General features: G+C 68.5%; 50 protein-coding genes (1 of these 50 cut by a window edge). 18 read left to right on the top strand and 32 right to left on the bottom strand.

The features are described 5' to 3' along the window. The 3 genes in view from ICN82_RS07580 to pgsA are tightly spaced (each overlapping or abutting the next) and all read right to left on the bottom strand, a layout consistent with a single transcriptional unit that may run on beyond the window. Window positions 1–71, bottom strand: the beginning of a protein-coding gene (locus tag ICN82_RS07580; protein WP_193181375.1) for a molybdenum cofactor biosynthesis protein MoaE. It extends 388 nt beyond the left edge of the window; 71 of the gene's 459 nt are visible here — the first part of the coding sequence; its start codon is at window positions 69–71; the stop codon falls past the left edge of the window. Beyond that, window positions 68–316: a molybdopterin converting factor subunit 1 gene (gene moaD, locus ICN82_RS07575; RefSeq protein ID WP_193181373.1), complete on the bottom strand. Its 249-nt coding sequence runs from the start codon at window positions 314–316 to the stop codon at window positions 68–70. Before moaD ends, ICN82_RS07580 begins: the two co-directional genes overlap by 4 nt. After that, window positions 313–879, bottom strand: a complete 567-nt coding sequence (gene pgsA, locus ICN82_RS07570; protein WP_193181371.1) for a CDP-diacylglycerol--glycerol-3-phosphate 3-phosphatidyltransferase — start codon at window positions 877–879, stop codon at window positions 313–315. Before pgsA ends, moaD begins: the two co-directional genes overlap by 4 nt. A gap of 103 nt (window positions 880–982) precedes the next feature. Here pgsA and ICN82_RS07565 point away from each other — a divergent pair, with 103 nt between their 5' ends. Further along, a complete protein-coding gene (locus ICN82_RS07565; RefSeq protein WP_193181368.1) occupies window positions 983–2,701 on the top strand; it encodes a tetratricopeptide repeat-containing sulfotransferase family protein in 1,719 nt (572 codons plus the stop codon). A 176-nt stretch (window positions 2,702–2,877) separates the two neighbouring features. Here ICN82_RS07565 and uvrC read toward each other — a convergent pair whose 3' ends face one another. The 8 genes from uvrC to ICN82_RS07525 form a co-directional block, all read right to left on the bottom strand. Next, window positions 2,878–4,752, bottom strand: coding sequence for an excinuclease ABC subunit UvrC (gene uvrC, locus ICN82_RS07560; RefSeq protein WP_193181366.1), 1,875 nt, complete (start codon window positions 4,750–4,752; stop codon window positions 2,878–2,880). 286 nt (window positions 4,753–5,038) lie between these two features. Beyond that, complete coding sequence (locus ICN82_RS07555) at window positions 5,039–5,818, bottom strand: SDR family oxidoreductase (protein ID WP_193181363.1); 780 nt, start codon at window positions 5,816–5,818, stop codon at window positions 5,039–5,041. A gap of 11 nt (window positions 5,819–5,829) precedes the next feature. Next, entirely contained in the window at window positions 5,830–6,780 is a 951-nt protein-coding gene (locus ICN82_RS07550) for a calcium/sodium antiporter (protein WP_193181441.1), read from the bottom strand. A 2-nt stretch (window positions 6,781–6,782) separates the two neighbouring features. Beyond that, window positions 6,783–6,953: a hypothetical protein gene (locus tag ICN82_RS07545; RefSeq protein ID WP_226898359.1), complete on the bottom strand. Its 171-nt coding sequence runs from the start codon at window positions 6,951–6,953 to the stop codon at window positions 6,783–6,785. A gap of 4 nt (window positions 6,954–6,957) precedes the next feature. After that, on the bottom strand, window positions 6,958–7,758 hold the full coding sequence (locus ICN82_RS07540) for a S49 family peptidase (protein WP_193181357.1): 801 nt from the start codon (window positions 7,756–7,758) through the stop codon (window positions 6,958–6,960). 89 nt (window positions 7,759–7,847) lie between these two features. Then, window positions 7,848–8,687 (bottom strand): CpsD/CapB family tyrosine-protein kinase, encoded by an 840-nt coding sequence (locus ICN82_RS07535; RefSeq protein WP_193181354.1) that lies wholly within the window; start codon window positions 8,685–8,687, stop codon window positions 7,848–7,850. Window positions 8,688–8,720: 33 nt separating this feature from the next. Next, window positions 8,721–10,253, bottom strand: a complete 1,533-nt coding sequence (locus tag ICN82_RS07530; protein ID WP_193181352.1) for a GumC family protein — start codon at window positions 10,251–10,253, stop codon at window positions 8,721–8,723. Continuing rightward, on the bottom strand, window positions 10,250–11,113 hold the full coding sequence (locus tag ICN82_RS07525; protein ID WP_193181349.1) for an ExeA family protein: 864 nt from the start codon (window positions 11,111–11,113) through the stop codon (window positions 10,250–10,252). Before ICN82_RS07525 ends, ICN82_RS07530 begins: the two co-directional genes overlap by 4 nt. Before the next feature lie 519 nt (window positions 11,114–11,632). On the opposite strand from ICN82_RS07525, the gene ICN82_RS07520 reads away from it, so the two are divergent. The 6 genes from ICN82_RS07520 (at window position 11,633) to ICN82_RS07495 (ending at window position 19,552) form a co-directional block, all read left to right on the top strand. Further along, window positions 11,633–12,304, top strand: a complete 672-nt coding sequence (locus ICN82_RS07520) for a sugar transferase (protein ID WP_193181347.1) — start codon at window positions 11,633–11,635, stop codon at window positions 12,302–12,304. Between the two features lie 151 nt (window positions 12,305–12,455). Continuing rightward, on the top strand, window positions 12,456–14,906 hold the full coding sequence (locus ICN82_RS07515) for a tetratricopeptide repeat protein (protein WP_193181344.1): 2,451 nt from the start codon (window positions 12,456–12,458) through the stop codon (window positions 14,904–14,906). A gap of 170 nt (window positions 14,907–15,076) precedes the next feature. After that, window positions 15,077–15,688, top strand: a complete 612-nt coding sequence (locus tag ICN82_RS07510) for a polysaccharide biosynthesis/export family protein (RefSeq protein WP_193181342.1) — start codon at window positions 15,077–15,079, stop codon at window positions 15,686–15,688. Between the two features lie 13 nt (window positions 15,689–15,701). Next, window positions 15,702–17,087: a porin family protein gene (locus ICN82_RS07505; protein WP_193181340.1), complete on the top strand. Its 1,386-nt coding sequence runs from the start codon at window positions 15,702–15,704 to the stop codon at window positions 17,085–17,087. An 85-nt stretch (window positions 17,088–17,172) separates the two neighbouring features. Further along, window positions 17,173–18,774 (top strand): VPLPA-CTERM-specific exosortase XrtD, encoded by a 1,602-nt coding sequence (gene xrtD, locus ICN82_RS07500; protein ID WP_193181338.1) that lies wholly within the window; start codon window positions 17,173–17,175, stop codon window positions 18,772–18,774. 88 nt (window positions 18,775–18,862) lie between these two features. After that, window positions 18,863–19,552, top strand: a complete 690-nt coding sequence (locus ICN82_RS07495; protein ID WP_193181336.1) for a rhomboid family intramembrane serine protease — start codon at window positions 18,863–18,865, stop codon at window positions 19,550–19,552. Window positions 19,553–19,810: 258 nt separating this feature from the next. On the opposite strand, the gene ICN82_RS07490 is transcribed toward ICN82_RS07495, so the two are convergent. Beyond that, window positions 19,811–20,206 (bottom strand): hypothetical protein, encoded by a 396-nt coding sequence (locus ICN82_RS07490; protein ID WP_193181335.1) that lies wholly within the window; start codon window positions 20,204–20,206, stop codon window positions 19,811–19,813. Further along, window positions 20,203–20,541: a hypothetical protein gene (locus ICN82_RS07485; RefSeq protein WP_193181333.1), complete on the bottom strand. Its 339-nt coding sequence runs from the start codon at window positions 20,539–20,541 to the stop codon at window positions 20,203–20,205. The genes ICN82_RS07490 and ICN82_RS07485 overlap by 4 nt, the downstream gene beginning before the upstream one ends. An 80-nt stretch (window positions 20,542–20,621) precedes the next feature. Here ICN82_RS07485 and ICN82_RS07480 point away from each other — a divergent pair, with 80 nt between their 5' ends. Both ICN82_RS07480 and ICN82_RS07475 read left to right on the top strand, forming a co-directional pair. Next, the gene (locus tag ICN82_RS07480; protein WP_193181331.1) at window positions 20,622–21,839 is read left to right on the top strand and encodes a multidrug effflux MFS transporter; all 1,218 of its coding nucleotides are present in this window, start codon (window positions 20,622–20,624) and stop codon (window positions 21,837–21,839) included. A 67-nt stretch (window positions 21,840–21,906) separates the two neighbouring features. After that, complete coding sequence (locus ICN82_RS07475) at window positions 21,907–23,418, top strand: YifB family Mg chelatase-like AAA ATPase (protein WP_193181329.1); 1,512 nt, start codon at window positions 21,907–21,909, stop codon at window positions 23,416–23,418. Between the two features lie 3 nt (window positions 23,419–23,421). Here ICN82_RS07475 and gshB read toward each other — a convergent pair whose 3' ends face one another. From gshB to rsmI, 3 genes are all read right to left on the bottom strand, one after another. After that, window positions 23,422–24,354, bottom strand: coding sequence for a glutathione synthase (gshB, locus tag ICN82_RS07470; RefSeq protein WP_193181431.1), 933 nt, complete (start codon window positions 24,352–24,354; stop codon window positions 23,422–23,424). Between the two features lie 91 nt (window positions 24,355–24,445). Beyond that, the gene (locus tag ICN82_RS07465) at window positions 24,446–24,796 is read right to left on the bottom strand and encodes a YraN family protein (RefSeq protein ID WP_193181328.1); all 351 of its coding nucleotides are present in this window, start codon (window positions 24,794–24,796) and stop codon (window positions 24,446–24,448) included. 3 nt (window positions 24,797–24,799) lie between these two features. Then, window positions 24,800–25,660 carry a 16S rRNA (cytidine(1402)-2'-O)-methyltransferase gene (rsmI, locus tag ICN82_RS07460; protein WP_193181327.1) on the bottom strand — a complete coding sequence of 287 codons (861 nt, stop codon included), beginning with the start codon at window positions 25,658–25,660 and terminating at the stop codon, window positions 24,800–24,802. Between the two features lie 96 nt (window positions 25,661–25,756). Between rsmI and ICN82_RS21275 the strand changes: the two genes are divergently transcribed. The 6 genes from ICN82_RS21275 to ICN82_RS07435 all read left to right on the top strand — a co-directional run bounded on the left by ICN82_RS21275 (window position 25,757) and on the right by ICN82_RS07435 (window position 35,863). Then, entirely contained in the window at window positions 25,757–26,932 is a 1,176-nt protein-coding gene (locus ICN82_RS21275) for an ABC transporter substrate-binding protein (RefSeq protein ID WP_226898349.1), read from the top strand. Then, window positions 26,913–29,720 carry a [protein-PII] uridylyltransferase gene (locus ICN82_RS07455; RefSeq protein ID WP_226898348.1) on the top strand — a complete coding sequence of 936 codons (2,808 nt, stop codon included), beginning with the start codon at window positions 26,913–26,915 and terminating at the stop codon, window positions 29,718–29,720. The genes ICN82_RS21275 and ICN82_RS07455 overlap by 20 nt, the downstream gene beginning before the upstream one ends. A gap of 7 nt (window positions 29,721–29,727) precedes the next feature. Beyond that, window positions 29,728–31,305 carry a murein biosynthesis integral membrane protein MurJ gene (gene murJ, locus ICN82_RS07450; RefSeq protein ID WP_193181325.1) on the top strand — a complete coding sequence of 526 codons (1,578 nt, stop codon included), beginning with the start codon at window positions 29,728–29,730 and terminating at the stop codon, window positions 31,303–31,305. Between the two features lie 39 nt (window positions 31,306–31,344). Next, the gene (locus ICN82_RS07445) at window positions 31,345–32,349 is read left to right on the top strand and encodes a ligase-associated DNA damage response exonuclease (protein ID WP_193181324.1); all 1,005 of its coding nucleotides are present in this window, start codon (window positions 31,345–31,347) and stop codon (window positions 32,347–32,349) included. Further along, complete coding sequence (locus ICN82_RS07440; RefSeq protein WP_193181323.1) at window positions 32,349–33,947, top strand: ATP-dependent DNA ligase; 1,599 nt, start codon at window positions 32,349–32,351, stop codon at window positions 33,945–33,947. The genes ICN82_RS07445 and ICN82_RS07440 overlap by 1 nt, the downstream gene beginning before the upstream one ends. 95 nt (window positions 33,948–34,042) lie before the next feature. Next, window positions 34,043–35,863, top strand: coding sequence for a M3 family oligoendopeptidase (locus tag ICN82_RS07435; RefSeq protein WP_193181322.1), 1,821 nt, complete (start codon window positions 34,043–34,045; stop codon window positions 35,861–35,863). Between the two features lie 213 nt (window positions 35,864–36,076). Here ICN82_RS07435 and ICN82_RS07430 read toward each other — a convergent pair whose 3' ends face one another. The 6 genes from ICN82_RS07430 to mtgA form a co-directional block, all read right to left on the bottom strand. Then, the gene (locus ICN82_RS07430) at window positions 36,077–37,087 is read right to left on the bottom strand and encodes a nuclear transport factor 2 family protein (RefSeq protein ID WP_193181320.1); all 1,011 of its coding nucleotides are present in this window, start codon (window positions 37,085–37,087) and stop codon (window positions 36,077–36,079) included. A gap of 55 nt (window positions 37,088–37,142) precedes the next feature. After that, complete coding sequence (locus tag ICN82_RS07425; protein ID WP_193181318.1) at window positions 37,143–38,144, bottom strand: ester cyclase; 1,002 nt, start codon at window positions 38,142–38,144, stop codon at window positions 37,143–37,145. 112 nt (window positions 38,145–38,256) lie between these two features. Then, a complete protein-coding gene (gene queG, locus ICN82_RS07420; RefSeq protein WP_193181316.1) occupies window positions 38,257–39,300 on the bottom strand; it encodes a tRNA epoxyqueuosine(34) reductase QueG in 1,044 nt (347 codons plus the stop codon). Window positions 39,301–39,344: 44 nt separating this feature from the next. Then, window positions 39,345–40,010: an FtsZ-binding protein FzlA gene (gene fzlA / locus ICN82_RS07415; RefSeq protein WP_193181314.1), complete on the bottom strand. Its 666-nt coding sequence runs from the start codon at window positions 40,008–40,010 to the stop codon at window positions 39,345–39,347. A 103-nt stretch (window positions 40,011–40,113) separates the two neighbouring features. Further along, a complete protein-coding gene (locus ICN82_RS07410; protein ID WP_193181312.1) occupies window positions 40,114–41,406 on the bottom strand; it encodes an alginate O-acetyltransferase AlgX-related protein in 1,293 nt (430 codons plus the stop codon). Window positions 41,407–41,482: 76 nt separating this feature from the next. Continuing rightward, window positions 41,483–42,202 (bottom strand): monofunctional biosynthetic peptidoglycan transglycosylase, encoded by a 720-nt coding sequence (gene mtgA, locus ICN82_RS07405; protein ID WP_193181310.1) that lies wholly within the window; start codon window positions 42,200–42,202, stop codon window positions 41,483–41,485. 202 nt (window positions 42,203–42,404) lie between these two features. Between mtgA and ICN82_RS07400 the strand changes: the two genes are divergently transcribed. Beyond that, entirely contained in the window at window positions 42,405–42,638 is a 234-nt protein-coding gene (locus tag ICN82_RS07400) for a hypothetical protein (RefSeq protein WP_193181308.1), read from the top strand. 5 nt (window positions 42,639–42,643) lie between these two features. On the opposite strand, the gene ICN82_RS07395 is transcribed toward ICN82_RS07400, so the two are convergent. From ICN82_RS07395 to ICN82_RS07380, 4 genes are all read right to left on the bottom strand, one after another. After that, on the bottom strand, window positions 42,644–42,943 hold the full coding sequence (locus ICN82_RS07395; RefSeq protein ID WP_193181306.1) for a hypothetical protein: 300 nt from the start codon (window positions 42,941–42,943) through the stop codon (window positions 42,644–42,646). A gap of 185 nt (window positions 42,944–43,128) precedes the next feature. Further along, the gene (gltB, locus tag ICN82_RS07390; RefSeq protein ID WP_193181304.1) at window positions 43,129–47,667 is read right to left on the bottom strand and encodes a glutamate synthase large subunit; all 4,539 of its coding nucleotides are present in this window, start codon (window positions 47,665–47,667) and stop codon (window positions 43,129–43,131) included. Further along, a complete protein-coding gene (locus ICN82_RS07385; protein ID WP_226898347.1) occupies window positions 47,664–48,098 on the bottom strand; it encodes a GFA family protein in 435 nt (144 codons plus the stop codon). The genes gltB and ICN82_RS07385 overlap by 4 nt, the downstream gene beginning before the upstream one ends. 157 nt (window positions 48,099–48,255) lie before the next feature. Then, a complete protein-coding gene (locus tag ICN82_RS07380; protein ID WP_193181302.1) occupies window positions 48,256–49,698 on the bottom strand; it encodes an NAD(P)-dependent oxidoreductase in 1,443 nt (480 codons plus the stop codon). A 217-nt stretch (window positions 49,699–49,915) separates the two neighbouring features. Between ICN82_RS07380 and ICN82_RS07375 the strand changes: the two genes are divergently transcribed. Both ICN82_RS07375 and recR read left to right on the top strand, forming a co-directional pair. Further along, window positions 49,916–50,719, top strand: a complete 804-nt coding sequence (locus ICN82_RS07375) for an undecaprenyl-diphosphate phosphatase (RefSeq protein ID WP_193181300.1) — start codon at window positions 49,916–49,918, stop codon at window positions 50,717–50,719. Between the two features lie 64 nt (window positions 50,720–50,783). Further along, the gene (recR, locus tag ICN82_RS07370; protein ID WP_193181298.1) at window positions 50,784–51,383 is read left to right on the top strand and encodes a recombination mediator RecR; all 600 of its coding nucleotides are present in this window, start codon (window positions 50,784–50,786) and stop codon (window positions 51,381–51,383) included. A 103-nt stretch (window positions 51,384–51,486) separates the two neighbouring features. Here the strand turns inward: recR and ICN82_RS07365 are convergent, their stop codons facing one another. The 6 genes from ICN82_RS07365 to ICN82_RS07340 form a co-directional block, all read right to left on the bottom strand. Beyond that, the gene (locus tag ICN82_RS07365; protein WP_193181295.1) at window positions 51,487–52,263 is read right to left on the bottom strand and encodes a DUF1013 domain-containing protein; all 777 of its coding nucleotides are present in this window, start codon (window positions 52,261–52,263) and stop codon (window positions 51,487–51,489) included. A 224-nt stretch (window positions 52,264–52,487) separates the two neighbouring features. Then, entirely contained in the window at window positions 52,488–52,829 is a 342-nt protein-coding gene (locus tag ICN82_RS07360) for a hypothetical protein (protein WP_193181293.1), read from the bottom strand. 250 nt (window positions 52,830–53,079) lie between these two features. After that, window positions 53,080–53,685 carry an inner membrane-spanning protein YciB gene (locus ICN82_RS07355; protein WP_193181292.1) on the bottom strand — a complete coding sequence of 202 codons (606 nt, stop codon included), beginning with the start codon at window positions 53,683–53,685 and terminating at the stop codon, window positions 53,080–53,082. Between the two features lie 98 nt (window positions 53,686–53,783). Further along, window positions 53,784–54,893 carry a pyridoxal phosphate-dependent aminotransferase gene (locus ICN82_RS07350; protein ID WP_193181291.1) on the bottom strand — a complete coding sequence of 370 codons (1,110 nt, stop codon included), beginning with the start codon at window positions 54,891–54,893 and terminating at the stop codon, window positions 53,784–53,786. A 40-nt stretch (window positions 54,894–54,933) separates the two neighbouring features. Further along, window positions 54,934–55,464 (bottom strand): RSP_2648 family PIN domain-containing protein, encoded by a 531-nt coding sequence (locus tag ICN82_RS07345; RefSeq protein ID WP_193181290.1) that lies wholly within the window; start codon window positions 55,462–55,464, stop codon window positions 54,934–54,936. Then, window positions 55,461–56,672: an RSP_2647 family RNA methyltransferase gene (locus ICN82_RS07340; protein ID WP_193181289.1), complete on the bottom strand. Its 1,212-nt coding sequence runs from the start codon at window positions 56,670–56,672 to the stop codon at window positions 55,461–55,463. The genes ICN82_RS07345 and ICN82_RS07340 overlap by 4 nt, the downstream gene beginning before the upstream one ends. Window positions 56,673–56,827 lie beyond the last annotated feature (155 nt).

Raw genomic sequence — 56,827 nt, 5'->3', positions numbered from 1 at the left:
TCCAGCCCCGCCGAAAAGGCGTTGAGCTCTGCCCCGGCATCGAAGCGCGCGCTCTGGACGCGCACGCTCATCCGCCGGTCATCGGCGGGAAGAAGGCGACTTCCCGCACCCCCGCCAACGGCGCGTCGAACCCGCTCAGCTCCTGGTCGACGGCAACCCGCAGCGCCGAGAGATCCGCGAAGGCGGCCCCGTAGCGGGGATCGCGGCCGCGCAGTTCCTCCACCAGCTCCATCACCGTGGCGGCAGAGGTCTCCACCCGCTCGCGCGGGGCCCCGATCCGTTCGCGGACCCAGGCGAAATAAAGGCAGTCGATCATGGCCGCGGCTCCTCCTTCAGATAAGGCAGCGCCTTCCACAGGTAGTCCCAGCCGGTGACCAGCGTCAGCAGCCCCGCCAGCCACAACAGCAGCGCGCCGGTCAGGTCCACCGCCCGGAGATGCATGCCCCCCGCCGCCAGCAGGATGGCGATCGCCACCATCTGCACCGTGGTCTTCCACTTGGCCAGTTTCGTGACCGACAGCTTGGACGCGTCCTTGCCGAGGAATTCGCGCAGCCCCGAGACGAAGACCTCGCGCAGGAAGATCGCGGTGGCGGGCACGATCAGCCAGGGGTCCATGCCCGATGTGCCGAGGATCACCGCCAGCGCGATCACCACCATCGCCTTGTCGGCGATCGGGTCCAGCATCGCGCCGAAGCGGCTCTGCTGTCCCCAGGCGCGGGCGATCCAGCCATCCAGGAAATCCGTCAGCGACGCGCCGACGAACAGGCCGAAGGCGATCCAGTCCGCCAGGGGCCGCGGCAGGAAGGCGAAGGCCAGCGCCGCGCCGGGGGCCGCGACGAGCCGCAGCACGGTCAGGATATTGGGAAGGGTCCATCTCATGGCTCTCTCCTACCGCGCGGCGCAGGACAGGGAAAGGGCGCATCGGTTCACCGGGGCTTAGACCTTTGCCGCTATGTCCTCGCGGCGGAGAAAGAGGCAGGACATGGCAGCGGAGACAGTCGAAAGCGTGCTGCGGCGCGCAAGGAGCCTGGACCGGGCGGGCGCGCCCGGCCGCGCGGCGGAACTTTACCTCGGCGTGCTGGCGCGCCATCCCGGAAACCGCCGCGCGCGCGCCGCGCTGCAACGGCTGACCACACGCACCGCGCCGGAGGACAGGCGGCGCATCGGGGCGACCGTTGCCGCCTGCCGGGCGCTCTTGCGGGCGAACAGGGCGGAGGCGGCGCGGGAGATGGCCTGCGCGGCGCTGTCGGACGGTCCGCATCTGCAGGATCTGCACACGCTCATGGCGGAACTTCTGGCCGCCGCCGGCCAGCACGACGCCGCCCTGGCGCATCTGATGACCGCCCGGCAGCTGGCACCGCGCGATCCCGGCACGGCGCTCAACCTGGCACGGCTGCTGTCCGGGATGGGCCGCTTTGCCGAGACGGCGGAACTCTGTGCCGCGATCCTGGTGGCGCGGCCGGACGACCTGCCCGCCCTCGCGCTGTCGGGGGCGGCCCATGTCCAGCTGGGACAACCGGCCCGGGCCCGGGCCTGTCTCGACCGGGCGATCGCCCTGCGCCCCGGGGATGCGGGATTGCATCTGCAGCGCGCCGAACTGCACCTGGCCGCGGGCGACGGCGCCCGGGCCGAGGCCGATATCGCCGCCGGCCTGCGCGCCGATCCCGGCCGGGCCGAGCTGATCCACCTGGCCTGCCGGAGCGCGACACGCCCGCCGGGGGACCCGCTGTGCCGGCGCGCCGCGCAGCGGCTGCGCGAGCCCGGCCTGCCCCGGCGGGACGAGGCCTTCCTGTGCTTCGCCCTCGCGCGGCAGATGCATGCCGCCGGGGATCGCGCCGGGGCCTTTGCCCACTGGGCGCGGGGCAATGCCGCCTGGCGCGCCGAAACCGGGTATGACCCACGGGAGGACATCGCGGAATTCACCCGCATGCGCCGGATCGCGGCGGCGGGATTCGGGGCGATCCGGCCCGCGCCGCCGAGCGTGCGGATCCCGGTCTTCGTCATCGGCCTGCCGCGCTCCGGCACCACCCTGGCCGAGCAGATCCTGGCAAGCCATCCGCAGGTCCATGGCGCCGGGGAGCGTGACGCCCTGCCCGCGGCGATCCACATGGACGGCCCGCCGGAGGCGCCGCCCGACGCCGCGCGGCTGAACCGCATCCGCACCGCCTATCTGGAGGCGCTGGCCGCCACGACCCCGCCCGCGCGCTATGTGGTGGACAAGATGCCCAGCAATTTCCTCTACCTGCCCTGGATCCTCGCCGCCTTTCCCGAGGCCCGGGTGATCCGGATGCGCCGCGATCCGGTGGCGGTGTGCTGGTCGAATTTCCGCAATTTCTTCCCGCAGGGCGGACGGGGCACGGGATTTGCCCAGGACCTGCGGGACCTGGCCCTGTATCACGGCCTCTATGCGGAGATGATCGGCGACTGGGATACCCGGTTTCCCGGCCGCATGCGGGTTCTGGACTACGAGGCGCTCTGCGCCGACCAGCGGGGCGAAACCGCGCGGCTGCTGTCGGATCTGGACCTTCCCTGGGATCCGGCCTGCCTGGAGTTTCACCGGACGCGGCGCCTGGTGACCACCTGTTCGGCCGAACAGGTGCGGCGCCCGATCTATCCGGGGGCCTCGCAGGAATGGCGGGATTATGCGCCCTGGCTCGGCCCGCTTCTCTCGGGGCTAGCAGCGGCGGAGGGCGCGCGATAGCGCGTCAGCCTTCCGCGGCCCGGGCGGCGCGCAACCCTGCAGCCCTGCACCGGCGCGGTTGCGGGCAGGACGGCGGGCGCGGCCGGTCCCGCGACCGGGCGCCTTCCGGCGACCGCAGGGACAGCCGGGCCCCTGCCCCGCGGCACGCGCAGCGGCCCTTGGAGCAAGGCCTTTGCTCAGCCTGCGGCGTGGAAGAAATCGTAGATCTTCTGCGCCATGCTTTCGGAAATCCCGTCGACCGCGCGCAGATCGGCCAGGTTGGCGCGGCTGACCGCCTTGGCCGACCCGAAATGCGCCAGAAGCGCCCGCTTGCGCGCCGCGCCCACGCCCGGGACCTCGTCCAGCGGTGTCGCCCCGACCGCCTTGGCGCGTTTCGCCCGGTGGGTGCCGATGGCGAAGCGATGGGCCTCGTCGCGCAGGCGCTGGATGAAATACAGGACCGGGTCGTTGCGGCGCAGGGCCATGGGGCGCTGGCCGATGCGGTGGAATTCCTCCTTGCCCGCATCGCGGTCGATGCCCTTGGCGACACCGACCATCGGGATGTCCTCGACGCCGTATTCCTGCATGATCTCGTGCACGGCGCTGACCTGCCCGGCGCCGCCATCGATCAGCAGAAGATCCGGCCACAGGCCCAGCGTCCGGTCCGGGTCCTCCTTCAGCAGGCGCTTGAAACGGCGGGTCAGCACCTCCTTCATCATGCCGAAATCGTCGCCCGGCACCAGGTCGTCGCCGCGGATGTTGAACTTGCGGTACTGGTTCTTCAGGAACCCCTCGGCCCCCGCCACGATCATGCCGCCGACCGCGTTCGTGCCCTGGATGTGGGAGTTGTCGTAGACCTCGATCCGCTGGGGCGGGCCATCCAGTCCGAAGGCCTCGGCCAGCCCGCGCAGGAGCCGCCCCTGCGTGGCGCTTTCGGACATGCGGCGCGCCAGGCTCTCGCGGGCATTGCGCAGCGCCCCGGCCACGAGCTCGGATTTCTCGCCGCGCTGGGGCATGGCGATCTCCACCTTCCGCCCGGCCTTCTGCGACAGCGCCTCGAGCATCAGGTCCTCGTCCTCGATCCCGTGAGACAGAAGGATCAGCCGCGGCGGTTCGCGATCGGCGTAGAACTGGCCCAGGAAGGCCTCCATGATCTCGGTTTCGCCCGCCCCCTCGCCGACGCGCGGGTAATAGTCGCGATTGCCCCAGTTCTGGTTGGCCCGGATGAAGAACACCTGCACGCAGGCCTGCCCGTTCTCGGCGTGAAGCGCGATGATGTCGGCCTCGGCCACGCCGCGGGGATTGATGCCCTGGGCTGTCTGCACCTGGGTCATCGCGCGGATGCGGTCGCGCAGGGCCGCCGCGCGCTCGAACTCCATCGCCTCTGCCGCCTTGGCCATCTCCTCGGCCAGCTGGGCCTGGACGCGGGTGGACTTGCCCGCCAGGAAATCCTCGGCATCGCGGACCAGCCCGCGATATTCAGCTTCCGAGACATGGCCCACGCAGGGCGCGCTGCAGCGCTTGATCTGGTAGAGCAGGCAGGGCCGGGTACGGCCCTCGAACTGGCTGTCGCTGCAGCTGCGCAGCAGGAACACCTTCTGAAGCTGGTTGAGCGTGCGGTTCACCGCCCCCGCCGAGGCAAAGGGCCCGTAATAGCGCCCCGGCGCCGATTTCTTGCCCCGATGCTTGGCGATCTGCGGGAAGGCATGGCTGCTGACATGGATGTTGGGAAAGCTCTTGTCGTCGCGCAGCAGCACGTTGTAGCGCGGCTTCAGCTGCTTGATCAGGTTCTGCTCCAGCAGCAGCGCCTCCGTCTCGGTGCGCGTCGTGAGGAACATCATCGACGCTGTTTCCGAGATCATCCGCGCAATCCGCGGGGAATGGCCCTGCGGCCGGGCATAGCTGGAGACCCGCGCGCGCAGGTTGCGCGCCTTGCCGACATAGAGGACGCGCTGCTGGTCGTCGAGCATGCGGTACACGCCCGGCGCCGTTTCCAGGTTGCGCAGGTAATCCGCGATCCGGGCATGGCCCGTCAGCGGCGCGGCCTCGGTGCGATCGGTTTCGGGCGTCATGGCAGCTTTCCGTGATTCCCCGAGCCCTGCCTGCTTTCAGCCGCGATCTCAAGGGCGAACATACCCACGGAACCTGTGGATAAGTCTGTCGAAAACTTATGGGCAGATGGGATTTTCCGTTGTTTCACGGGTCCTTCCCCGAATTGCCCAAAACTTGGGCCAAAATTCAAGGCATTGAAAGAAAACAAAACTTTTTCGGCAGCGCCGTAAGAAGCTGAGTTTTCTAACAATTCCTTAAACATTCCGTGAAGACATTGCGACCGGTGCACAACTGGGACGGGCGGGGTTACTCGACGCCAAGCACGTCGGGCGTGCGCCAGGCCAGATGCTGACCGCCATCGGTGCAGATCAGCTGCCCCGTGACGCTGCGCGCCTCGACCAGATAGCGCAGCGCGGCGCAGATATCGCCCGGATCGGCCCCCCGTTCCAGCACGGTCGCGGCCCGCTGCGCCGCGAAATGCTCGGCGCTCTGCCGGGCCCCCTGCATGGTCGGCCCGGGCCCGATCGCGTTGACCCTGACCCGGGGCGCCAGCCCCTGCGCCGCCGTCTGCGTCAGGGTCCACAGCGCCGCCTTGGCCAGGGTGTAGGTGGTGAATTCCGGCGTCAGCTTGCGCACCCGCTGGTCGATCATGTTGACCACGACCCCCTGCGCCACCGGCTCGCCCGCGGCATCCGTCACCGGGTCGGGCACCTGGGCGGCAAAGGCCTGGATCAGCACGAAGGGCGCGCGCAGGTTGCTTTCGAAATGGCGGTCCCAGCTGTCCCGCGTGGCACTGGCGATACTGTCGTATTCGAAAATCGAGGCATTGTTCACCAGCACCGTCAGCGGCCGCCCGAAGGCGGCACGCACCGCGGGGACCAGGCCCTGGATATCGGCCTCCACCGTCAGGTCGGCCCGGAAGGCCCGCGCCTCGCGGCCCATGGCGCGCAGCTCCGCGCAGAGGCTTTCCGCCTCGGTGGCGGAGCTGGCGTAATGCACGGCGATGTCATGCCCCTGCTCCGCCAAGCTCAGCGCCATGGCCCGGCCCAGCCGCTTTCCCGCCCCGGTGATCAGCGCGATGCCCATGTCCGTCCTCCTCAGCCCAGCACGATCGCCAGGTAGCCCGCATAAAGCGCAAGCAGCCCCGCCCCGGCAAGACGGGTCAGGTTGCGACCCATCAGCACGAAGGGGATCAGCAGGAGCGACGCGCCCAGCATCACCCACAGGTCGGTGGTCAGGAACTGGGCCTCCACCGGCACCGGCCGAATCAGGCCGGTCACCCCCATGATGCCCAGCAGGTTGAACATGTTCGATCCGATGACATTGCCGAGCGCCACCTCGGCATGGCGGCGCATGGCGGCCACGACGGTGGTGGCAAGTTCCGGAAGCGATGTGCCCACCGCCACCAGCGTGAGCCCGATCGCCGTTTCGGAAATTCCGAAGTCGCGGGCGATATTGACCGCCCCTTCAACCAGCAGGTTGGCCCCCAGGGGCAGGCCGATCAGGCCCAGCACCAGCCAGACCCCGACCTTCCAGCCCGGCATGGCGGGATCGGCGCCCTCCAGATCCTCGGCTTCGTCAACGGCCGCCTCGCCCTGGGCACGGTGGGCCCGCGCATCGCGCGCCTGGTCCCACAGCAGAAGCGCCAGCCCGGCCAGAAGGACCAGCCCGTGGATCCAGGTGATCGGCCCCAAGAAGCAGATCACGATGAACAGAACGCTGGCTGCCAGCATCCCCAGATAGGTCTTGCGCGTGTCGCACTGGCTGGTGAGGATCGGCGCGATCAGGGCGGGAATGCCCAGCACCAGCAGGATATTCGCGGTGTTCGACCCGACGACGTTGCCCAGGGCGATGCCCGGCGCGCCATCCAGCACCGCCCGGATGCTGATCAGCAGTTCCGGCGCCGAGGTGCCGAAGGCGACGATGGTCAGCCCCACGATCAGCGCCGGGATGCCCAGCCGCAGGGCGAGGTTCACCGCCCCCTTCACCAGCGCATCGCCCGCCAGCAGCAGGATCACCAGACCCAGCCCGGTATAGACCCAATCCATCATCACTTTTCACCTTGATCGCAGTTGCAGCCAGAGCGGCCGATCAGAAAACTGTTGCAATGCGGGCACCGGCGCGGCGCCCCCAGGCTTTTCGGGCGGCGCGGCAGGCGCAGCTTGCCGAACATGGCAAGCACCGCCATGCCGATCAGGAAAAGAGTGACGATCTTGATCACGCCGTCACAGCCCGTAGCGGGCATAGAGCGCCCGTTCCTCGATCGCCAGTCCCAGATCCCCCGCGATCCGTGCCCCGAGACCCGGGATCAGCCCGCGGCGGCGGGAGAAGACGGAGAACCGCACCTTCTCTCCGAACAGCTCCTGCATCTTCGGTTTCAGATGCGCGATGCCGTCGGCCAGCCCCAGATCGACCGCGCTCTGCCCGATCCAGACCTCGCCGGTGAACAGGTCCCGGTCCTGCGCCAGGCTCGGTCCGCGCCGGTCGCGGATCTGCGCGATGAAGGCCTCGTGGATCTGCGACAGGATCCCGTCGAGCCGCGCCACGTCCTCCTCCGCCTCGGGGCGGAACGGATCCAGCATGCTCTTGGACTGGCCGGCGGTATGCACCCGCCGTTCGATCCCGTGACGGGCGATCAGCTCATGCGCCCCGAAGGAGGAGGAGATGACCCCGATCGACCCCAGCACGGAACAGGGATCGGCCCAGATCCGGTCCGCAGCCGAGGCCAGCCAATAGCCGCCCGAGGCCGCCACGTCCTCGACAAAGGCGTGGACGGGGACCTTCTCTTCCTCGGACAGGCGGCGGATGCGCGCGCCGATCAGCGAGGATTGCACCGGGCTGCCGCCGGGCGAGTTCACGACGAGCGCGACTGCCGAGGGGCGCCCGCGCGCAAAGGCCTTCTCGATCAGCGGGGCAAGGGCACGGTCGCTGAGCGCATTGCCCCTCGACCTGGCGGCGATGACCCCCTGCAGGTGGATCACGTTCACGCGCGGCGCGCGGCGGAAAAAAGGGAAAACCGGCTTCATGGGATGCACATAGAGGCTGCATCCCGGCCCAGCAAGAAGCGGCGCGGCGGAAGGCCGCGGCCCGGGCGGCCGGAACCGCCCTGCCCGGCTCAATAGGTGCCGTAACCGTAGCCGTATTCGTAGCCGTAGCCGCTGGGCGCATAGCGCGTCTTGTTCAGCACCACGCCCATCACCTCGGTCATCTCGCTGATCTCGCTTTCGGCGACATCGAGTTCGTCGATCGTGGTCTGCTCGGCCGCCGCGATCAGAAGCGCGGCATCGACATGTTCGAGGAACCCGATCGTGTCATCGCTGGCCAGCAGCGGCGCGGTGTCGAAAATGGTCAGGTCGGGCCGGTAGGTTTCCTCCAGCGCGGTCAGCACCTCGCGCGTGCGGGCGCTCTGGAGCAGCTCGGAGGAATTGGCCTCGGCCGCCAGGTTCGTGCCGAAGGCCAGGTTTCCGCCATAGCAGGCCAGGTGCTGCTCGGCCGGTTCGAGCCCGGCGAGGACCTTGGCGAAGTAATGCGGCTCCTTCAGTCCCAGCACGCGGGCAAGGCTGGGGCGGCGCAGGTCCAGCTCGATGACCATCACCCTCAGATCGGACTGCCGCGCCAGGCTGAAGGAGAGGTTGGCCGTGATGGTGGTCTTGCCGCATTTCGGCGTGGCCGAGGTCACGACGAGCCGTTTCCACCCCTTGGCCTTCGCCTGCTGCAGCACCTTGGTGCGCATCATGTCGAAAGGCCCGGCCTGCTGCTTGCCGAAGAAGGACACCACGCGGCTGTGCTGCAGGTCGCGCGGATTGGGCACGAAGGGCTTGAGCGCCGCCCAGCGGGCGGCCACCGCCGCGTCATCGGCCGCGGCGCGGGGGCTCCTGGCGGGGGCGGCCTCCCGGCCGGACAGCCCGCCGCGCTTCTCGCGGGCACGCTGGAGGGCATTCTGAAGTCTTTCCATTGATCTACCTCCTGGCTCCGGACACGCGACTGGTCAGCGGGCCGAAACGCTCATCCCGAACTTGTTGGCGATCCGTTCGACAAGACTGTCGAGCGGGACGACATAGACATGCAGCGCCCAGATGATGACCGGGATCGCGATCAGCACCATCAGCAGCGTTCCGAAGATCACCACCCGGCGCAGGCGCGTTTCGGTCTCGGTGCGGATCAGCGGAATGACGGCGAAGGTCGCGATGCCCAGCTTGTCGCTGATCTCTGCGGGCCGGCGGATCGACCGGTTCAGAAGCTCCAGCAGAACGACGAAGCCCAGCCCCAGGGACAGGCCCAGGCCGACCCCGGCCGCCGCGATCAGCGGACGGTTGGGCTTGGAGGGGCTGGCGGGCCGGGTGGCCTGTTCGACCACGCTGATGCGCTGGGACTTGCCGCCCAGCTCGATCCGCTCGCCCGTTTCCGCCGCCGAAAGTCGCGACACCGCTTCCTGATACTGGCCCTGCGTGCTTTCGAAATCGCGTTGGAGCGCGTCCAGCGTCACGGTGGTGGCGGGGATCTTCTTCAGGTTCTCCTCGATCCGGCCCAGTTCCGCGCGCAGCGAGTCGCGGGCGGCCTCCAGGTCGGCGATGCTGCGATCGTATTGCGCCAGCTGGACGTCGAGGACCGATTGGGGCGTGCCCCCCGCCGCCCCGGCACTGGTGGCCACCCGCGACTCCAGCTGCCGCACCCGCGCCTCGAGGACCTTCAGGCGAGGATTGTCGGGCGCGAAGACCGCCAGGGCATTGTCGAGATCGCGCCGCGCCTCTGCCAGCGCCGCCTCGTCCGGCGAAAGCTGCCGTCCCGCGCCGGTCGCGCCGGTGGCATCGAACAGGTCCTGGGCGTTCTGCTTCTGCTGGCGCAGCGACTCGATCTGGCTGTCGAGATCGCGCACCTGTCCCAGCATCGCCTCCTGCCGCGAGAACAGGAACTCCCGCTGCTCCGGCAGCCAGTCGGCATTGGCGGACTTGAACTGCAGGATCTTGGCGCTCTGGTCATCCAGCTCGACGCCCAGGCGATCGACCTCGTTCTGGAAGAACTCCATCGTATCCCCGGCGGCGACGGTGCGCATGCGCACATTCTCGTCGAGGATCTGCGTCACCAGCGCATTCGCCACCCGCGCCACGACATCCGGGTCGCCGCCCCGGAAGGAGACGTCGACGAAGGTCGCCTCGTTGCGCCCGCCATGGATGGTGAAGGCTATCCTGTCCCGCATCTGCTCGACGATCGCGCCGGAGGGCAGCCCGGGCTCGTCGGCGAAGACATCCATCCGGTTGGCCAGGTCGATCAGGTTGGCGCGGGCCATCACCCGCTGCTGGATCACCTGCAGCTGTTCGTTGGCGACGACATTCACGGTGGAGGCGGCCAGTTTGTCGGAAATCTGCGGCGACTCGACCAGCATGCGCGCCGAAGCCGAATATTCCGCAGGCATGACCATCGCCACGGCGACACCGATCACCGAGAAGAACACCGCAATCACGAAGAAATAGTGAAAACGCCGCCAGAAGATTGAAATATAATAAGAAAAGTCGATTTTCATTGCGTGGGGTTCCTCTCGGACGCAAAGCCGCCAAGATACACGCCGTCATCCAGAACCGAGCGCACGGTCTGCTCGGTGACGGCAGGCTGGTCGGCGGAGAAGGCATAGACCAGGGCGAGATCGCAGATCTGGTTGACCAGCCGGGGCACGCCGCCGGTGACCTCGTGGATCAGCGGAATGGCGGCAGGGTCGATCTCCGCGCCCGTCCCTCCCGCGACGCCGAGACGGTGCGCCACGTATTCGGCGACGGTCTGCGGCGACATCGGACCCAGATGGAAACTGGCCCCCACGCGCTGCAGGAACTGGCGGAGGCCGGGCTGGCGGATCATGTCGCGGAATTCGGGCTGGCCGACCAGCACCAGCTGAAGCAATTCGTCCTTGTTGCTGTTGATATTGGTCAGCATGCGCAGTTCCTCGACGGTTTCCGGCGTCAGGTTCTGAGCCTCGTCGATGATCAGAACCATGCGTCGTCCCCGGGCATAGACATCCAGCATATGCTCCTGAAGCTGCTGGAACAGCTGCACGTAGCTGAAATTCGGATCAAATTGTACGGAGAACGCGTGAAGCACCCATTGCAGAAGCTCTCCGCGCCCCCCCTGGGCATTCGAGATCAGGCCGATATCGGCTTCTTCGCCCAGGGTGCGCAGCATGTACTGCAGCAGCGTCGTCTTCCCCGCCCCGACCTCGCCGGTTATGACCGTGATCGGCGCGCGGGTCATCATTCCGTATTCCAGCATCGTGAAGGCCAGCCGGTGATCGCGGGACCAGAACAGGAATTCCGGATCGGGCAGCAGGGTGAACGGCCGCTCGGAAAACCCGAAATGGGTATTGTAGATGTCTGTAGGAGCCGTCTTGTTCATGGAGCCGTCTTGTTCATGATGTCCCAGCTTATACGACCGCCGGGCCGGTGTCGCCTGTGCCCGGCGCCACACCCGCCTGCGTCCCGGCGCGCGCCCGGACAGTGAATGCCTTGCATAAACTCACCTGCGGGTCTCTTTGAATGTTCGCCGTCGCAGCAAAAGGTCGCAATTTCGCGACTCGCCCGGGCGCGCGTCGAGAAAGTAGTTGCACGGCGGAAATAATATCTTAAGATTGTGCAGTATTATCTTCAAAAAAGCTCAACAATCGCTTCAAAAAATACGCAGCTTTTGAACACGCTGCGATGACATGATAGGGAGGAGAACGGACGCACTGCTCGAAAATCTAATATTATCAATCAAGAACAGTGCCTTAACATCTTAACTATATTTTCGGTTCGACTGGCAACTCCGTTGATTTACGGGGTTTTATGGCTAATATTGAATTAACCATGCGGCAGGCGCGCCTGCCAACGCCCGTCATCCTGAGTAGAAGTTTTTCTTTTAGAAAGGTGTCAAAGCGTGACAATCCATATTCAGACATCCGCCCGCGATGTCACCGACATTATAGAGCATACCCCTTCCGTATCCCCGTACCGCACCGTCCTGAAACGGGTATTCGACTTGGCCTTTGTCCTGTGCATCCTGCCCGTCATCCTGCCGGTGATCCTGCTCTTCGCGGGCCTCGTCGCGCTGGACGGGTCGAACCCGTTCTTCATCCAGCGCCGCGTGGGCAAGGACGGACGGGTCTTCTCGATGATCAAGCTGCGCTCGATGGTGGTGGATGCAGAAAGCAGGCTGCTGGAGCATCTTGCCGCCGACCCCGAGGCGCGCCGCGAATGGGAACGCTGCCAGAAGCTGACCAGCGATCCGCGCATCACCCCCGTCGGACGCCTGATCCGCAAGACCTCCGCGGATGAGCTGCCGCAATTCCTCAACGTGCTTTTCGGCCAGATGAGCGTGGTCGGTCCGCGCCCGATGCTGCCCAGCCAGCGCGAGATGTATCCCGGCCAGGCCTATTACGCGCTGAAGCCCGGGATCACGGGCTTCTGGCAGATCGGCGACCGCCACGCGACAAGCTTCGCCGATCGCGCACGCTACGACGCGGCCTATTACGACCGCATGTCCCTGCGCACCGACCTGGGCGTGATCCTGCGGACCGTCCAGGTGGTCCTGCGCGGCACCGGCGCATAGGCCAAGCCTCTCAAAAGCTCCTCAATTTCGGGAGAGCTTCCTCTGGCTGCACCGACGGTGCGGCCATTTTATTTTACAAAGCTTGCTACACCTTGCACCGGTTCCGGTGCTACTGTGGCACTGCCGCATTGCATTGAAGACGAGGCCCTGCATGTCATTGACCAGCAAGTTCGCGACCGCGCTGCTGTCCTCCGCCGTCATTTTCACCCTGGCCGCCTGCGAGGATTCCGAGCAGAAGGCGCAGCGGAAGTTCGAGACCGCGCAGGAGCTGATCGCCGCAGGGGACCTCAAGCGCGCCGATGTCGAGATGCGCGGCATCTTCGACCTGACCCCGAACTTCCTCGAAGCCCGGCTGGCCTATGCCAACCTGCGGAAGCAGATGGGCGATTCCAAGGACGCCTATGGCCAGTTCCTGCTGGCCGCGGAACAGCACCCCCGGGATTTCGAGGCGCGGATGCAGGCGGCGGAGATGGCCGCGACCCTGGTCGATTTCGACCGCATGCACGACAACCTCCTGGTCGCGGCCGAGCTGCAGCCCGACAATCCCCGCGTCGAGGCGCTGGAGCTTCTCGAAGAACTGCAGACCGCGCGGCGCGACCGCGACACGCCGGCCATCGAATCCGTGCGCGACCGGGCCCGGGCGCTTCTGGACGACAATCCCGAACTGGTGCATGGCCGCAACGTGCTGATCGATGCCTACGCGGCGCTGAATGACCCCTATGCCACGCTGGAGGTGCTGGACGAGGCGATCGAGCGGTTCCCCGAGGACAAGAGATACTACACCTTCAAGCTGCAGATCCTCGCCCAGCTGGATGACCGCGAGGGGCTGGGAGAGGTCCTCAAGCGCGCGGCCGACGTCTTTCCCGACGACCGCAACTTCAAGCTGTCGCTGGTGCGGTGGTACCTGGGCAACGGCGATGTCGACGGGGCCGATGCCTATCTGCGCGAGGATGTGGCGCGCCATGGCGCGGATACGACGCCGCGGGTCGACTATATCCAGTTCCTGCTGCAGGCGCGCGACGCCGATGCCGCCCTGTCGCAGCTCGATGCCTATCTGGCCGAGGACGGGGCCGACGAACTGCTGTTCCAGACGCTCAGGGCGACGACCCTGTTCGACAGCGGCCGCCGCGACGAAGGCATCGCGGCGCTGCGCCAGACGATCGACGGGCGCGAAGCCGATGACGCGCTGCGCGACGCCCAGGTGACCCTGGCGCGCATGCTGGAGATGAGCGGCCAGCCCGAGGAGTCCCGCAGCATCGTCGAGACGGTGCTGGAGGCGGATCCGCAGCAGGTCGAGGCGCTGAAGCTGCAGGCGGCCTGGCTGGTCTCCCAGGACCGCATCAGCGACGCCATCCTGTCGCTGCGCACCGCCATGGACCAGGCGCCGCGCGATCCGGGGCTGAACACGCTGATGGCGGATGCGCATGAACGCGAGGGCAATCGCGACCTGATGCGCGAGAACCTGCAGCTCGCGGTGGAGAAGTCCTCCTACGGCGCTTCGGAAAGCCTGCGCTATGCGCAGCTCCTCGTCGCCGAGGACAAGTATCCGGTGGCGCGCGACGTGCTGACCCAGGCGCTGCGCCGCGCCCCGGCCGACCTCGTGCTGCTGCAGAAGCTGGCCGAGGTCTATCTGGGCATGGCCGACTGGACCGGGGCCGAACAGGTGGTGCGGGCGATCCGCGGCATCGGCACGCCGCAGGCACAGACCATGGCCAACGGGCTGGAGGCGACCATGCTGGGCCGGATGCAGCGCACCGACGAGAGCATGGAACTGCTGCGCGGGATGCTGGACGACGATTCGACCGCGCTGATGGCCCAGGCCGCCATCATCCGCGCCCATCTATCCAAGGGCGACGGGGCGGCCGCGCGCAAGTTCATGGACGAGGTGCTGGCACGCACGCCCGACGCTGCCGGGGCACGGTTCCTCAACGCCGCCCTCCTCAGCGTCGAGGGCCGCCTGGAGGAGGCCACCGCCGTCTATCGCGCCCTTCTAGACGAGGATCCGGCGCAGGAAATCGTCTGGCGGGCCTATGTCTCGGCGCTGATGCGGGCGGGCGACCAGGAGGCGGCGGATGCCGCGCTGGAGGAAGGCATCGCGGCGCTGCCGGAGTCGATGAACCTGCTGTGGCAGAAGGCCGGGATCGAGGAACGCGCGGGCGATACCGAGGCGGCGATCGAGATCTACCAGACGCTCTATGACCGCAACAGCGCCTCGACCATCGTCGCCAACAACCTGGCCAGCCTCATCACCACCTATCGCGACACGCCGGAGGACCTGAACCGGGCCTATACCATCGCCCGGCGGCTGCGGGGGACCGACGTGCCCGCCTTCCAGGACACCTATGGCTGGATCGCGTTCCGCATGGGCAATGTAGACGAGGCCCTGCCCTATCTGCGCGATGCCGCCGCGGCGCTCACCGGCGACACGATGGTGCAGGAACACTATGCCCGTGCGCTGGTCGGCGCCGGGCGCGAGGCCGACGCGATCCCGCTTTTCGAGCGGGCGATCGAGCTGACCCCGCCGGAGAATGCCGAACGGCTGCAGATGCTGGAAGCCGCCCGGAGCGACGCCGAGGCGCGCGCCGCCGAGACCCCCAACTGACCCCCTGCCCGGCCCCCGCGACGGGGCCGGACCGCCCCGGGTGTGGCGGCGCCACTACGCCGCCGCGCTTTCCTGTCCCTTCCCTTGCGCGGCGGTTGGGTTCGGCCCGGGGGCGGTCTAAGCTTCCCCCGGGGTCCGCGGGGACTTTCGCCTAGGCACGGAGACACGGCATGTTCAGATCGATTATCGCAGTCATTTTCCTGTTCCTGACCGCTTTTGCGGCGGTTGCCCAGCAATACGCCCTGCAGCCGGGGGACACGCTGTCGGTGGAGGTGCTGGAGGATCCGGCGCTGAACCGCAATGTCCTCGTCCTTCCGGATGGCCGCATTTCCTTCCCCTTCGCCGGCAGCGTCCAGGCCCAGGGCCGCACGCTTGCGCAGGTGCAGGCAAATCTGACGGCCGCGCTGGCCCCGAATTTCGCGGCCCCCCCCACGGTCTTCGTCAACCTTGCCCAGCAGAACCCGGCGGCGGCCGCGGCCGCGGCTGCAGGGACCGATGCGGATGACCTGATCGCGGTGTATTTCCTGGGCGAGGTCAATTCGCCCGGCCGCCTGGAAATCCCCGAGGGCACCACGCTGCTGCAGGCGCTGGCCATGGGCGGCGGGCTGACCAATTTTGCCGCGACCAAGCGGATCCAGCTGCGCCGCACCGATACGACCGGCCGCGAGATCATCTACCGCTTCGACTACCGCGCCATCTCGCGCGGGGCGCAGATCACCGGTGCCACCACGATGATCGACGGGGATGTCCTCCTCGTGCCGCAGCGCCGCCTCTTCGAGTGACGGGGTCCGCGACGTGATCGACCGGTTCCTGATCGCCGGCGCCATGGTCGGCGGCGCCGCCATGTTCCCGCCTCCCGCCGCCGCCCAGCAGGACACCCGGGGCGGCACGATCCTCACCGCGCGCATCAGCAGCAGCGCGGAAGCCGACGACAACTATTCGCTCTCCGAGAAGTCCCCGGGCGAGGCCTATCTGTGGACCAACACGCTGAGCTTCGGCATGTTCAGCGAGACCCGCACCGACACCTTCTCGGGCAGCGCCTCGGGCGATCTGCGGGTGGCGGACCTGCCCGTGACCGGGACCGAGGGCAAGCTGGACAATGGCGAGGTCTCCGTCGACTACCAGCGCGAGATCGACGACAACCGGATCTGGCTGAACGCCCTGGCCAACGATGTCGACCTGGAGTTCCTGGATCCGCTGCGCTATTTCGACGATGACGGCAGCTTCGACGATACCCGCGGCGGCGGCCGGCGGACCCTGCTCACGGGCCGGTTCGGCATGGAGCTCAACGGCGACGGTCCGGCCCGGCTGAGTTTCAGCGGCCATGTCTACCGCAACAATTACCACGACACGACCGACGACTCGCTGGTGGATCGCGACTACCAGCGGCTGACCGCGCTTGTCGGCGCCGACGTGACCGAGACGGCCGAGATCTACCTGCAGGGCGAGGCCTATAACAGCACGCGCAGCAACGGCAACGACTCCCAGTCCGGGGAATTGCGCATCGGCACCAAGGCCGATCTCAGCCCGATCACGACGCTGGATGCCAATATCGGCTACCAGGTGGTCGATCTGGACTATGACGACGGCGCGGGCGACAGCCGCACCGAGGAAGGCGCCGTGGCCGCGCTGTCGCTGTCGCGCGCGACACCCGACGGATCGGTCTTCCTCACCGCGGCCAACAGCATCTACGAGGGCGGACAGCAGACCGATGTCTTCCTCGGCCGCGAATTCATCCGCCCCAATGGCAGCTTCACCGGCCGCGCGGGGATCAGCACGACCGACGCCTCCGAGGTGAACCCGGTCTTCGGGCTGGATTACCTGCGGCGCGGGCCGACCTCGCAATTCCGGATCTCGGCCAACCAGTCGCTGACCGTGGATGACGACTTCAACGACCGGCTGAACCTCGCGCTGAACACGTCCTACACCCAGCAGATAAACCCGGTCTCCTCCTTCACCCTGTCGGCGCTGGCCGGGCGGCGCGAGGACCTGGAGGACGAGTTCGACGACCAGAGCGTCACCCGCGTCACCCTCTCCGCGCAATACGATCATGCGGTCTCCCGGGACTGGTCCGTCTCCACCGGCTACCGCCACCGCACCCGCGACGAGGATGACAGCGGCACCGCCAGTTCCAACGCCGTCTACCTGACCCTCACGCGCAGCTTTGCCGCAAGACGCTAGTTTTTGCCAAGCTCGCGTGAATATCAGGTGATCGGAAGGAGACCGGCCCCTATATTGCGCTGAATTAGCGTTTAAAGGAGTTGCCATGTCCGTGGATTCGACCGAGCTGGGCGTCGGGCCGGAAAACAGCACGATCACCGCGAACTGGCGCGGCTTCGCGTGGCTGGTTCTGGCCGTGGCCGCCTCCCTTCCGGTGTTCTGGTACGGGTTCTCCGCGCTTGGCCGGGCCTGGCTCACGCCGGAATACAGCCACGGACCGCTGATCCCGGTCATCTCGCTCTACCTGTTCCTGCGCGAGCTGCGCCACAGCCCCCCCGTTCCCGATGACGTGCCGCGGCGCTGGCCCGGCGTCCTGGTGATGCTGGGCGCCATCCTTCTGGCCGCGATCGGCAATATCATCGATGTCGCCGATATCGTCTGCTACGCCATGATCGTCTGGGTCATGGGGCTGGTTCTGGTGTGTTTCGGCTGGGATCGCGGCCGCCGCCATTGGGCCCCGGTGCTGCACCTGGCCTTCATGCTGCCGCTGCCGCAGCTCTTCTACTGGAAGCTCTCGATCTTCCTGCAGGGCATTTCCTCGGAACTGGGTGTCGCGGTGGTGCAGATGGCGGGGATCCCGGTCTATCTGGACGGCAACATCATCGACCTTGGCGTCTACAAGCTGCAGGTCGCCGAGGCCTGTTCCGGCCTGCGCTACCTGTTCCCCATCCTCAGCTTCTCCTACCTCTTCTCGATCCTCTATCGCGGTCCCTTCTGGCACAAGGCGGTGATGCTGCTTTCGGCCGCGCCCATCACGGTGGCCATGAACAGTTTCCGCATCGGCATGATCGGCATCCTGGTCAACTATTACGGGATCGAGCAGGCGGAGGGCTTCCTGCATTTCTTCGAGGGCTGGGTGATCTTCCTCAGCTGCGTCGGCCTTCTGTTCGCGATGGCGATGGTGCTGCAGCGGCTGACGCCGAACCCGCTGCCGCTGAGCCAGGCCATCGACCTGGAAACCCACGGGCTCGGCCGCGAGGCACGCCGCATCTTCGCCGTCGCCCCCAGCGCCGCGCTGATCTCCGCCACGGTTCTGATCGCGGGTCTTTCCCTGGCCTGGAGCCAGTTCCGGGAACCGCAGATCATCACCCCCGACCGCCAGAGCTTTGCCGCCTTTCCGCGGATGCTGGGCGAGTGGCGCGCCGGGATCACCCGGCTCGATCCGGAGGTGGAGCGGGTCCTCGGCGCCGATGACTACATCTCGGCGCAGTTCCACAATCCCGGCACCGGCGACAGCTTCGACTTCTTCTCCGCCTATTACCGCGACCAGACCGATGGCGGCGGGCTGCATTCCCCCGAGGTCTGCCTGCCCAATGGCGGCTGGGAAGTGGCCAGCCTGGCCCCCCACGAGGTCGACATGAGCGATGTGGGCTATGGCCGCTTCGAGGTGAACCGCGCGGTGATCCAGAAAGGCATGAGCCACCAGCTGGTCTATTACTGGTTCGAACAGCGCGGCAAGCGGATGACCAATGACATGCTGACGAAGCTGTCCGTCCTGAAGGATGCCTGGACGATGCAGCGCAAGGACGGCGCCATCGTGCGCTTCGTCACCGTGATCAGGGATGGCGACGAGGCGGCGGCCGACCGGGAGCTTCAGGGCGCCATGCGCGACGTGCTGGGGCGGCTGCCGGCCTTCCTGCCGCAATAGGATCCGGCGGGGCGCGGAAACGGGCTTGTCCCCGCGCCCCGCGGGCCTATCCTTGGGGCCCGCCCCGTCCGCCCGCCGGAGACCGCCCATGACCGCCCGATCCGCCACCCCGTCCCGCCGCGCCGATCCCGGGGCCATGCCCTTCGCGGTGGCCCTGCTGATCGGGGTGAACTGCCTGGTCGAGGGGTTGCTGCAAGCCGCCGATCACGGGGTGTTCGCCACGCCGCATCTGCGCGGGCTCGCCTATGAATACGGGGCCTTCTTCTCGCCGCTTCTGCGCGGCGCGCGGCCCGATTACGCGGCGCAACCGGTGACGATGTTCCTCAGCTACGCCCTGCTGCACGCGGGCTGGCTGCATCTTCTGGTCAACATGCTGGCCCTGGCCGGGATCGGCAGCGAGATCGCCCGCGCCGCGGGGACGGCCCGTTTCCTGGCGGGATACGCGCTGACCGCGATCGGCGGCGCGGCCTGCTTCGGCCTGCTGACCGCCTCGCCCGTGCCCATGGTGGGGGCGTCCGGGGCGCTGTTCGGGCTGCTGGGCATCCGCATCTGCTGGGGCTACCAGGAAAGACGGCATTACGGCGAAGGGATGCGCGACATCTGGCGCGCGCTGTTCATCCTGGTGGCCTATAACCTGGTCTTCTGGCTGCTGCTGCATGGACAGCTTGCCTGGGAAACCCATCTGGGCGGCTTCGTGGCGGGATGGCTGCTGGCCCTGGCCTGGGGCCGGCCGATCTACCGGCGCAGGCGGCGCGGGCCCGACCCGGCCCGCGGCTGACCCCCGCCAAGCGGCGGCAGGTCGCGGCAGAAAAGAAGCGGCCCGGTCCGGGCAGACCTGGGCCGCCTGTCAGAGGAAGGGGTACTGGAAAACTCTTACGCACCGCGCCGCACGTGACCTCGGCGCAGCCCCAGCCTGCGCGGAACCGGCGCGGCTGCCCATCGAAACCCTGCACCGCGGGGCGCCGTTCCGGGAAACCGCCCAGCAGATGGACATTCCGCCCCTGCCCTGCCTATCGACCGGGCAGGCGCAGGACGGTCAATCCTCGTCCCAATCCTCGTCCTCTTCGGGATCCCAGGCGGCGGCGGGATCGTCGAAGACCTGCGGAAAGCTGACCCGCGCCGCGGCGACATCGATCCGCAGAAGCGCGTCGTAATCGGCCGGATCGAAGGGCTGCCGGGCCGGGACGACCTCGCGACCGAACAGCCAGGACAAGCGCCCGGCATCCAGGTTGCCGCGCTCGAAGGGCGCCTCGCCGAAGTGCTCCCACAGCGCGGCCATGAAGGCCGCATCCACGGACTTGTCCAGCGCCTTGCGGTCCTTGAACCTTTCGCGCCGGGTGATGGGTGTGACCCCGCGCGGATTGGCCCGGCGGATCGTGAACTGGAAATCGGTTCCCGGATAGCGCCCCGGGAAGCCCCTGTGCTTCATCATCTCAACCTCGCATGGGCGATCCAGCGCGCCCGTCTGTGCGGATCCGCCAGCATCCCGGCGATCCGCTCCGCCACACCAGGCGGCAGCGGCATCCCTGCCGCCATCTCGCCGCCTGCCTCGACCTCCAGCCCCGCCGCGTCCCGCCGGATCACGACCACCGGCGAGAAACCCCGCAACCGCTGCAGCATGCGCCACAGGTCCTTGCGGATCTCGTGAGCCAGCGCGGCAGGACGCAGCGGCGGAAACCCCGACCGCGCCCCGACATCCAGCCGCATCCGTCCGGGGCGCGACAGCACCACGCCCTCCTCGGTCCGGATAAGCTGCCAGCGGGGCATGGACGGTCCTTTCGCGATGCGGCGCGCCTGCGGCACGGCGGCCATGGACAAGGCCGCTCTTTGCCGTCATGAGCAGAACAATGCAAGCCGTCATGCCCGTGCGTTTCCTCGACCGGCGCACTCCGCCCAACATCCTGACCCTCGTCATCATCGCCGGACTTTCGGCGGCGACGATGAACATCTACCTGCCCTCCCTGCCGAGGATGACCGAACATTTCGGCACCGATTATGCGCTGATGCAGGCCTCGGTCACCGTCTACCTGGCGATGAACGCCATTCTGCAGCTGGGAATAGGGCCGATCTCGGACCGGTTCGGGCGGCGGCCGGTCCTTCTGGGGGCCTGCGCGCTGTTCTGCCTGGCCACGCTGGGCATCCTGTTCTCCCCTTCGGTCTGGGTCTTCCTCGCCTTCCGCATGGCCCAGGCGGTGATCGTCTCGGGGCTGGTGCTGAGCCGGGCGATCGTGCGCGACATGTATCCCGCCGAGCAAGCGGCGTCGCGCATCGGCTATGTCACGATGGGCATGGCGCTGGTGCCGATGGTTGCGCCCGTTGCGGGGGGCGTGCTGGATTCCGCCTTCGGCTGGCAGGCGAATTTCTGGCTGCTGCTGGTCTGCGGCATCGCCGTCACCGCGCTGATCTGGTTCGACCTGGGCGAGACCGCGCCGCGGGGGGGCGGCGGATTCGCGGCGCAGTTCCGCGACGTGCCGCAGCTGTTCAGCTCGCGCCGGTTCTGGGGCTACTGCCTGTCCTCCACCCTCGCCTCGGGGGCGTTCTTCGCCTATCTCGGCGGCGCCCCCTTCGTGGGCTCGGTGATCTACGGCCTGTCTCCCGCCCAGCTGGGCCTGTTCTTCGGCGCCCCGGCCGTGGGATACATGATCGGCAACGGCCTGTCCGGGCGGTACTCGGTGCGCTTCGGGCTGAACGCCATGATCGTCACCGGCAGCCTGATCTCCACCACCGGCATGCTGGTCGCGCTGAGCCTGTTCTATGCCGGGCAGGCGACGGTGGCGGTGTTCTTCGGGTCGATGACGCTGGTCGGTCTGGGCAACGGGCTGGTGATGCCCAATGCCATGGCCGGGATGCTTTCCGTGCGCCCGCATCTGGCCGGAACCGCCTCCGGCGTGGGCGGGGCGATCCTGATCGGCGGCGGCGCGCTGCTTTCGGCCCTGGCCGGCGTGGTGCTGACCCCCGAATCCGGCGCCCTGCCGCTGGTCTGGCTGATGCTCGTCTCGGTCGCGCTGGGGCTTTGCAGCATCGGCTACGTGATCCGCCGCGAACGGCAGCTGAACCGCGGCTGAGGCCGGATCTTAACACTGCGTTAACCACGCCCGGGCCAGTCTCCGCCGTCAGCGGCAGGAGTCGGGGATGGTCGCACGCGCCTTCACGGTTAGTTTCGACGGGCTGGAGGCCCGGCAGGTCGAGGTGCAATGCGCCGTGACCGCCGGACTGCCCGCCTTCTCCATCGTCGGGCTGCCGGACAAGGCGGTCTCCGAGGCGCGCGATCGCGTGCGCACCGCGCTGAGCGCCATGTCCATCGCCCTGCCCTCGAAACGCATCACCATCAACCTGTCCCCGGCCAACCTGCCCAAGGAGGGGTCGCATTTCGATCTGCCCATCGCGCTGGCGCTGCTGGCCGCGCTGGATATCTTGCCGCGCGACGCGGTGGAACGGGCCCTGGCGCTCGGCGAGATGTCGCTGGACGGCTCGCTCGTGGCAGTGGTCGGCGCCCTGCCCGCCGCGCTGGCCGCTGCGGAGGGCGATCGCTGCCTCGTCTGCCCGCGCGCCTGCGGGGCGGAGGCCGCCTGGGTCGGCGGGGCGGAGGTTCTGGCCGCCGCCAGCCTGTCGGATGTCGTGCGCCATTTCACCGGGCAGTCTCCCCTGCCCCCGGCGGAACCCGGCGAGGTCACGGCGGGGGCGAAGACCGGCTGCCTGTCGGAGGTGAAGGGCCAGGAACGCGCCAAGCGGGCGATGGAGATCGCCGCGGCGGGGCGGCACCACATGCTGATGATCGGCACGCCGGGATCGGGCAAGTCCATGATGGCCGCGCGGCTCCCGGGGCTTCTGCCGCCGCTGAGCGCGGCGGAGGCCCTGGAAACCTCGATGATCCATTCGCTGGCCGGGCTGATCGACGAGGGGGGCATTTCCCGCGCCCGGCCCTTCCGCGACCCGCATCACACCGCCTCGATGGCCTCGATCATCGGCGGCGGCAAGACGGCCAAGCCGGGCGAAGTGTCCCTTGCCCATAACGGCGTGCTGTTTCTCGACGAGTTTCCCGAATTCCCGCGCCAGGTCCTGGAGACGCTGCGCCAGCCCGTGGAAAGCGGCCATGTCGTCGTGGCACGGGCGAATGCGCATGTGCGCTATCCCTGCCGCTTCATGCTGCTGGCCGCCGCCAATCCGTGCCGCTGCGGCTTTCTCAGCGATGCCGCCCGCGCCTGTTCCCGCGCCCCCGCCTGCGGCGAGGAGTACCTGGGCCGGATCTCGGGGCCGCTGATGGACCGGTTCGACCTGCGGGTGGAGGTGCCGCCCGTGCCCTTCCAGGATCTCGACCTGCCCGCGACCGGAGAGACATCGGACATGATCGCGGCCCGGGTCCTGGCCGCGCGGGCCGTGCAGGAGACGCGGTTCGCGGGGCACCCTTCGGCCCGGCAGAATGCCGATGCGGGCGGCAGGCTGCTGGAGGAGGTGGCGCCCCTGGACGATGAGGGGCGCCGGATGCTGACCCGCGCCGCCGACCGGTTCGGGCTCAGCGCGCGGGGATTTCACCGCATCCTGCGCGTCGCCCGCACGATTGCCGACCTGGCCGACAGCCCGGCGATCCGCGCCCCGCACATGGCGGAGGCGCTGAGCTACCGCCTGCTGGCCGGCCCGGCCTGAGGATCAGAGCTTTGCCTCGATGGCCTCCCAGATCCGGCCGGCCACGTTGATCCCGTCGAAGCGTTCAAGTTCCTGGATGCCGGTGGGCGAGGTCACGTTGATCTCGGTCAGCCAGTCGCCGATCACGTCGATGCCGACGAAGATCTGCCCGGCCTCGCGCAGGGTCGGACCGATCCGGGCACAGATCTCGCGGTCCCGATCGGTCAGCGCAACCTTCTCGGGGCGGCCGCCGACATGCATGTTGGACCGGGTCTCGCCCTCCGAGGGGACGCGGTTGATCGCGCCGACCGGTTCGCCATCGACGAGGATCACCCGCTTGTCGCCCTTTGCCACCGCCGGCAGGAAGGCCTGCGCGATCAGCGGCTCGCGGTTGATGCCACAGAAAAGTTCGTGCAGCGAGCTGAGGTTGCGATCATTGGGATCCAGCCGGAACACCCCCGCCCCGCCATTGCCGTAAAGCGGTTTGAGGATGATGTCGCCATGTTCGGCCTTGAAGGCCTTCAGCCGGGCGAGATCGCGCGCGATCATGGTCGGCGGCGTCAGATCCGGGAATTTCAGCACCAGCAGCTTCTCGGGATAGTTGCGCACCCAGAACGGCCGGTTCACCACCAGCGTGCGGCCCTCCAGCAGGTCGAGCATGTGGGTGGTGGTGATATAGCCCATGTCGAAGGGCGGATCCTGGCGCAGCCAGACCACGTCGACCTCGCCGAGATCCAGGTCGACCGGATCGCCCAGCGTGACGAAGGGCGTCTGGCCGCGGCGGATCTCGGCCGGGCGCGCCATCGCACGGACCACGCCGCGATCGAAGGTCAGCTGCTCCGGCCCGTAGACGTAAATCCTGTGCCCGCGCGCCTGGGCCTCTTCGGCCAGCCGGTAGGTGCTGTCTGCATTGGGATCGACCGTCTCGATCGGATCCATCTGGAAAGCGATTGTCAGCATGAACATCCCGTCCTTTTGGGGATATCATCTGACCCATTCGCGGCGCCGGTGCAATTGCCGTTTCGGGACGCCGCGCCGCCGGGCCGCCTCAGTGGAGGATATTCTCCAGCACCCGGGTCTGCCCATGCTGGTCCACCAGCGCCAGGTCGAACCGCATCGGCGTGTCCATCTGGCGCGGTTCCCCGGCCACGAATTCCGTCGCCGCGTCGCAGATCCGGGCCATCTGGCGCGGGGTGAACCGCTCCAGCGCATGATCGAAGCTGCGGCTTTTCTTGACCTCGACGAAAACCAGGCCCCCGGGTCCCTCGAGGATCAGGTCGATTTCGCCGCCCTGCCCGCGCCAGCGCCGCGCGCGCAGCCTGTGACCGCAGGATTCGTAATGCCGCGCGACGCAATCCTCGGCGGCAAGTCCCGCATGATACCCCGTGGCTCCGTCCATGGCTCAGCCGTCCTCCCGCAGCGACAGCGCCCGCTGGTAGACCGCCTTGCGCGGCATGCCCAGGCTTTCGGCGACTTCCTTCACCGCATCCTTCATGCTCAGCCTTTCGAGCGCGTTAACAAGCGCGGTCTCCATGTCCTCGGCCCCCGCCCCCTCGGGTGCCGCCCCGGCCACGACCAGCACGCATTCGCCGCGCGGCGGGGTCTCGCGCACCTGCTCCAGCAGCTCCGCGACGCTGCCGCGCAGCACGGTTTCGTAGGATTTGGTCAGTTCCCGGCACAAGGCGACCGGCCGGTCCTCCCCGTGGGTCTCGGCCAGCGCGACCAGCAGATCCTCCACCCGGCGCGGCGATTCGTAGATCACCTGCGTGGCGCCGCCATGGGCCTCGGCCGCCAGCCAGGACAGGCGCGCCGCCGCCTTGGCGGGCGGAAACCCCAGGAACAGGAACCGGTCCGTGGCCAGCCCCGCCACCGACAGCGCCGCCACCGCGGCGCAGGCGCCGGGGATCACCGTCACCGGCAGCCCCTGCCGCGCCAGTTCCGCAACCAGCCGGTAGCCCGGATCGGAAATCAGCGGCGATCCCGCCTCCGAGGCATAGGCGACACTTCGCCCCGCCCGGATTTCCTCGGCAATGCGCGCGGCGGCCGCGCCGCCGGAATGGTCGTGATAGGCGATCAACGCCCGGCCTTCACGCCCAACCCCATGAATCTGCATCAGTTTCTGCAGGGTCCTGGTATCTTCCGCGGCCAGGAGATCGGCCGATCCCAGCACGTCGAGCGCCCTGAGCGTGATGTCGCGCGCATGCCCGATGGGCGTTGCGACAAGATAGAGCCCCGGCGCGAGGCTGCTGTGCTGATAATTCACGGTTTAAGCCGCTCCCGGAGCCGAGTAAGCTCGTCACGAGTGAGTGACACAGGCCCAGCATAGGCCGCCCGATCCAGGACCGCAAGGAGACCCCCAATGGCCCCGCCCCGCGCCTTTTCCCGCCGCCAGATCCTCGGAGCCGCCGCGCTGATGCCCGCCGCCATGACGCTGGGCGCCTGCGACCCGGCCGCCTTCGGCACCGCCACCCGCGGGGGCGCGCCGGGTCCGGTGACGGTCGGCCTGCTGGTCCCCTCGAACGCGGCCGATCCGCAGCTGGGCCTGATTGCCGACAGCCTGACCAAGGCCGCGCGCTTGGCCGTGTCCGAGGCGGAGCCGGGGATGGTCACGCTGCGCACCTATTCCACCGCCGCCGATCCGGGCCGCGCCCAGCAGGCCGCGCAGCAGGCCAAGGCGGAAGGCGCCAACATCATCCTCGGGCCGCTCCTGGCGCAGAATGCCGCCGCCGTCGGCACGCTGATGGCGCAGTCGAACACCGCGGTGCTGACCTTCTCCAACAATACCGACATCGCCGGGCGCAACGTGCTGATGCTGGGGGATACCTTCGAGAACCGCGCCGCCGAGCTGGGCGCCTATGCCGCCAGCCAGGGCAAGCGCCGGGTCTTCATCATCAATGCCCGCTCCGCCGCCGAGCAGGTGATCCGCGATGCCGCCGTGCGGGGCCTGTCGGGCACCGGCGTGTCGGTGGTCGGCTCGGGCGAGTTCGACCTGTCGCAGGAAGGCCTGGTCGCGGCGCTGCCGGGCATCGCCGCCGCCGCGCGCGGCGCGGGGGCGGATGCGCTGCTGCTGACCTCGGACACGCAGGCGGCCCTGCCGACGCTGGTCGGGCTGCTGCCCGATTACGGCCTGCCCGCCAGCCAGTTCCAGTACATGTGCATGGCGCGCGCCGACATCCCGCCATCGGCCACCTCGCTGCCGGGTCTCCAGGGCTGCTGGTTCACCATGCCCGACACCACCCCGGTGGGCGAGTTCAACCGCCGCTACATCGCCGCCAACGGCAACAGCCCGCACCTGCTGGCCCCGCTGGCCTATGACGGCATCCGCGCGATCGCCGCGCAGGCGTCGCGCTCGGGTCCCGCGGGCCTGTCGCCGCAGGCGCTGATCAATGCCGGGGCCTTCTCGGGCGCGACCGGCACGTTCCGCTTCCTGTCGGACGGCACCAACCGCCGCAGCCTGGCCGTCGCCACCATCCGCAGCAACACCGTTTCCATCCTCAAACAGGCTTCCTCCCGTCTTGGCGCAACCGGTTCCTGATCGCTCCCTCCTCCGCATCGACGCGTATATCCCGCCTGCCGACCTGATCCTGCCCCCGGACGAGATCTTCGACATCGCGCGGATCCATGCGGCCCTGGACAATCTGGCCGAGGAGGCCGGGGACTCCCGCGGCCTGCAGCAGGGCGCCGTCGAGATCCTGATGCTCGCCCGGAAGGGCGGCGACAACGCGATCGCCCAGGCGATCGCCCGCGCGCCCCTGCAATCGGGGCGGGCGGTGCGGTCCTATGCCTATCTGATGGACTGCATCACCCGCACGGTCTTCGAGATCGCCTCGCGCTACCTGCATCCTGCGCAGTCGCGCAGCCAGCTGACCGGGCTGGCCATGCTGTCGGTGGGCGGCTACGGCCGCGCCGAGATGGCGCCGCATTCCGATGTGGACCTGCTGTTCCTGACCCCGGCCAAGCCCTCGGCCTGGGCGGAAAGCGTGATCGAGAGCTGCCTCTACATCCTGTGGGACCTGCGGCTGAAGATCGGGCACTCCACCCGTTCCGTGCAGGAAACGCTGATCCGCGCCAAGGGCGACATCACCATCCGCACCGCCGTGCTGGAAACGCGCTACCTGATCGGCAATCCGGAACTGGCCGATCAACTGGTGGACCGGCTGCGCACCCAGCTTTTCGCCAAGACCGGACCCGAATTCGTCGCCGCCAAGCTGGAGGAGCGCGCGCTGCGCCACCGGAAGCAGGGCGGCCAGCGCTACGTGGTGGAGCCCAACGTCAAGGAGGGCAAGGGCGGGCTCAGGGACCTTCAGTCCCTGTTCTGGATCGCCAAGTATCTCCATGCGGTGGACGATGCCGCCGACCTGGTGGATCTGGGGGTGTTCACCCAGGACGAATTCGACCGGTTCGACCGGGCCGAGCGGTTCCTGATGGCGGTGCGCAACCAGCTGCACCTGATCGCCGGGCGCGCGATGGACCAGCTGACCTTCGACCTGCAGGTCGAGGTGGCCGAGGATCTGGGCTATGTCGATCGCGGCGGCCGCCGCGCGGTCGAGCATTTCATGCAGGACTATTTCCGCCATGCCACCACCGTGGGCGAACTGACGCGGATCTTCCTGACCCAGATCGAGGCGACCCATGTCACCAAGACCTCCTTCATCGAGAACATCCGCAATTTCGGCCGCAAGGCGAAGGTCTCGGACGGATTCGAGATCCAGCACGGCCGGCTGCGCCATGCCGAGGATGCGGGCTTCCTCGCCGATCCGCTGAACTTCCTGCGGATGTTCGAGGAGGCGCTGGATACCGGGCTGCTGATCCATCCCGACACGATGCGGCTGGTGGCGGCGAACCTGCACCTGATCGACGCGAAGATGCGCGCCGATGCCGAGGCCAACGCCATCTTCCTGCGGCTGCTGCTGGATCACGGCAATCCCGAACGGGCCCTGCGTCGGATGAACGAGCTGGGCGTGCTGGGCGCCTTCATCCCCGAATTCCAGCCGGTCGTGGCGATGATGCAGTTCAACATGTACCATCAGTACACGGTGGACGAACACACGATCCAGTGCATCTCCACCATGGCCGAGATCGAGCGCGGCGAGCTGAAGGACGCGCTGCCCGCCGCCACGCGGATCATGACCGAAGGCCAGGTCAACCGCCGGGTCCTGTACCTGGCGATGTTCTTCCACGACATCGGCAAGGGCCGCAAGGAAGACCACGCCATCCTGGGCGCGCGGATCGCGCGCAAGGTGGCGCCGCGCTTCGGCCTGGACGAACAGGAATGCGAAACGATCGAATGGCTGGTGCGCCAGCACCTGCTGATGTCGGACATGGCGCAGAAACGCGACCTGTCCGATCCCCGCACGATCCGCGATTTCAGCCGCGCGGTGCAGACCAAGCGGCGGCTCGACCTGCTTCTGGTGCTGACCTGCTGCGACATCATGGGGGTGGGCCCCGGGGTCTGGAACAACTGGAAGGCGACCCTGCTGCGCAGGCTCTATGCGCTGACGGAAACCGCGCTGGCCACGGGGCTGGAACATCTCAACCGCGATGCGCTCCTGCCCGAGGCCAAGTCGCGCCTGGCCGAGACGCTGAAGGGCTGGCCCGAGGACAAGCTGGAGGCCGAGCTGGAGCGGCATTACCCGCCCTACTGGCAGGGTCTGGCCACCTCGACCCAGGCGATCTTCGCGCGGCTGCTCGACGGGCTGGGCAATGACGAGATCCGCCTGGAACTGGCTGCGGACGACAATCTGGATGCCACCCAGTGCTGCTTTGCCATGCAGGACCACCCGGGCATCTTCGCCCGGCTGACCGGCGCGCTGGCGCTGGTGGGGGCCAATATCGTCGATGCGCGCAGCTTCACCACCAAGGACGGCTATGCCACCGCCACCTTCTGGATCCAGGATGCCGACGGCCATCCCTATGATCCCGACCGGATGGGACGGCTGCGCAGCATGATCCACAAGACCCTGCTGGGCGAGGTGGTGGCGCGCGAGGCGATCAAGTCGCGCGACAAGATCAAGAAGCGCGAACGCAAGTTCGAGGTCCCCACCCGGATCACCTTCGACAATGACGGATCCGAGATCTACTCGATCATCGAGGTGGATACGCGCGACCGGCCGGGGCTGCTGTTCGATCTCAGCCGCACCTTCGCCAACAACCATGTCTACATCGCCTCGGCCCAGATCGCGAGCTATGGCGCCCAGGCCGTGGACACCTTCTACGTCAAGGACATGTTCGGCCTGAAGATCGTCAGCCGCAGCCGCCAGGAATCGCTGTCGCGCAAGCTGGAGGAAGCGATCCGCAAGGGCGCCATGCGCGCCACGGAATGAGGACCCTTTGAAACCGATCCGCCTGATCACGGGCTTCGTGACCGTCGGCGGCTGGACCATGGCCAGCCGCCTCTTGGGCTTCGCCCGCGATATCCTGCTGGCCGTATTCCTGGGGGCGGGCCCGGTGGCCGAGGCCTTCCTCGTGGCCTTCGCCCTGCCCAACATGTTCCGCCGCTTCTTCGCCGAGGGCGCGTTCAACATGGCCTTCGTGCCCATGTTCTCGAAACGCGTAGACGACCCCGCAAAGGCCCGCGCCTTCGCCCAGGAGGCGTTTTCCGGGCTGGGCTTCGTGCTGCTGATCTTCTCGGCCGCCGGCGTGATCGCCATGCCGCTGCTGGTGATGGCCATGGCCGCGGGCTTCGCGGGCGATGTCCGCTTCGAACTGGCGGTGGAATTCGGGCGGGTGTGCTTCTTCTACATCCTGTTCATCTCGCTGGCCGCGCTCCTGACCGGGGTGCTGAACGCGGTCGGCCATTTCGCCGCCGGGGCGGCGGCGCCGGTGGTGCTGAACGTCATCCTGGTCGCCGCGCTGGTGCTGGCGCAAAGCGGGCTGATACCGGTCTCGCCGCGCGCCGGGGAGATCGCCGGGCTGCATTCCGGCCGCGTGCTGGTCTGGGGCGTGCTGGCCGCGGGGATCGGGCAGTTCCTGCTGATGTGGTGGATCGCGCGGCGCCACGGGTTCCGCATGGGGATCACCCGGCCGCGGCTGAGCCCCGACATGCGCCAGCTGGTGCGCGTCGCCGTGCCCGCCGCGCTGGCGGGGGGCGTGGTGCAGATCAACCTGCTGGTCGGCCGCCAGGTGGCCAGCTATTTCGACGGCGCGGTCGCCTGGCTGGCCTATGCCGACCGGCTGTACCAGCTGCCGCTGGGCGTCGTGGGCATCGCGGTCGGCGTCGTGCTGCTGCCCGACCTGTCGCGCCGCCTGGCGGCCGGAGACGAGGCCGGGAGCCGCCACGGGCTGAGCCGCGCGGGCGAATTCGCCCTTGCCCTGACCCTGCCCGCCACCGCCGCGCTGATCGCCATTCCCGGGCCGCTGGTCTCGGTGCTGTTCGAACGCGGCGCCTTCGATGCCTCCGACAGTGCCGCCACCGCGCTGGCCGTGGCGGTCTATGGCGCGGGCCTGCCGGCCTTCGTGCTGCAGAAGGTGATGCAGCCGCTCTATTTCGCCCGCGAGGACACGGTGCGGCCCTTCCGCTACGCCGTCTGGGCGATGGTCATCAATGCCGGGGTCGCGATCGGGCTGGCGCCCTTCATCGGTTTCATCGCCGCCGCCTGGGGCACGACGCTGGCGGGCTGGGCGATGGTGGGGCTCCTGTGGTGGGGCGCGCGCGACATGGGGCTGGTGGCGAAATTCGACGACCGGCTGCGCCGCCGCATCCCGCGCCAGGTGCTGGCCAGCGCGATCATGGGCGGGGTGCTGGTGATCGCCGCGGGCCTGCTGCGGGACATGCTGGCCACCGGCGGCTGGCGCTACCTGGCGCTCCTGGGGCTGGTGGTGCTGGGCATGGTTTCCTATGCCATCGCCTCGCATCTGACCGGCGCCTTCACGCTGCGCGACCTGAAATCGGCCACGCGGCGCGGCTGAGCCCTTGGGAATTGCCCGCCGGACGCTAGGTTGCGCCCCATGGCGCCGGTGCTCAGCTTCACGCCCGAGGGCATCTACTGCCCGGCAGGCGATTTCCACATAGACCCCTGGCGGCCCGTCGCGCGGGCCGTCATCACCCATGGCCATGCCGATCACGCCCGGCCCGGCCATGGCAGCTATCTCGCCACGCCCCAGGCCGCGCCGGTGATGCGCCACCGGCTGGGCGACATCCGCATCGACACCCTGGCCTATGGCGCGACCCGCCGCATCGGCGCCGCGACGCTCAGCCTGCATCCCGCGGGCCACCTGCCCGGATCGGCGCAGGTGCGGGTGGAGGTCGCGGGCGAGGTCTGGGTCGTCTCGGGCGATTACAAGATCGAGCCCGACGGGCTGGCCGAACCGTTCGAGCCGGTGCCCTGCCATGCCTTCATCTCGGAATGCACCTTCGGGCTGCCGGTCTTCCGCTGGCGCCCGCAGGCCGAGGTGATGGCCGCGATCGACGCCTGGTGGGCCGAGAACCGGGCGGCCGGGCGGGTCTCGATCCTGGGCGCCTACAGCCTGGGCAAGGCGCAGCGGCTGCTGGCGGGCATCGACGCCGGCGCCGGTCCGGTCCTGACCCATGGCGCGGTGGAGGCCACGAACGAGGTGCTGCGCGCCCAGGGCTATGCCCTGCCCGGCACGATCCGCGTCACGCCCGAGACGAAGCCCGGGGACCATCCCGGCGCGCTGGTCCTCGCGCCTCCCGCGGCGCTGGGAACCCCCTGGGCGCGGCGCTTCGGTCCTGCCTCCGCGGGTTTCGCCTCGGGCTGGATGCAGCTCAGGGGCGTTCGGCGGCGGCGCGGGATGGATCGCGGCTTCGTGCTGTCGGATCATGCCGACTGGGACGGGCTGAACACGGCAATCCGCGCGACCGGGGCCGAGCGGGTCTTCGTCACGCATGGCTACACCGCGGTGTTCCGCCGCTGGCTGGAAAGCCAGGGCCTTGACGCAGGCATCGTCGCGACCGAATTCGGCGGCGAGGAGACCGAGGGCGAGGTTGCGTAATGAGGCGCTTTGCCCGGCTCTTCGACACGCTCGACCGCACCACGCGGACCAATGCCAAGGTCGCGGCGCTGGCGGAGTATCTGACCGGGGCGCCGGAGGAGGACCGGCTCTGGGCGATCGCGCTTCTGTCCGGACGGCGGCCGCGGCGGGTCGTCGCCTCCGCGCGCTTGCGCGACTGGGCCGCCGAACGCGCGGGCCTGCCGCTGTGGCTGGTCGAGGAATCCTATCCCGTGGTGGGCGACCTGGCCGAGACGATCGCGCTGATCCTGCCGCCGCCCCTGCGCGGCGAGGACCGCAGCCTGGCGGAGTGGATGGACTGGCTTGCCGCGCTGCGCCCGCAGCCGGAAGCGGCGCATAAGGCGGCCGTCCTGGAGGCCTGGGACGGGATGGCGGCGCAGGACCGGCTGGTCTTCAACAAGCTGCTGACCGGCGGCTTCCGCGTCGGCGTCAGTGCCGGGCTGGTCACGCGCGCCCTGTCGCAGGCCACCGGGATCGAGGCGCCGAAACTGGCCCACCGGCTGATGGGCGACTGGACCCCGGCCACGACCAGCTGGGACCGGCTGATCCTCTCGGAGGACCCTGCCGATGACCTGAGCCGCCCCTATCCTTTCTGCCTCGCCCATCCGCTGGAGGACCCGGCCGCGGATCTGGGCGCGCCCGGCGACTGGCTGGCGGAATGGAAATGGGACGGGATCCGCGGCCAGGCGATCCGCCGCGGCGGCGAGCTGTACCTGTGGAGCCGCGGCGAGGACCTCATCACCCCGCGCTTTCCCGACCTCGCCCCGCTGGCGGATTTCCTGCCCGACGGCACGGTGATCGACGGCGAGATCCTGGCCTGGGACCGCGCGGCCGACCGTCCCCTGGCCTTCGCGCGGCTGCAGACGCGGCTGGGGCGCAAGACCGTGCCGAAGAAACTGCTGGCCGAGGCCCCGGCGCGGCTTCTCGCCTATGACCTGCTGGAACAGGAGGGCACGGACCTGCGTCCCCTGCCTCTGGAGGAGCGCCGCCTCCGGCTGGACCGGCTCCTGCAACAGCTGCCTGCCGAGGCGCCTCTGGCCGCCTCGCCGCTGATGGAGTTCGGGACATGGGACGAGCTGGGCGCGCAGCGCGCCGCCGCGCGCAGCCACCATGCGGAGGGGCTGATGCTGAAGCACCGCGCCAGCCCCTATCACGCGGGGCGCCGCCGCGGCGACTGGTGGAAATGGAAGCTGGAGCCGCTGCGCATCGATGCCGTTCTGCTCTATGCCCAGGCGGGTCACGGACGCCGCGCCACCCTGTTCACGGATTTCACCTTCGCGGTCTGGGACGGGCCGGAGCTGGTGCCCTTCGCCAAGGCCTATTCCGGCCTGACCGATGCCGAATTCGCCGAGATCACCGCCTGGGTGCGCCGCAACACCCGCGACCGCTTCGGCCCGGTGCGGCAGGTGGCGCCGCAGCATGTCTTCGAGATCGCCTTCGAGGGGATCCGCGAAAGTCCCCGCCACAAATCCGGCATCGCGCTGCGCTTTCCGCGCATGGCGCGCTGGCGCCGTGACAAGGCCGCCGCCGAGGCCAGCACCCTGACGGAGCTGCGCGCGCTGCTCGACCTCTACGGCTAGTCCCGGCCCCCGCGACCGCACGGAATGCGCCGGGCGGCTTGATCCCTGCCGGGCGCAGCCCCTAGATATGGCAGGTCAGAACGCAGGAGAGACCCATGCAGATTGCCCACCCCGTCCGCGACGCGAATGCCCCGGCTGGCACCGATGGCCTGGGCAACCTGCCCGAATGGGATCTGAGCGATCTCTACCCGTCCCCGGACGGGCCGGAATTCGCCGCCGACATGGAGCGGCTGGAGGCGCTGTGCACGAGCTTCGCCGCCGATTACGCGGGCCGTCTCGACACGCTGGACGCCGCCGGGCTGCTGCGCGCGGTCGAGCGCGACGAGGAACTGTCGATCATCGCGGGCCGGCTGATGTCCTATGCCGGGCTGCGCTACTACCAGAACACGATGGATTCCGACCGCGCCAAGTTCATGGCCGATGCCCAGGACCGGATCACCACCATGACCGCGCAGCTGGTCTTCTGGTCGCTGGAACTGAACCGCATCGAGGACGGCAAGCTTGAGGCGATGTTCGCCGAGAATGCCGCGCTGGCCCGCTACCGGCCGATCTTCGAGCGGCTGCGCGCGATGAAGCCGCACCAGCTCTCCAACGAACTGGAGCAGTTCCTGCATGACCAGTCGGCGGTCGGCGCCGCCGCCTGGAACCGGCTCTTCGACGAGACGATCGCCGGGCTGGAATTCACCATCGACGGCGAGCCGCGTCCGCTGGAAGCGACGCTCGACCTGCTCAGCGAACAGGACCGTTCGAAACGCGAGAGCGCCGCGCGCGAGATCGCCCGGGTCTTCGGCGAGAATGTCCGCACCTTCGCCCGGGTGCACAATACCTTGGCCAAGGAGAAGGAGATTGAGGACCGCTGGCGCAAGATGCCCAGCCCGCAGACCGGCCGCCACCTGGCCAACCATGTCGAGCCGGAGGTGGTCGAGGCGCTGCGCAACGCCGTGGTCGCCGCCTATCCCAAGCTGTCCCACCGCTACTATGCGCTGAAGGCGAAATGGCTCGGGCTCGACCGGCTGCAGGTCTGGGACCGCAACGCCCCGCTGCCGATGGAGTCGGACCGCAAGGTCGCCTGGGACGAGGCGAAGGCGACCGTGCTTGACGCCTATGCCGGCTTCGATCCGAAAATGGCCGAAATCGCCGCGCCCTTCTTCGAGAAGGGGTGGATCGATGCCGGGGTGAAGCCCGGCAAGGCGCCCGGCGCCTTCGCCCATCCCACCGTCAGCACCGTGCACCCCTATGTCATGCTGAATTACCTGGGCAAGCCGCGGGACGTGATGACCCTGGCGCATGAGCTGGGCCACGGCGTCCACCAGGTGCTGGCGGCGGATCAGGGCGAGCATCTCAGCTCCACGCCGCTGACCCTGGCGGAAACGGCAAGCGTCTTCGGCGAGATGCTCACCTTCCGCGCGCTGCTGGAGAAGGCGGAGACGAAGCAGGAGCGCCGGGTCATGCTGGCGGGCAAGGTCGAGGACATGATCAACACGGTCGTGCGCCAGATCGCCTTCTATGACTTCGAATGCAAGCTGCATGACGCGCGGCGCGAGGGCGAGCTCACCCCGGATGACATCAACGCGCTGTGGATGAGCGTGCAGGCCGAGAGCCTCGGACCCGTCTTCGACTTCATGGAAGGCTACGAGGTGTTCTGGGCCTATATCCCGCATTTCGTCCACTCGCCCTTCTACGTCTATGCCTATGCTTTCGGCGACGGGCTGGTGAACGCGCTCTATGCCGTCTACGAGGAAGGCGACGCGGATTTCCAGGCGAAGTATTTCGAGATGCTGAAGGCCGGCGGGTCCAAGCACCACAAGGCGCTGCTGGCGCCCTTCGGGCTGGATGCCTCGGACCCGGCCTTCTGGGACAAGGGCCTGTCCATGATCTCGGGGATGATCGACGAACTGGAAGCCATGGAGGACTGATCGGCCCCGGCGCCGCGTTCCGCCCTCGCGCGGCAGCGGCGCGGCTTCCCCACCAGGCACGGGGCCCGCGCCGCCGCGTCGGTCGACGGGGTCCGCGGCCCCCGCCCGCACGGGCCGGGGGACCGCAGGCTGCCGCAAGCCGCCGACACTCTCGCGGGACCGGGCGCGGGACAGCCGGAGGACGGCGTCTCGTGCGGGACGGCCCGGCCCGGCTCAGTCGGCATGCGCGAGGATCTGGGCCCAGATCGCGGTTTCGTCGAACAAGGTCCATTCCCGCCGGATCCCCAGCGGGCCGAATTCCACCTGCGTCATGCCCGCGACATGGACCATCGCGCGGCTGGGCGGGCCGAATACGCCCCATCCCGCGTGATGGCCCGATAGCGACCAGCGCAGCGTCGCGCGCGGCGGCATCCCCGATGCCTCCTCCCCCGCAACATGATGGACGACCAGTTCCGCATCGGGAAAGGCCGCGCGCAGAGGCAGCCAGAACCGTTCCGCGTCCCGCGTGCCGTGGCCCTGCGCGCCGCCGGGATAGGACAGCATGCAGCCGGGGTCATAGCATTGGCCGATCGCGCCGAAATCCGCCCCCGCAATCCGGTCCGCCAGATCGGCAAGGCGCGCGCCGGTGGAATCTTTCGGATCCGGTGCCTGCGCCGGGTCGGGGGGATCGTCGGCAGGCAGGAGCACCGGCTCCAGCGGCCCCTGTGACAGGATTTCCGCGATCCAGTCCCGCGGCATGCGCCCCAGCTGGCGCAGGATGGCGCCGGTATCCGTGATGACCCATTCCTCCGCGATCCGCCCGCCCAGGATGCGCCGGTCCGCCATGCTGCGCCAGCAAAGGATGCGGCCGCTGGCCGCCCCGAACAGGCCCGGCCCCGCATGGGTGGCACGGGAAACCATGCGCTGGCTGGCCAGAACGCCCCGCCCCGGCAGGGCGCGGCACAGCACGTCCTCGGTCAGGATCTCGCGATCGGGAAATTCCGCGGCCGTGGCCAGGACCTCGCGTTCCGCCGGAGCCCGGCCGCTGGTCATTCCCCCCGGACTGCGTCGCACCGCCCCTTCCTGGTAGAAATCGCGGACCGCCCCGCTGCGGCCGCGGCGCTCCCAGATCTCCTCCGTGGCGCTGCGCACCAGATCCGCGACCTCTTCGGGACGGTCCTCCGCCGGGACGGACGCCCCGCCCGCGCGGAAGACCAGCCTCGGCTTGCCTGTCAGCATCTGCATCCTCTCCCTGTCTCCGGCGCCCTGCCGCGCCGCGCGGCCCGCCCGGCGGCGCGTTTCACATCCATTCGCGCTGTCCCGTCAGTTCCAGCATCCGGCCCAGCACGTCGACGCCCAGCTGATGATAGACATCCAGCAGGTCGAGCATCGTCCAGGCCTCCCGGATCAGCCCGTTCTCGATCCGCCAGAAATCAAGGGAGCGCATGGTCAGCGCCCGTTCCAGCGGGGGAATGCCCAGCCAGCCGTCGCGGCTGAGCGTCATGCGCCAGCCGGGCCAGCCGACATAGCCGACATAGTTCCCCTCGCCGAAGAGATGGCCGGTTCGCAGGTTCTTCTCGCGGTCCGGCATGGCATTGAGGAAGGGCCTCTGATGGCCGCGGCGCAATCCGTCCAGATTGCGCGCCGTGCCGATCCCGGCCGGGCCGTACCAGTTGCAGCGGGGATGCCAGTAGGCTTCCTGCTGCACCGGCGGACCGCCCCCCGCATCGACGGTTTCCAGTTGTCGCAGCATATCGGCCACCAGCCCGACGGAGGCGGCGCCGTCGCCGGTCGGTTCCAGCCCGTCCAGCGTGGCCGGCGGGGGCACCGTCCAGTCCCGGCCCAGCGACGGCGCCAGCGGCCAGCAATTGGACTGCTTCATCAGCTCGGCAATGTCCCACAGCGCCAGCACCTCGACCACCCGCCCTTCCTTGAACCGGTAGAATTCGTGAAACCGCAGCGTCGCCACCCGGCCCGAGGGCGGTATCGACATCCAGGACCGGCGGAAGGTGCCCATGTAGCAGCCCGCGCAGCCGACCCAGCACTGGCCTGCCTCGCTTTCGCCCGCGATCACGATGTGATCGCGCCGCTCCATGTCCGGAAAGCTCTGGGCCATCGGCAGGATCGCCGCCTCCAGAAGCGCGCTCTGCCCGGCGAGGCGGTTGAAGGGGTGGGACAGATGCACCGGGGCACCGGGCGCGAAGAGTTCCGCGGCGACGTCGCGCGCGCGCATCTTGTCGAAATCGTACAGAGCCTCGCGGAACCGCGCCAATGCGGCCTTGTTCTCGGCATGAATGTCCATCGTCGCAATCCCGGTCGCTGCCGGGACGGGATTCGCGCCCGTCCCCGGCCGACACTCGCACCCGGCTGGTGGACAAATGATGAAGCCGCGCCGCTTTCGGCGGCCCCCGCCCTCAGGCGCCCGGCAGCCGCGCCAGCGCCCAGCTGCCGGCCTCCGCGACCACCGGATCGCCATGCCCCGCCAGATGCGCCGCGGCCGGGCGCAGCGCGGCCAGCCCGGAATTGCCGATCGCATAGGCCACGTTGCGCAGGAAGCGGGCCACGCCGATGCGCTTGATCGGCGATCCCGAGAACCGCGCGCGGAAGGCGGCGTCGTCCAGCATCGCCAGCTCGGCCAGCTCCGGCGGGTCGGGATCGGCCGCCAGGTAGCGCAGCTCGCGCGCCTCGGCGGCGAACTTGTTCCACGGGCAGACCGCCAGACAGTCGTCGCATCCGTAGATGCGGTTGCCCAGGCCCGGACGCAGCGCGGGATCGACCGGCCCCTTGTGCTCGATCGTCAGGTAGGAGACGCAGCGCCGCGCATCGAGCTGGAACGGCGCGGGGAAGGCATCCGTCGGGCAGGCATCCAGGCAGCGCCGGCAGCTCCCGCAGCTTTCGCGCCCCGGCGCATCGGCCGGCAGCACGGCCGTGGTGAAGATCGCCCCCAGGAAGACCCAGTTGCCGATCCCGCGGCCCAGAAGGTTGGTATGCTTGCCCTGCCAGCCCAGCCCCGCCGCCGCCGCCAGGGGTTTCTCCATCACCGGCGCGGTATCGACGAAGACCTTGATCTCGGTCTCCGGCGCCTGGGCGATCAGCCAGCGGCCGACGCGTTTCAGCCGCTTCTTGACCAGGTCGTGATAGTCCTTGCCATGGGCATAGACGCTGATCCCGGCGCGATCCGGGCGCTCCAGAACGGCCAGCGGATCATGGCGCGGCGTATAGCTCTCGGCCAGCACGACGATCGAGCGGACCTCGGGCCAGAGCGCCTGCGGATCGCCGCGCCAGCCCATGCGCTCGGCCATCCAGCCCATCTGGCCATGGCGGCCCATCTCGACGAATTGCGCCAGCCGCCCGGGCAGCTGCGGCACCGCATCCGGACCGCAGACGCCCATCGCCACGAAGCCCGCCGCTTCGGCCTCGGCGGCCAGCCTTGCCTTCAGTTCCGCGCCGTCATCCATCGCGGGGCCCCCTGCCTGCGCGCCGCGCCGGGCGCGCGGGCCTTTCAGAAATCGAGATCGGCGTAATGAGCGGGCGGGATGAAGCCCGCCACCTGGTCGGCCAGCAGCCCCCGGAAGGCCGGACGGCTCTTGATCTTGGCATACCAGTCCTTCACCGCCGCGCTGCGGTGCCAGTCGACATCCGAGGTATAATCCAGACAGCTCAGATGCGCCGCGGCGGTGAAATCCGCCAGGGTCATGACATCGCCCGCAAGCCAGCGGCGCTGGTCCAGCAGCTGGGTCATGTAATCCAGGTGGAACCGGGTCGCCTGAAGCCCCTGCTTGACCGCGCGGCTGTCGGGATAGCCCGACTTGGTGATCTTCTTGTTCACCCGTTCATACAGCACATTGACCGTGACCTGGCGGAAGAACGTGTCGTCGAACCAGCCGACCAGGCGGCGCACCTCGGCGCGTTCCTTCGGGTCCTGCGGCAAGAGCGCCGGTGTCGGATAGGTTTCCTCGAGGTATTCGCAGATCGCGCTGCTTTCGCCGATCTGCATGCCGTCGATGCGGATCACCGGCACCTTGCCCGCCGGATTGCGCCGCAGGAAGTCGGGGTCGCGTTCCCAGTATCGTTCCTCGACGAGATCGACCTCCAGCCGTTTCTCCGCGAGAACCAGCCGCACCTTCCGGCAGAAGGGGGACAGGGGAACGTGATAGAGCTTGATCATGTAGACGCGCCTCGGGGTTGCCTGCCCCTCCCTCTTGCCGCGCCTGCGGCGGGATGTCCATGGGCCGCCGGAGCAGCGCCCCGCCGGCGCGGCACCCGGCCGGTCACCGCGCCGGCACCTCCGTCAGGAACCGCTCGATCGTCTGGCAGATCACCACGTCGGGCCGCAGCTGCCGCACCAGCGGCCAGTCCGCCTCGGCCGACCACACGAAATGCGTCTCGGCGAAAAGCCGTGCCGTCCAGTAGCTGAGCTGGGTCGAATTCTCGCCCGAGGCGAAGAAGGAATTGCCGAAGACCAGCACGCGGCGGGGGTCCGGCGCGGCCGCGCAGCGCCAGTGGCGGCGCAGGCCGGTATGGCCCGCGGCGGGGGTTTCGGCCGCGATCAGCTCGGGATCGATCCGCTGCCCGTCCCGGCCGGTCAGCCCCTCGGCCACGAAGACCAGTTCCTCGGCCTGCCCGTGAAAGCGCCCGCCCAGATCCGATTCCAGCATCTCCGGGCGCAGCGGCACGGCGGCATCCAGCGGCAGCGGCATGTCCGCGAGCTGCCAGTAGAGATGCGCCATCGCCGCCTGCGCCCCGTATGTCGACAGATGCGTATCCTTGCGGCGGAACACCATGTCCGGGGCCAGCGTCGCGCGGAAGGCCGGCAGCCAGTCGACCATGCGCTCTTCCGGCAGGCTCCGCGCCATGGCGCGCAGGCTCTGGCGGTAGAGACCGCTCGGCACCGTCGCGCGCCCCGGATCGAAGCTTGCCGCGACCGAGCTCTTCTCGGGCATGAGCGCCTGCAGATAGGTCACGCCGAGCGCCTCCGCCCGCGCCCGCCGCCGTTGCGTCAGCGCGCCCCAGCGCGCCGCCTCGGGGATCTCAGGCCGGTCGTCGCGATAGATCCGGTCAAGCCCGTTGCTGCCGCCATGCAGCAGCAGCAGCCCGTCGCGCCCGACCCGGGCCGCCTCGTCCTGGGAAATCGTCCCCGGGCGCGGAATGCCGCCCTTCATCTCCTCGCCAAGGACGCCCAGCCCCAGCTCGGCCCGCCCCCGGGGGCCGAGCCGCGCCAGGACCGTGGCCATCTCGGCGGCCGTCAGCGACCGCAGCAGGGCCGTCGCCGCCACCGGCGGCCAGATCGGGAGGCGCACCGCCCCGCTTGCCGCCTGCAGCCGCAGCTCCGCCGCCCCGGTGAACAGGTCGGAGACCGGCACCTGCGGCGGAAGCGTCAGCCGGTAGCCCGTGCAGGCGCCGCGCAGCGGCGGGTCGAAGACGCGGTCCCAGGGCTCGGCGACCGCCATCCTGCGATCGCCCCGCCACAGCCCTACATCCGCCGCCGTGCCGCCGCGCACCCAGCCCGACAGGACATCTTCCTCGATATGGTCCAGTGCACCGCCGATCCCCCCCGGCTCCATCCAGCTGCCTCCCCGCCCCGGTAACGCGCCCGCTTGTGGCGGGCCCCATATCTACCAATACGGACCTGCCGGATGTCTAGCCTTGGAAACAATTTGCGCGGCCGTCGCGGCGGATTGTCTCTGCCCCGTCACGGATCTGCGCGGCGCGGCGACGCACGAAGGGGCTGGGATCAGCGGCCGAGCGGCCCTTGGGATCAGGCAGAATCGCCGCCAGCCGGGCCGCCTGGATGGCACTCAGATCCGCCGCATCCAGCCCGAAATAATGGCGCGAAGCGGCCTGGATTCCGAAGATTCCATCGCCAAATTCGATAACGTTTAGGTAAATCTCCAGTAGTCTCCGCTTGGACCAGACAAGTTCGGCCCCGGGCGTCACGACCGCCTCCAGCGCCTTGCGCGGCCAGCTGCGCCCCTGCCAGAGAAAAACGTTCTTCACCGTCTGCTGCGAGATGGTCGAGCCCCCCCGCCGCGCGCCGCCGGCAATGGCGCTGCGCAGCGCGGCGATGTCGAAGCCCCAGTGCTCGCAGTAATTGGCATCTTCCGCCGCTACCACGGATCGCAGCATTACCGGGCTAATGTATTGAACCGGAACCCATTCCTTCTCGATCCCGCCAAGCCTGCGCGATTCGGAGATCTGGTAGGGCGTCACCGGAACCGGCAGCACCGCATAGGCGGCCAGGATCAGGGCGAAGGCCGCAACCAGCCCCAGAACGCCGCGCATCACCCACCGCCCCGGCCGGATCCGCGCCCGCGGCGCCCTTGTCTTCGCGGTCTTCTTCTTTGCTGCCTTGCGCGCCATGCCGGGCAGAAAACATGCTGCCTTGCAGCGGTCAAGGCGCAGGCTGACGCGGCAGGATGGTTACCGCGTCCTGAGCTTCATCCGAATCTAACGAAATTGAACGAAACACAAACTGGACGCCCCTGCGCAAGGGGACTTTAATGATTCAGCGCCGGAAACTTTCCCTTCCGGCATCCGACCAGACCCAGAGGAGTAGGCGGCCATGTATATAGCACCGGTCTCCGCGGTAAGCCCCTCCGGCGACAATGCCGCGACGTATTTCATGACCTTCGACCAGGCGGTCGATGTATGGATCCTGCACTGGAGAGGACAGAAGCAGCAGGAGATCGCGGTCCAGCTCGGCACAAACCAGCTGCGTGTCGATGCCGTGCTGAACGAAAGACAGCATGTCGGATCACGGCAGAAAGCCCAGCAGGTCGCCTACAGCTTCAGCTGAGACAGTCACCTGTCGCTGCAGGGCAGGCGCCTGCCCGTCCTGAGCCGGTCCAGGCGGACCAGCGCGCGGCGGACCCGCTCGTCGCGCGGCCCCTGCCGCTCCAGCGCTCTGCGCGCCGCCACCGCATCCTCGTACCAGCCCGCGGGGACCGGCCGGGTGCGCAGCCAGGCCGCGGCCTCCGCCACCGTCCCGAAGCCGCCGCCCCCGCGCAGCCGTCCCAGCAACAGCAGCAGATCCGCCGCCTGGGGCGCGGTATAGACGGCGATATTCGGCTGTGCCGAAGACGTCAGGATGACCAGCGGCATGAGCAACTCCGGAAAGGCGGCATGGCACGAGGCTAACGGCTCATCCCCCTTCGGTGAAATCCCCCATCGTCCCGCAGCCCGGCAAACGTTGCGGCAACTGCCCATGAAACAGGCAAAGGCAGCCGCCCCTTCCGGAACGGCTGCCTCGATGCGGAAAGGATCGCGGCGCATGCGCCGCGACCGGTTCACTCGGCCGGGATGGCGCGGCTTTCGGCGCCCAGCGGCACCGGCAGATGCGCCAGCATCTCCTTGGGGCAGACCTGGACGAACTTGTCCTTCTCCAGCTCCCAGTGCTGCAGGATCTCGCCGGCGCGGCGGCTCTTGGTCTCGGCATGATGCATCTCGATCAGGCCCTTGAGCTGCGCCTCCCAATGATCGGCCGAGACCTTGCAGGTCACCAGCGTCTCCTTGTTCATGAGCGCCTCGGCGGTTCCGTCGGCATCGTAGAGATAGGCCATGCCGCCGGTCATCCCGGCCCCGAAATTCGGACCGATGGAGCCCAGGATCACCGCAACGCCGCCGGTCATGTATTCGCAGCCGTTGGAGCCGCAGCCCTCGATCACCACCTTGGCGCCGGAGTTGCGCACCGCGAACCGTTCGCCCGCGCGGCCCGCCGCGAAGAGGAACCCGTCCGTGGCACCGTACAGCACCGTGTTGCCGATGATCGTGTTCTCCGCCGCGCTCAGCGGACTTTCCATCGGCGGATGCACCACGACCGTGCCGCCCGACAGGCCCTTGCCGACATAGTCATTGGCATCGCCCGCGACTTCCAGCTTCAGCCCCGGCGCCGCGAAGGCCCCCAGCGACTGCCCGGCGGATCCCTTCAGCTTGACCGTCAGGTGATCCGATTGCAGCGCATTGCGCATGCCGAATTTCTGCACGATCAGCGACGAGGTCCGCGTGCCGATGGTGCGCAGCGTATTCTGCACCGCGTAGCTCAGCTGCATCTTCTCGCCCTCGCGGAAGAACCGCTCGGCATCGCGCTCGATCTCGGCATCCAGCGTGTCCGGCACCACGTTGCGCGGCTTCAGCCGGTCGTATTTGGCGCCCTTCATCCCGTCCACCGTCAACAGCAGCGGGTTCAGGTCCAGGTCGTCCAGATGCGCCGACCCGCGGCTGACCTGGCTGAGCAGGTCGGCCCGGCCGATGATCTCGTCGATGGAGCGCGCGCCCATCGAGGCCAGGATCTCGCGCACTTCCTCGGCATAGAAGGTGATCAGGTTGACCACCTTGTCGGCATTGCCGGTGAACTTGGCGCGCAGGTCGTCGCGCTGGGTGCAGACCCCCACCGGGCAGGTGTTGGACTGGCACTGGCGCACCATGATGCAGCCCATCGCGATCAGCGCCGCGGTGCCGATGCCGTATTCCTCGGCCCCCATCAGCGCGGCGATGACGATGTCGCGCCCGGTGCGCAGCCCGCCATCGGTGCGCAGCGTCACCGTGCGGCGCAGGTTGTTCATCGACAGGACCTGATGCGCCTCGGTGAGGCCCATTTCCCAGGGCAGGCCCGCATATTTGATCGAGGTCGCAGGCGAGGCCCCGGTGCCGCCATTGTGGCCCGAGATCAGGATGATGTCGGCCTTGGCCTTGGCCACGCCCGCCGCGATCGTGCCGACGCCCGAGGAGGAGACCAGCTTCACCGTCACCTTGCAGCGCGGGTTGATCTGCTTGAGGTCGTAGATCAGCTGCGCCAGATCCTCGATCGAGTAGATGTCGTGATGCGGCGGCGGCGAGATCAGCGTCACGCCCTTGGTCGAATGGCGCAGCCGCGCGATCAGGTCGGTGACCTTCATCCCCGGAAGCTGGCCGCCCTCGCCGGGCTTGGCGCCCTGGGCCACCTTGATCTCCAGTTCCTCGCACTGGTTGAGGTACTCGGCCGTGACGCCGAAACGCCCCGATGCCACCTGCTTGATCTTGGCCGACGGGTTGTCGCCATTGGGTTCCGGCGTGAAATGTGCCGGATCCTCGCCGCCCTCGCCGCTGTCGGACTTGGCGCCGATGCGGTTCATCGCGACGTTCAGCGTCTTGTGCGCCTCGGGGCTCAGCGCGCCCAGGGACATCCCAGGCGTCACGAAGCGCTTGCGGATGGAGGTGATGGATTCCACTTCCTCGATCGGCACCGGCTTGCCCACCGGCTTGATGTCCAACAGGTCGCGCAGATGGATCGGCGGGCTGGCCCGCATCTTGGCCGAGTAGCGTTTCCACATCTCGTAGGAGGCGTTGTTGCACGCCGCCTGCAGCATGTGCATGGAGGTCGCTTCCCAGGCATGGGTCTCGCCGGACTTGCGCGCCTTGTAGAAGCCGCCGACCGGAAGGACATTGGTCTCGGGTCCCCAGCCGCGGCCATGGACCTCCTCCAGCTTGTGCTGGATGCCGTGCACGCCGATGCCGGAAATCCGCGAGGGCATGCCCGGGAAATACTCGTTCACCATCGCGCGGCTGAGGCCCACGGCCTCGAAGTTCAGGCCGCCGCGATAGGAGGAAATGACCGAAATCCCCATCTTCGCCATGATCTTCAGCAGGCCCTGGTCGATCGCGTGGCGGTAATTGGCGACCGCCTCGGACAGGGTCATGTCCAGCAGCCCGCGCTCGATCCGGTCGGCCAGGCTGTCCTCGGCCAGATAGGGGTTCACGATGGTCGCCCCCGAGCCGATCAGCACCGCGAAGTAATGCGGGTCGATGCATTCCGCCGAGCGCACGCAGAGCGAACAGAAGGTCCGCAGCCCCTCGCGCGTCAGCCAGCTATGCACGGCCGAGGTGGCCAGGATCATCGGCATGGCGACCCGGGTCTCGCCCTGCAGGTGGTCGGTCAGCACGATATGCCCCGCGCCCGAACGCACGGCCTCCTCCGCCTCGTCGCGGATCCGCTGCAGCCCCTCGCGCAGCGCCTCGGGACCGGCCCCGGCGGCGAAGGTGCAGTCGATCTCGACCATCGGCGCGTTGAAGTGCCTTTCCAGTTCCTTCATCTGCGCATTGCCGACGAAGGGCGTGTCGAGCGTGATGATCTCGGTCTGGGAGCTGTCCTCGTCCAGCACGTTCTTGAGGTTGCCGAACCGCGTCTTGAGGCTCATCACGCGGTATTCGCGCAGGCTGTCGATCGGCGGGTTGGTGACCTGGCTGAAATTCTGGCGGAAGAAATGGCTCAGCGGACGGTACTTCGTCGAGAGCACCGCGGAAGGCGTGTCATCGCCCATGGAGGCCAGCGCCTCCTTGGCGTCCTCGGCCATCGGCGCGAGGATCTGCTCCAGCTCTTCCATCGTGTAACCGGCCGCGATCTGGCGGCGGCGCAGTTCCGGCCCGGCAAAGCCCGCCACTTCGGGCAGGCCGATCATCGTCTCTTCGAGATTGTTGATCTTGCCGACCCATTCGCCGAAGGGCTGCGAGGCGGCCAGCATGTCCTTGATGGTCACGTCGTGGTAGAGGATGCCGTCCTTCATGTCGACGGCGATCATCTGGCCCGGGCCGAGCGCGCCCTTCTCCCGGACGCTGGATTCGTCGGTCGGCACCATGCCCACCTCGGAGCCCGCGATCAGGAGCCCGTCGCCGGTGACGACATAGCGCATCGGACGCAGGCCGTTGCGGTCCAGCCCGCCGCAGACCCAGCGGCCATCGGTCATGGCCAGGGCCGCGGGACCGTCCCAGGGCTCCATCACCGAGTTGCAGTAGCTGTACATGTCGCGCCAGGCCTCGGGCAGCTCGATCGCCTGCTGCGACCAGCTTTCGGGGACCAGCATGGTCTTGGCCATCGGCGCGGAGCGCCCGGCGCGGACCAGCACCTCGAACACGGAATCGAGCGCGGCAGAGTCCGACGAGGCGGCCGGGATGATCGGCTTGATGTCCTCGGCCAGATCGCCGAAGGCCGAGGAGGCCATGCGGATCTCGTGGCTCTTCATCCAGTTGACGTTGCCCTTCAGCGTGTTGATCTCGCCGTTATGGGCGAGCATGCGGAAGGGCTGGGCCAGCCACCATTGCGGGAAGGTGTTGGTCGAATAGCGCTGGTGATAGATCGCGAAGGCGGATTCGAACCGCTTGTCCTTGAGGTCGGGATAGAATTCCGCGACCTGCTCGGCCAGCATCATCCCCTTGTAGATGATCGAGCGGCAGGACAGCGAGCACAGGTACAGCCCGTTGACATGCGCGGCCGCGGCCGCCTTCTCGATCCGGCGGCGGATGACGTAGAGCTCGCGCTCGAAGGTTTCCTCGTCCACGCCCTTGGAATTGGAGATGATGATCTGCTCGATCTCGGGGCGGGTCGCATTGGCCTTGTCGCCCAGCACCGAGATGTCCACCGGCACGTGGCGCCAGCCGTAGATGTAATAGCCCATCTTCAGGACTTCGGTTTCCACGATCGTCCGGCAGGTTTCCTGCGCGCCGAAATCGGTCCGCGGCAGGAAGACCTGGCCGACCGCGATCAGCTTGGACGTGTCGGGCTCGTGGCCGGTGCGGCGGATCTGGTCGTAGAAGAAGGGAACCGGGATCTGGATGTGGATGCCCGCGCCGTCGCCGGTCTTGCCGTCGGCATCGACCGCGCCGCGGTGCCAGATCGCCTTCAGCGCCTTGATGCCGGATTCGACGACCTTGCGGCTCTTCTTGCCGTCGATGGACACGACGAGGCCGACGCCGCAGGAAGAATGCTCGTCCTCGGTCCGGTACATGCCGTGCTCGGCCATGAAGGCGCGCTTGGCTTCCTCTTCGGCCACCCAGGCGTCATCGTATTTCGTCATTGCTGGTCCCCTTCTCCAAAGGAGGCGAACGTGGCCTCGACCTCGTGCTTCGTCAGTTTGATCCGCTCCCCCGCGAAGGCATAGCCTGCGGGTTTGCGGTCGATGTAGATTTCCTTGGTCAGCGCCAGTCCGGTCTCTCCGAACAGTCCCGCGCTGACCGCGTAGAATTCATGCCCCGGCACCGTCAGATGGTACCACAGCGGCGAGCCGCAATCGTCGCACCAGGCGCGCTCCGCCCAGTCCGAGGAGGCGCGCGACCGGACCGGACCGGCGGCCTGCAGGTCCTCCGGCGCCACCTCGACCACGATCATCGCCGATCCGGTCCAGCGGCGGCAGGTCTCGCAATGGCAGGCATGCAGCTCATCGAGCCTCGGGACCGCGGTCAGCCGCACCGCCCCGCACATGCATTGCCCGGAAATCGCATTGGCCATGGCCCTGCCTCCTGCCTGTCGACGCGACGCGGCCCCTGTCCCGAGGATGCCACAGACGGAACCGGATGCCCGCCTGCAAATTCCGGGGACCGCGGATCCGCGCCGCAAAAGATGCCGCTCAGACCGATCCTGCGGCATTTCTGCCGGATCGCCCGGCCTATTCCGCGGCGACGGAGGCGGCGGGCTGGTCGAACCGGGCGAGGATCGCATCGGCCGCCTCGCGCCCGTCGCGGATCGCCCAGACCACCAGCGAGGCACCGCGGACGATGTCGCCCACCGCGTAGACGCCCGGCAGGGAGGTCTCGTGGCTGCGGAAATCGGCCTTGATCGTGCCCCAGCGGGTGACTTCCAGCTCGGGCTGGTCCCACAGCACGGGCAGTTCCTCGGGCTCGAAGCCGAGCGCCTTGACGACCAGGTCGGCCTCCTCGATGTAATCCGCGCCCTCGATCACCTCGGGGGTCTGGCGCCCGGAAGCGTCGGGTTGGCCCAGGCGCATGCGCTGCACCATCACGCCCGAGACCATGGAGTCCTTGTCGGCAAAGCCCTTGGGCGCCGAGAGCCAGACGAATTCCACGCCCTCCTCCTCGGCATTCTGCGTCTCGCGCTGCGAGCCGGGCATGTTGGCCCTGTCGCGGCGATAGAGGCATTTCACCGAGGTGGCGCCCTGGCGGATCGCGGTGCGGACGCAGTCCATCGCGGTATCGCCGCCGCCGATGACGACGACCTTCTTGCCCGCGGCGTTCAGTTCGCCCGAGGCGTACTCGGCCACGTCATCGCCCAGGCTGACCTTGTTCGACGCGGTCAGGTAGTCGATGGCCCGCACGATGCCGCCCGCCCCCGCGCCGGGACCGCGCAGGTCGCGCGACTTGTAGACGCCCGTGGCGATCAGCACCGCATCATGGCTGGCGCGGATCTCCTCGAAGGACACATCCTCGCCGATATTGCAGTTCAGCACGAAGCGGATGCCGCCCTCGGCCATCTGGTCGACGCGGCGCTGGACGACGTGTTTCTCCAGCTTGAAGCCGGGAATGCCGTACATCATCAGCCCGCCCGCGCGGTCGTAGCGGTCATAGACCGTCACCTGCACGCCCTTGCGGCGCAGCGCATCGGCCGCGGCAAGCCCGCCGGGGCCCGCACCGATGATCGCGACCTTCTCGGTGCGTTCCGCGGCCGGGACGATCGGCTTGACCCAGCCCTTTTCCCAGGCCGTGTCGGTGATGAATTTCTCGACCGAACCGATGGTCACGGTGCCGTGGCCCGACTGCTCGATCACGCAATTGCCCTCGCACAGCCGGTCCTGCGGGCAGATGCGGCCGCAGATCTCGGGGAAGGTGTTGGTCGCCTGGCTGACCTCGTAGGCTTCTTCCAGCCGGTCGGTCGCGGTCAGGCGCAGCCAGTCGGGAATGTTGTTGTGCAACGGGCAGTGGGACTGGCAATAGGGCACGCCGCACTGGCTGCAGCGCCCCGACTGTTCCTCTGCTTTCGCCTGCGCATATTCGGCATAGATCTCGTTGAAATCCTGCTTGCGTAGATTGGGCGCACGTTTCTCCGGCATGTCCCGTGGTACGGAAACAAACTGGAGCATTCGCTGGTCCGCCATGAGGCCATATCCTTGCTTGTGTCGTCCAAGTGTTCGCGCGTTCCTAACCACGAAGGGCGCGAAAAGAAAAGTCAGTAATAGTGACCTAAGTGCAAAATATTCACGCCGCCCCCCCGAAGATCTGCTCATTTTGGGCCCAAAAAGGACAGCCCTGTTGACATAGTGGTCTCATGATACCTTTTTCGCCACTTTCTCCCCGTATGATCGGTCCGACACCATGACGCTTTTCCACCTGTTCCTCGTTGCCGTGATCCAGGGCATCACCGAGTTTCTTCCCATCTCATCCTCCGGCCACCTGATTCTACTGCCGAGCCTCTCGGGCATGGCCGATCAGGGGCTCCTGATCGATGTCGCGGTCCATGTCGGCACGCTTTTCGCGGTGGTGATCTATTTCTGGGCAGACGTGAAATCCGCCCTGCTGGGTCTTGGGCGGCTCGCCCGGGGCCGGATCGATACCGAGGGCGCCCGGCTGGCCTGGCTGCTGATCGTCGCGACCGTGCCCGTGGTCATCCTGGGGCTGGTGCTGAAACTGACCGGGATCGAGGAGATGATGCGCTCCGTCGCGGTGATCGGCTGGACGATGCTGATCTTCGGTCTCGTCCTCTACTGGGCCGACCAGACGGGAGCCGAAGCCAAGAGCGATGCCGACTGGAGCCTGCGCGACGCCGTCATCATGGGGCTGTGGCAGGCCGTGGCGCTGATCCCGGGCACATCGCGGTCGGGCATCACCATCACCGCGGCGCGACAGCTGGGCTATCGCCGCGAGGACGGGGCGAAACTCTCCATGCTGATGTCGATCCCCACCATCGCCATGGCCGGCGGGCTGCTGATCCTCGAAGTCATCTCCGAGGGGAAGACCGACCAGCTGCCCGATGCCGCCATTGCCGCGGGACTGGCCTTCCTCTCGGCGCTGGCGGCCCTGGTGCTGATGTTCCGGCTGCTGAAATCGGTCAGCTTCACCCCCTACGTGATCTACCGCGTCATTCTGGGGGTGATCCTGCTGATCGTGGCCTATCGCTGACCCCCGCGGGGCGGCCCGCGCCCTGCCCCTTGCGCGGCGCGCCCCGTCATGCTTTGGCGCTTGCATGTCTGCCAAACCGCCCGCCTCCATCGACGCGCTGATCGAGCTTCTGGCCAAGCTGCCGGGCCTGGGCCCGCGCTCGGCGCGCCGCGCCGTGCTGCACCTCGTCGCGCGGCGCAGCCAGCTTCTGCACCCGCTGGCCGAAGCCATGACCGAGGTCGCGGCCACGGCCCGCGAATGCCTCAATTGCGGCAATATCGCCACCGGGGATCTCTGCCCGATCTGCCTCGACGACCGGCGCGCCACGGGACAGATCTGCGTGGTGGAGGATGTCGCCGACCTCTGGGCGATGGAACGCGGCGGGGCGTTCGGCGGGCGCTATCACGTCCTGGGCGGCACGCTGTCCGCGCTGGACGCCGTGGGCCCCGAGGATCTGGGCCTGCCGCGCCTGGCCGACCGGATCGAGACCGAACAGGTGACGGAGGTGATACTCGCGCTCGGCGCCACCGTCGACGGCCAGACCACCGCGCATTACATTTCCGACATGCTGGACGGACGCACCCGGGTCACGTCGCTGGCCAAGGGCGTGCCGGTGGGCGGCGAGCTGGATTACCTGGATGACGGCACCATCGCCGCCGCGCTGGCCGCCCGCACCCGGCTTTGACCGGCCCGCGCCGCGCGGCATCGCATCCCTGCCCCGACCGGAAACGCGAAAGGCCCGGACAGCTGTCCGGGCCCATGCAGTGCCGATCGCGGAGGACCGCGCCTCAGCGGCGGTCGTCCTCGTCATCCTCGTCGGGCTGATCCGACGGCAGGTTGAAGTAGCTGTCTGCATCCACCAGGGAGTCGAACTTGTCCTCGTCCTCGTCTTCCTCGCCGCGCGGATCCCCGGTCAGCGAGAAGGTCTCCAGCCCGGTCATGTTCGACGGCAGCCGCGGCTCGGAGGGCTCCATGCCCAGGGACGCCTCGGTGGAGACCAGCTTGCGGCGCTCCTCGTCGGTCATCACGATGCCTTCGGCGGCGCGCTTGGCGGCCGCCTTGTGCACCGCGGCATCCAGCTCCGACTGGCGGCACAGGCCAAGCGCGACCGGATCGATCGGCTGCATGTTGGCGATGTTCCAGTGGGTGCGTTCGCGGATCGACTGGATGGTCGGCTTGGTCGTGCCCACCAGCTTGGCGATCTGGCTGTCGGCCAGCTCGGGGTGGAACTTGACCAGCCACAGGATCGCGTTCGGCCGGTCCTGACGCTTGGACAGCGGCGTGTAGCGCGGACCCCGGCGCTTGTCCTCGCCCACGGAGGCGGGATTGAATTTCAGCTTCAGCTTGTAGAGCGGGCTGTTCTCGCCGCGCTTGATCTCCTCGGCGGTCAGCTGGTTGTTGGCCACCGGATCGAACCCCTTCACGCCGCCTGCAACATCGCCATCGGCGATGCCCTGCACCTCCAGTTCGTGAAAGCCGCAGAATTCGGCAATCTGCCTGAAGCTGAGGGTGGTGTTCTCCACCAGCCAGACGGCGGTGGCCTTCGCGTGAATCGGTTTGTCCATGGTCCTTGTCCTTCCGTCTGCGCCCCGGCAGAAGTCCCAAGCCCGTTCCGTTGGCGGTGTCTGCCGCCGCGCCGGACCTGGCGCACTTCCTCGATGTCGGGGGAGGTTCGGCGGGTATATAAGCACAAGACCGGCCGGAGTGAAGCGGAAATCCGGCCGCGCGCGGGATTTCGCGCGCGGCCGGAACCAGCGAACCGCCCTGCCCGGGCAGGACGGCGCGGGGATCAGCCCTCGGCCAGATCGACGCCGATGCGGGCGCCGCTGACCGTCACCGCGCCGTTCTCGCGGGCGAAGGAATAAGTCAGGCCGCGGCTGCCGGGAAGGCCGAAGGACACGCGCTCCCCTTCCTTCAGAACCATCGCGATGCGCGACGCGGCAGCATCGGCCGCCCCCTTGTAGGTGGCGATGACCTCGTAGCCCCCGGCGACCTCGGTCCAGTAGACGGTCATGTCCGTGCCGCCCTCGTGCAGCGCGGCCCCCGACATCGGGCGGTCCAGCGTGATCTGATCGGCAGAAGCGGCCCCGGCGGCAAGCGCGAGCACGGCGGAAAGAAGAATGCGGGTCATGCGGATAATCCTCTTCGGATCTGAAATTGCGGGAAGGCGCACCGGGAGGCGGCGCGGGCGCCGGGCGGGCCCGGCTGATGCTGCGTTGCAGAATAAGGGACCCGCAGGGGCTGATTCAACCGCCGCGGCTGCAAGGCCGGGTTGCGCCCGCATTTAAAGCGCTGTCAATTCGCCCGGCCCCCCGGCCGTCGCGACCGCCTCGACGCGCAAAATCCCCGCCGGAACAGGCTGCTGCGCCGCCTCCTTCAGCTCAGCGGGCGCGCGGCGGGATGTCCTCGGTGGAATGGCGCTTCAGCAGGCCCGCCTGCGCCAGGAAGAAGCCCATCATCGCCGCCATCTGGCCGAACGTGTCCCAGGCGACGAAGACATCGGTGGAAAACCCGCGCCAGATCACCTCGTTCGCGGCGGCGATGCAGGCGAAGAACACCGCCAGGCGCCGGGTCAGGATCATCCAGCCCTCATGGGTGATGGGCAGCGCCCCGTCCATGATGAATTCCAGCCAGGACTGGCCCCGCGCCAGCCCGATCCACAGCAGCCCCGAGAAGATCCCGAAGGCGAGGGTGGATTTCATCTTGAAGAAACGTTCGTCGTTCAGCGCCACGGTCAGCCCGCCGAAGACCACGGCCAGCACCAGCGTCAGGATCTGCATCCGGCTGACCTTGCCGGTAAGCCGGTAGAGCAGCCAGTTGCTGAGCGCCAGGATCGGGATGAAACAGGCCGTGACGATGACGAAGCCCGCATAGTCGCGCCCGCCGATGGCAAAGCTCTGGTCGCGCACCAGCAGGTAGCCCCCCACGAACAGCAATACCGGCCCGAGATCCAGCGCCTGTTTCCGCCAGTCGTTCTGTTCGCTCATGCCCTGCCTCCAGAAATAGGTATCCCCCGTTAGGCCAGCCCGGGGCGGGAATCCAGCATTCTTCGCCCCGGCCCGCCCCGGGACGCGCGGATGTGACCTCAGCCGCGTCCGGCCGCCGCCAATGCCCCCGGCAGGGCCGCAGCGAGGCTGTCCAGCTCTGCCGCCGGACCGGCCGAAATGCGGATGCAGCGATCCTGCGGCGCGACGAAGGGCTTGCGGATGAACACGTCGCGCGCGTCGAGCTGCTCCATCACCCGCCGGGCAAAGGCCCCGTCCGCCCCGCAGTCGAGGGTCACGAAATTGGTGGCCGAGGGCATCGCGCTCAGGCCGTTGTCGCGGCCGATCGCGGCGATCCGGTCCCGCGCCGCGGCAACCTCGGCCCGGACCCATGCCAGATGCGCCTGGTCGCGCAACGCCGCCAACGCGCCTGCCTGGCTGATCCGGGCCATGCCGAAATGGTTGCGGATGCGGTCGAAGGCGGCGATCAGCGACGCCTCCGCCACCGCATAGCCGACCCGCGCCCCGGCCAGGCCATAGGCCTTGGAAAAGGTGCGGAACCGGATCACCCGCGGATCCTCCGGCACGATGGCGGTCGCGGCGCCCTCCGGGGCGAATTCGACATAGGCCTCGTCCAGCACCAGCAGGCAGCCCTCGGGCACCGCCTCGATCATCGCCTGCACCGTCGCCGCATCATGCCAGGTGCCCATCGGATTGTCGGGATTGGCCAGGTAGACCAGCTTGGCGCCCACCTCGCGCGCCTTGTCGATCAGCGCCTGCGGATCCTCGCGGTCATCGCGATAGGGGACGGTCGCGATCTCGCCGCCGAACCCCGTCACATGGTAATTGAAGGTCGGATAGGCCCCGGCCGAGGTCACGACCGTGTCGCCCGGCCCCACGGTCAGCCGCACGAGAAGACCCAGAAGCCCGTCGATTCCCTCGCCGACCAGCACATGCGCCGGCACCGTGCCCAGATGGGCCGCCAGGGCCGCGCGCAGATCATGCGAAGTCGAATCGCCGTATTTCCAGGTCTCCGCCGCCGCGGCCTGCATCGCCGCCACCGCCCGGGGCGAGGGTCCGAAGATGCTCTCGTTGGCGCCCAGCCGCGCGGCATAGGGGCGGCCGCGGCGGCGCTCCATTTCCTCGGGGCCGATGAAGGGCACGGTGGCAGGCAGCGAAGCGACGAGCGGGGTCAGGAGCGAACGGGTCATGACGGGGCTTGTCGCGCGTCCCGCGCCGCCCCGCAAGGGGTCAGAGCAGCGCCGCCACCGCCTTGCCCAGCCGCGGCAGCCGGGCGCGTTTCAGGATCGCGCGGGGCGTGTCAGTGGCGGAAAGCGCGTCGAGCCGGGTGCGCAGCGCCGCCAGCATCGGCGCCTGCGCCTCGCCGAGCGCCGCCAGAAGGAAAGGGTCGGGATGCCAGGGCTGGATGCCGTGCCGCGCCAGGGTACGGCCCGGAAAGTCGCGCAGGTTGAAGGTGACGATCGCCTCCGCGCGGCCCTCGATGGCGGCGGCCAGCACATGCGTGTCATCCGGATCGGGCAGCGACAGCGCGTCCTCCGCCCCCTCGGGCAGCGCGATCTCGGCGCCGGGCCAGCGCGCCGCCAGCGCCGCCGCCTCGGCCGCAACCAGCGCCGCCGGCGTTTCGCGCGTGGCGGCATTGGTCCATTCGAAGGTGATGCGCGGCGACCAGAGCGGGGTGAACACCCCCGCCGCCGCCGCATCCAGCAGCAGGCCCCTGGTCAGCGTGGGATACAGGACACAGGCATCGAGGACCGCCCTCACGCGGGCAGGACGCGGAAGATGACCGCCTTGAGATAACCCGATTCCGCCAGCTGCGGGTGCAGCGGATGGTCCGGCCCGGCCTCGCCGGTATGGATGATCTGCGCCGCGCGCCCCGCCCGGCCGATGCCGCGCAGGCAGGCATTGCGGAATTTCTCCAGCGTCGCGGCATGCGAACAGGAACACAGGGCCAGGTATCCGCCTTCGGGCGCAACCAGCCGGGCCCCGGCGCGTGCCACCTTCTCATAGGCGCGCAGCCCCGCCTCCAGCGCCTGTTTCGACGGCGCGAAGGCGGGCGGGTCGCAGACCACCAGGTCGAAATGCAGCCCCTCATCCTCCAGCGCGGTCATCGTCTCGAAGGCATCGCCGCGGCGCGTGGCAAAGCTGGCGGCCCCCTGCCCCATCGCCTCCGCGCCCCGTGCGGCCAGATCCAGCGCCGGGGCGGAGGCATCCACGCAGGTCACATGCGATGCGCCCCCCGCCAGCGCCGCCAGCCCGAAGCCGCCGACATGCGAAAAGACATCCAGCACCCGCGCCTCCGCGGCCAGGCGCTGGACGAAGGCCTGGTTCTCGCGCTGGTCGTAGAACAGGCCGGTCTTCTGCCCGCCGGCCAGGTCGGCCATGTAGGTGGCCCCGTTCATGACGACCGGCACCGGGGCGTCGGGCATGGTTCCGATCAGCACCTTGCTCTCGTCATCGAGCCCCTCGAGGCTGCGCGCCCGGCCCGCGGCATTCTTCAGCACGGTGCTCACGCCGGTGACCTCGACCAGCGCCGCCACCAGCATGTCCAGATGCGCCTCCGCCCAGGCGGCGTTGGGCTGGATCACCGCGGCATCGCCGAACCGGTCGATCACCACCCCCGGAAGCCCGTCGGCCTCGGCATGGATCAGCCGGTAGAAGGGGGCGTCATACAGCCGCGCGCGCAGCGACAGCGCCCGGGCCAGGCGGCGGGCGAACCAGTCGTGATCGACCACCGCGGCCGGATCGCGGTCGATGATCCGCGCCATGATCTTCGAGGCGGGATTGACCGCGACCAGCGCCATCTCCTGGCGTTCGGCATCCTGCAGCACGGCCAGAGTGCCCGGCGCCATGGCGCGGGTGCGCCGGTCGGTCACCAGGTTGTCGGCATAGACCCAGGGCGCGCCCCAGCGGATGGCGCGGGCATCGGCCTTGGGCATCAGGCGGATGGCGGGGCGGGCGGTATCGGTCATGTGCGGGACTCCCGGAGGGCGAAGGGACCCCGGCTATAGATCAGGTGCGACGATTTGGAAAGCGCCCTGCACCGGCCTCCCCCCGGCGCGGCGCTGGCGGCCGGGACTGGCCCGACCGCGCGACGCCGGGGCCGCCGGGCGCGCGGGTGGCCGGG

Source organism: Mangrovicoccus algicola (genome assembly GCF_014903745.1).
Lineage (GTDB): Bacteria > Pseudomonadota > Alphaproteobacteria > Rhodobacterales > Rhodobacteraceae > Mangrovicoccus > Mangrovicoccus algicola.
Note: the sequence above shows the minus strand (reverse complement) of the source record. Positions and strands in the feature narration are given on the sequence as shown.

Excerpts from the sequence above, each read along its gene's own strand:
- moaD (WP_193181373.1), bottom strand. The coding sequence starts at position 316 with ATGATCGACTGCCTTTATTTCGCCTGGGTCCGCGAACGGATCGGGGCC.
- pgsA (WP_193181371.1), bottom strand. The coding sequence starts at position 879 with ATGAGATGGACCCTTCCCAATATCCTGACCGTGCTGCGGCTCGTCGCG.
- ICN82_RS07565 (WP_193181368.1), top strand. The coding sequence starts at position 983 with ATGGCAGCGGAGACAGTCGAAAGCGTGCTGCGGCGCGCAAGGAGCCTG.
- uvrC (WP_193181366.1), bottom strand. The coding sequence starts at position 4,752 with ATGACGCCCGAAACCGATCGCACCGAGGCCGCGCCGCTGACGGGCCAT.
- ICN82_RS07555 (WP_193181363.1), bottom strand. The coding sequence starts at position 5,818 with ATGGGCATCGCGCTGATCACCGGGGCGGGAAAGCGGCTGGGCCGGGCC.
- ICN82_RS07550 (WP_193181441.1), bottom strand. The coding sequence starts at position 6,780 with ATGGATTGGGTCTATACCGGGCTGGGTCTGGTGATCCTGCTGCTGGCG.
- ICN82_RS07540 (WP_193181357.1), bottom strand. The coding sequence starts at position 7,758 with ATGAAGCCGGTTTTCCCTTTTTTCCGCCGCGCGCCGCGCGTGAACGTG.
- ICN82_RS07535 (WP_193181354.1), bottom strand. The coding sequence starts at position 8,687 with ATGGAAAGACTTCAGAATGCCCTCCAGCGTGCCCGCGAGAAGCGCGGC.
- ICN82_RS07530 (WP_193181352.1), bottom strand. The coding sequence starts at position 10,253 with ATGAAAATCGACTTTTCTTATTATATTTCAATCTTCTGGCGGCGTTTT.
- ICN82_RS07525 (WP_193181349.1), bottom strand. The coding sequence starts at position 11,113 with ATGAACAAGACGGCTCCTACAGACATCTACAATACCCATTTCGGGTTT.
- ICN82_RS07515 (WP_193181344.1), top strand. The coding sequence starts at position 12,456 with ATGTCATTGACCAGCAAGTTCGCGACCGCGCTGCTGTCCTCCGCCGTC.
- ICN82_RS07510 (WP_193181342.1), top strand. The coding sequence starts at position 15,077 with ATGTTCAGATCGATTATCGCAGTCATTTTCCTGTTCCTGACCGCTTTT.
- xrtD (WP_193181338.1), top strand. The coding sequence starts at position 17,173 with ATGTCCGTGGATTCGACCGAGCTGGGCGTCGGGCCGGAAAACAGCACG.
- ICN82_RS07495 (WP_193181336.1), top strand. The coding sequence starts at position 18,863 with ATGACCGCCCGATCCGCCACCCCGTCCCGCCGCGCCGATCCCGGGGCC.
- ICN82_RS07490 (WP_193181335.1), bottom strand. The coding sequence starts at position 20,206 with ATGATGAAGCACAGGGGCTTCCCGGGGCGCTATCCGGGAACCGATTTC.
- ICN82_RS07485 (WP_193181333.1), bottom strand. The coding sequence starts at position 20,541 with ATGCCCCGCTGGCAGCTTATCCGGACCGAGGAGGGCGTGGTGCTGTCG.
- ICN82_RS07480 (WP_193181331.1), top strand. The coding sequence starts at position 20,622 with ATGCAAGCCGTCATGCCCGTGCGTTTCCTCGACCGGCGCACTCCGCCC.
- ICN82_RS07475 (WP_193181329.1), top strand. The coding sequence starts at position 21,907 with ATGGTCGCACGCGCCTTCACGGTTAGTTTCGACGGGCTGGAGGCCCGG.
- ICN82_RS07465 (WP_193181328.1), bottom strand. The coding sequence starts at position 24,796 with ATGGACGGAGCCACGGGGTATCATGCGGGACTTGCCGCCGAGGATTGC.
- ICN82_RS21275 (WP_226898349.1), top strand. The coding sequence starts at position 25,757 with ATGGCCCCGCCCCGCGCCTTTTCCCGCCGCCAGATCCTCGGAGCCGCC.
- ICN82_RS07445 (WP_193181324.1), top strand. The coding sequence starts at position 31,345 with ATGGCGCCGGTGCTCAGCTTCACGCCCGAGGGCATCTACTGCCCGGCA.
- ICN82_RS07440 (WP_193181323.1), top strand. The coding sequence starts at position 32,349 with ATGAGGCGCTTTGCCCGGCTCTTCGACACGCTCGACCGCACCACGCGG.
- ICN82_RS07435 (WP_193181322.1), top strand. The coding sequence starts at position 34,043 with ATGCAGATTGCCCACCCCGTCCGCGACGCGAATGCCCCGGCTGGCACC.
- ICN82_RS07430 (WP_193181320.1), bottom strand. The coding sequence starts at position 37,087 with ATGCAGATGCTGACAGGCAAGCCGAGGCTGGTCTTCCGCGCGGGCGGG.
- ICN82_RS07425 (WP_193181318.1), bottom strand. The coding sequence starts at position 38,144 with ATGGACATTCATGCCGAGAACAAGGCCGCATTGGCGCGGTTCCGCGAG.
- queG (WP_193181316.1), bottom strand. The coding sequence starts at position 39,300 with ATGGATGACGGCGCGGAACTGAAGGCAAGGCTGGCCGCCGAGGCCGAA.
- fzlA (WP_193181314.1), bottom strand. The coding sequence starts at position 40,010 with ATGATCAAGCTCTATCACGTTCCCCTGTCCCCCTTCTGCCGGAAGGTG.
- ICN82_RS07410 (WP_193181312.1), bottom strand. The coding sequence starts at position 41,406 with ATGGAGCCGGGGGGGATCGGCGGTGCACTGGACCATATCGAGGAAGAT.
- mtgA (WP_193181310.1), bottom strand. The coding sequence starts at position 42,202 with ATGGCGCGCAAGGCAGCAAAGAAGAAGACCGCGAAGACAAGGGCGCCG.
- ICN82_RS07400 (WP_193181308.1), top strand. The coding sequence starts at position 42,405 with ATGTATATAGCACCGGTCTCCGCGGTAAGCCCCTCCGGCGACAATGCC.
- ICN82_RS07395 (WP_193181306.1), bottom strand. The coding sequence starts at position 42,943 with ATGCCGCTGGTCATCCTGACGTCTTCGGCACAGCCGAATATCGCCGTC.
- gltB (WP_193181304.1), bottom strand. The coding sequence starts at position 47,667 with ATGACGAAATACGATGACGCCTGGGTGGCCGAAGAGGAAGCCAAGCGC.
- ICN82_RS07385 (WP_226898347.1), bottom strand. The coding sequence starts at position 48,098 with ATGGCCAATGCGATTTCCGGGCAATGCATGTGCGGGGCGGTGCGGCTG.
- ICN82_RS07380 (WP_193181302.1), bottom strand. The coding sequence starts at position 49,698 with ATGGCGGACCAGCGAATGCTCCAGTTTGTTTCCGTACCACGGGACATG.
- ICN82_RS07375 (WP_193181300.1), top strand. The coding sequence starts at position 49,916 with ATGACGCTTTTCCACCTGTTCCTCGTTGCCGTGATCCAGGGCATCACC.
- recR (WP_193181298.1), top strand. The coding sequence starts at position 50,784 with ATGTCTGCCAAACCGCCCGCCTCCATCGACGCGCTGATCGAGCTTCTG.
- ICN82_RS07365 (WP_193181295.1), bottom strand. The coding sequence starts at position 52,263 with ATGGACAAACCGATTCACGCGAAGGCCACCGCCGTCTGGCTGGTGGAG.
- ICN82_RS07360 (WP_193181293.1), bottom strand. The coding sequence starts at position 52,829 with ATGACCCGCATTCTTCTTTCCGCCGTGCTCGCGCTTGCCGCCGGGGCC.
- ICN82_RS07355 (WP_193181292.1), bottom strand. The coding sequence starts at position 53,685 with ATGAGCGAACAGAACGACTGGCGGAAACAGGCGCTGGATCTCGGGCCG.
- ICN82_RS07350 (WP_193181291.1), bottom strand. The coding sequence starts at position 54,893 with ATGACCCGTTCGCTCCTGACCCCGCTCGTCGCTTCGCTGCCTGCCACC.
- ICN82_RS07340 (WP_193181289.1), bottom strand. The coding sequence starts at position 56,672 with ATGACCGATACCGCCCGCCCCGCCATCCGCCTGATGCCCAAGGCCGAT.